The organism is Bacillus sp. Medicinal_06 (assembly GCF_056711665.1).
The window spans coordinates 115,344-166,256 of sequence record NZ_JBWYHD010000010.1 but is presented as its reverse complement, the minus strand read 5'-3'; the positions used below and the strand labels follow the sequence as shown (position 1 = coordinate 166,256).

At 36.1% G+C, this 50,913-nt stretch carries 43 protein-coding genes, 1 rRNA gene, 3 pseudogenes and 2 riboswitches; of the genes and pseudogenes, 33 read left to right on the top strand and 14 right to left on the bottom strand.

Features of this window, described 5'->3' with window-relative positions; genetic code table 11:
• From rrf to purD, 13 genes are all read left to right on the top strand, one after another.
• Positions 1-114, top strand: a 5S ribosomal RNA gene (gene rrf, locus AC1M36_RS21950); the annotation flags it as partial.
• 555 nt (positions 115-669) lie between these two features.
• Positions 670-771: riboswitch (purine riboswitch) on the top strand.
• Positions 772-881: 110 nt separating this feature from the next.
• Entirely contained in the window at positions 882-1,367 is a 486-nt protein-coding gene (gene purE / locus AC1M36_RS21945) for a 5-(carboxyamino)imidazole ribonucleotide mutase (protein WP_479846191.1), read from the top strand.
• Complete coding sequence (gene purK, locus AC1M36_RS21940; protein ID WP_479846190.1) at positions 1,364-2,515, top strand: 5-(carboxyamino)imidazole ribonucleotide synthase; 1,152 nt, start codon at positions 1,364-1,366, stop codon at positions 2,513-2,515. The genes purE and purK overlap by 4 nt, the downstream gene beginning before the upstream one ends.
• Complete coding sequence (purB, locus tag AC1M36_RS21935; protein ID WP_336454119.1) at positions 2,512-3,813, top strand: adenylosuccinate lyase; 1,302 nt, start codon at positions 2,512-2,514, stop codon at positions 3,811-3,813. The genes purK and purB overlap by 4 nt, the downstream gene beginning before the upstream one ends.
• 94 nt (positions 3,814-3,907) lie before the next feature.
• Positions 3,908-4,627 carry a phosphoribosylaminoimidazolesuccinocarboxamide synthase gene (purC, locus tag AC1M36_RS21930; RefSeq protein WP_336454120.1) on the top strand — a complete coding sequence of 240 codons (720 nt, stop codon included), beginning with the start codon at positions 3,908-3,910 and terminating at the stop codon, positions 4,625-4,627.
• Entirely contained in the window at positions 4,620-4,874 is a 255-nt protein-coding gene (gene purS, locus AC1M36_RS21925; RefSeq protein WP_000278826.1) for a phosphoribosylformylglycinamidine synthase subunit PurS, read from the top strand. Before purC ends, purS begins: the two co-directional genes overlap by 8 nt.
• Positions 4,871-5,554 carry a phosphoribosylformylglycinamidine synthase subunit PurQ gene (gene purQ / locus AC1M36_RS21920; RefSeq protein WP_336454121.1) on the top strand — a complete coding sequence of 228 codons (684 nt, stop codon included), beginning with the start codon at positions 4,871-4,873 and terminating at the stop codon, positions 5,552-5,554. The genes purS and purQ overlap by 4 nt, the downstream gene beginning before the upstream one ends.
• Positions 5,538-7,757: a phosphoribosylformylglycinamidine synthase II gene (gene purL / locus AC1M36_RS21915; RefSeq protein WP_336454122.1), complete on the top strand. Its 2,220-nt coding sequence runs from the start codon at positions 5,538-5,540 to the stop codon at positions 7,755-7,757. Before purQ ends, purL begins: the two co-directional genes overlap by 17 nt.
• The gene (purF, locus tag AC1M36_RS21910; RefSeq protein ID WP_336454123.1) at positions 7,742-9,157 is read left to right on the top strand and encodes an amidophosphoribosyltransferase; all 1,416 of its coding nucleotides are present in this window, start codon (positions 7,742-7,744) and stop codon (positions 9,155-9,157) included. The genes purL and purF overlap by 16 nt, the downstream gene beginning before the upstream one ends.
• A gap of 99 nt (positions 9,158-9,256) precedes the next feature.
• Entirely contained in the window at positions 9,257-10,297 is a 1,041-nt protein-coding gene (gene purM, locus AC1M36_RS21905; protein ID WP_336454124.1) for a phosphoribosylformylglycinamidine cyclo-ligase, read from the top strand.
• Positions 10,294-10,881 carry a phosphoribosylglycinamide formyltransferase gene (gene purN, locus AC1M36_RS21900; RefSeq protein WP_336454125.1) on the top strand — a complete coding sequence of 196 codons (588 nt, stop codon included), beginning with the start codon at positions 10,294-10,296 and terminating at the stop codon, positions 10,879-10,881. The genes purM and purN overlap by 4 nt, the downstream gene beginning before the upstream one ends.
• A gap of 24 nt (positions 10,882-10,905) precedes the next feature.
• A complete protein-coding gene (purH, locus tag AC1M36_RS21895) occupies positions 10,906-12,441 on the top strand; it encodes a bifunctional phosphoribosylaminoimidazolecarboxamide formyltransferase/IMP cyclohydrolase (RefSeq protein ID WP_336454126.1) in 1,536 nt (511 codons plus the stop codon).
• 166 nt (positions 12,442-12,607) lie between these two features.
• Positions 12,608-13,873, top strand: coding sequence for a phosphoribosylamine--glycine ligase (gene purD, locus AC1M36_RS21890; protein WP_479846189.1), 1,266 nt, complete (start codon positions 12,608-12,610; stop codon positions 13,871-13,873).
• 82 nt (positions 13,874-13,955) lie between these two features.
• On the opposite strand, the gene AC1M36_RS21885 is transcribed toward purD, so the two are convergent.
• Positions 13,956-15,362: a sigma-54 interaction domain-containing protein gene (locus tag AC1M36_RS21885; protein WP_479846188.1), complete on the bottom strand. Its 1,407-nt coding sequence runs from the start codon at positions 15,360-15,362 to the stop codon at positions 13,956-13,958.
• A gap of 187 nt (positions 15,363-15,549) precedes the next feature.
• On the opposite strand from AC1M36_RS21885, the gene AC1M36_RS21880 reads away from it, so the two are divergent.
• The 4 genes and pseudogenes from AC1M36_RS21880 to AC1M36_RS21865 form a co-directional block, all read left to right on the top strand.
• Entirely contained in the window at positions 15,550-16,326 is a 777-nt protein-coding gene (locus tag AC1M36_RS21880) for an SDR family NAD(P)-dependent oxidoreductase (RefSeq protein WP_479846187.1), read from the top strand.
• 30 nt (positions 16,327-16,356) lie between these two features.
• On the top strand, positions 16,357-17,745 hold the full coding sequence (gcvPA, locus tag AC1M36_RS21875; RefSeq protein ID WP_479846186.1) for an aminomethyl-transferring glycine dehydrogenase subunit GcvPA: 1,389 nt from the start codon (positions 16,357-16,359) through the stop codon (positions 17,743-17,745).
• Between the two features lie 29 nt (positions 17,746-17,774).
• Positions 17,775-19,346: an aminomethyl-transferring glycine dehydrogenase subunit GcvPB gene (gene gcvPB / locus AC1M36_RS21870; protein WP_479846185.1), complete on the top strand. Its 1,572-nt coding sequence runs from the start codon at positions 17,775-17,777 to the stop codon at positions 19,344-19,346.
• Between the two features lie 88 nt (positions 19,347-19,434).
• Positions 19,435-19,668 (top strand): annotated as a pseudogene (locus tag AC1M36_RS21865) (amino acid permease); the annotation flags it as partial.
• Between the two features lie 109 nt (positions 19,669-19,777).
• Here AC1M36_RS21865 and AC1M36_RS21860 read toward each other — a convergent pair.
• Positions 19,778-20,977 carry a YbfB/YjiJ family MFS transporter gene (locus tag AC1M36_RS21860; RefSeq protein ID WP_336454133.1) on the bottom strand — a complete coding sequence of 400 codons (1,200 nt, stop codon included), beginning with the start codon at positions 20,975-20,977 and terminating at the stop codon, positions 19,778-19,780.
• 121 nt (positions 20,978-21,098) lie between these two features.
• Between AC1M36_RS21860 and AC1M36_RS21855 the strand changes: the two genes are divergently transcribed.
• Entirely contained in the window at positions 21,099-21,983 is an 885-nt protein-coding gene (locus tag AC1M36_RS21855) for a LysR family transcriptional regulator (protein WP_336454134.1), read from the top strand.
• 396 nt (positions 21,984-22,379) lie between these two features.
• Here the strand turns inward: AC1M36_RS21855 and AC1M36_RS21850 are convergent, their stop codons facing one another.
• Entirely contained in the window at positions 22,380-22,529 is a 150-nt protein-coding gene (locus AC1M36_RS21850; protein ID WP_336454135.1) for a hypothetical protein, read from the bottom strand.
• Between the two features lie 45 nt (positions 22,530-22,574).
• Positions 22,575-22,766, bottom strand: coding sequence for a hypothetical protein (locus AC1M36_RS21845; RefSeq protein ID WP_336454136.1), 192 nt, complete (start codon positions 22,764-22,766; stop codon positions 22,575-22,577).
• 187 nt (positions 22,767-22,953) lie between these two features.
• Here AC1M36_RS21845 and AC1M36_RS21840 point away from each other — a divergent pair.
• The 3 genes and pseudogenes from AC1M36_RS21840 to AC1M36_RS21830 all read left to right on the top strand — a co-directional run bounded on the left by AC1M36_RS21840 (position 22,954) and on the right by AC1M36_RS21830 (position 26,994).
• A pseudogene (locus AC1M36_RS21840) lies at positions 22,954-25,170 on the top strand (peptidase domain-containing ABC transporter).
• Positions 25,163-26,475, top strand: a pseudogene (locus AC1M36_RS21835) (hemolysin D). The pseudogenes AC1M36_RS21840 and AC1M36_RS21835 overlap by 8 nt, the downstream one beginning before the upstream one ends.
• 33 nt (positions 26,476-26,508) lie before the next feature.
• A complete protein-coding gene (locus tag AC1M36_RS21830) occupies positions 26,509-26,994 on the top strand; it encodes a CPBP family glutamic-type intramembrane protease (protein WP_479846184.1) in 486 nt (161 codons plus the stop codon).
• 643 nt (positions 26,995-27,637) lie between these two features.
• On the opposite strand, the gene AC1M36_RS21825 is transcribed toward AC1M36_RS21830, so the two are convergent.
• The 3 genes from AC1M36_RS21825 to AC1M36_RS21815 all read right to left on the bottom strand — a co-directional run bounded on the left by AC1M36_RS21825 (position 27,638) and on the right by AC1M36_RS21815 (position 29,355).
• Positions 27,638-27,802 carry a type II toxin-antitoxin system antitoxin gene (locus AC1M36_RS21825; RefSeq protein WP_003194620.1) on the bottom strand — a complete coding sequence of 55 codons (165 nt, stop codon included), beginning with the start codon at positions 27,800-27,802 and terminating at the stop codon, positions 27,638-27,640.
• Between the two features lie 14 nt (positions 27,803-27,816).
• Entirely contained in the window at positions 27,817-28,662 is an 846-nt protein-coding gene (locus AC1M36_RS21820; protein WP_336454139.1) for an SPFH domain-containing protein, read from the bottom strand.
• A 312-nt stretch (positions 28,663-28,974) separates the two neighbouring features.
• A complete protein-coding gene (locus AC1M36_RS21815) occupies positions 28,975-29,355 on the bottom strand; it encodes a YgaP family membrane protein (RefSeq protein WP_479846195.1) in 381 nt (126 codons plus the stop codon).
• 411 nt (positions 29,356-29,766) lie between these two features.
• Between AC1M36_RS21815 and pcrB the strand changes: the two genes are divergently transcribed.
• The 6 genes from pcrB to pruA all read left to right on the top strand — a co-directional run bounded on the left by pcrB (position 29,767) and on the right by pruA (position 38,499).
• Positions 29,767-30,456 carry a heptaprenylglyceryl phosphate synthase gene (gene pcrB / locus AC1M36_RS21810; protein ID WP_336454140.1) on the top strand — a complete coding sequence of 230 codons (690 nt, stop codon included), beginning with the start codon at positions 29,767-29,769 and terminating at the stop codon, positions 30,454-30,456.
• Positions 30,457-32,703: a DNA helicase PcrA gene (gene pcrA / locus AC1M36_RS21805; RefSeq protein ID WP_479846183.1), complete on the top strand. Its 2,247-nt coding sequence runs from the start codon at positions 30,457-30,459 to the stop codon at positions 32,701-32,703. It begins immediately after the preceding gene.
• 14 nt (positions 32,704-32,717) lie between these two features.
• Positions 32,718-34,727, top strand: a complete 2,010-nt coding sequence (gene ligA / locus AC1M36_RS21800; RefSeq protein ID WP_336454142.1) for an NAD-dependent DNA ligase LigA — start codon at positions 32,718-32,720, stop codon at positions 34,725-34,727.
• Positions 34,728-34,743: 16 nt separating this feature from the next.
• Positions 34,744-35,931, top strand: coding sequence for a CamS family sex pheromone protein (locus tag AC1M36_RS21795; protein ID WP_336454143.1), 1,188 nt, complete (start codon positions 34,744-34,746; stop codon positions 35,929-35,931).
• 94 nt (positions 35,932-36,025) lie between these two features.
• Positions 36,026-36,796 carry a TSUP family transporter gene (locus AC1M36_RS21790; RefSeq protein ID WP_336454144.1) on the top strand — a complete coding sequence of 257 codons (771 nt, stop codon included), beginning with the start codon at positions 36,026-36,028 and terminating at the stop codon, positions 36,794-36,796.
• A gap of 155 nt (positions 36,797-36,951) precedes the next feature.
• Positions 36,952-38,499, top strand: coding sequence for an L-glutamate gamma-semialdehyde dehydrogenase (gene pruA, locus AC1M36_RS21785; protein ID WP_336454145.1), 1,548 nt, complete (start codon positions 36,952-36,954; stop codon positions 38,497-38,499).
• Between the two features lie 458 nt (positions 38,500-38,957).
• Here the strand turns inward: pruA and AC1M36_RS21780 are convergent, their stop codons facing one another.
• Complete coding sequence (locus AC1M36_RS21780; protein ID WP_336454146.1) at positions 38,958-39,401, bottom strand: hypothetical protein; 444 nt, start codon at positions 39,399-39,401, stop codon at positions 38,958-38,960.
• A 220-nt stretch (positions 39,402-39,621) separates the two neighbouring features.
• Positions 39,622-40,179 (bottom strand): cysteine hydrolase family protein, encoded by a 558-nt coding sequence (locus AC1M36_RS21775; RefSeq protein WP_336454147.1) that lies wholly within the window; start codon positions 40,177-40,179, stop codon positions 39,622-39,624.
• 519 nt (positions 40,180-40,698) lie between these two features.
• Positions 40,699-40,803: riboswitch (SAM riboswitch) on the top strand.
• A 121-nt stretch (positions 40,804-40,924) separates the two neighbouring features.
• Between AC1M36_RS21775 and AC1M36_RS21770 the strand changes: the two genes are divergently transcribed.
• From AC1M36_RS21770 to AC1M36_RS21760, 3 genes are read left to right on the top strand one after another with little or no spacing between them, the layout of a single operon-like run.
• Positions 40,925-41,944 (top strand): methionine ABC transporter ATP-binding protein, encoded by a 1,020-nt coding sequence (locus AC1M36_RS21770; protein ID WP_336454148.1) that lies wholly within the window; start codon positions 40,925-40,927, stop codon positions 41,942-41,944.
• A complete protein-coding gene (locus tag AC1M36_RS21765) occupies positions 41,934-42,599 on the top strand; it encodes a methionine ABC transporter permease (RefSeq protein ID WP_336454149.1) in 666 nt (221 codons plus the stop codon). The genes AC1M36_RS21770 and AC1M36_RS21765 overlap by 11 nt, the downstream gene beginning before the upstream one ends.
• Positions 42,600-42,619: 20 nt before the next feature.
• Positions 42,620-43,459: a MetQ/NlpA family ABC transporter substrate-binding protein gene (locus tag AC1M36_RS21760; protein WP_336454150.1), complete on the top strand. Its 840-nt coding sequence runs from the start codon at positions 42,620-42,622 to the stop codon at positions 43,457-43,459.
• A gap of 191 nt (positions 43,460-43,650) precedes the next feature.
• Here AC1M36_RS21760 and AC1M36_RS21755 read toward each other — a convergent pair whose 3' ends face one another.
• From AC1M36_RS21755 to AC1M36_RS21735, 5 genes are all read right to left on the bottom strand, one after another.
• On the bottom strand, positions 43,651-44,487 hold the full coding sequence (locus AC1M36_RS21755) for an IS3 family transposase (protein ID WP_479846194.1): 837 nt from the start codon (positions 44,485-44,487) through the stop codon (positions 43,651-43,653).
• A 38-nt stretch (positions 44,488-44,525) separates the two neighbouring features.
• Positions 44,526-44,753, bottom strand: a complete 228-nt coding sequence (locus AC1M36_RS21750; RefSeq protein WP_479846182.1) for a hypothetical protein — start codon at positions 44,751-44,753, stop codon at positions 44,526-44,528.
• 191 nt (positions 44,754-44,944) lie between these two features.
• Positions 44,945-45,139, bottom strand: a complete 195-nt coding sequence (locus AC1M36_RS21745; protein ID WP_336453199.1) for a DUF3926 domain-containing protein — start codon at positions 45,137-45,139, stop codon at positions 44,945-44,947.
• Complete coding sequence (locus tag AC1M36_RS21740) at positions 45,132-46,310, bottom strand: ArsA family ATPase (protein ID WP_336453200.1); 1,179 nt, start codon at positions 46,308-46,310, stop codon at positions 45,132-45,134. Before AC1M36_RS21740 ends, AC1M36_RS21745 begins: the two co-directional genes overlap by 8 nt.
• 78 nt (positions 46,311-46,388) lie before the next feature.
• Positions 46,389-46,871, bottom strand: a complete 483-nt coding sequence (locus AC1M36_RS21735) for a MarR family winged helix-turn-helix transcriptional regulator (RefSeq protein ID WP_336453201.1) — start codon at positions 46,869-46,871, stop codon at positions 46,389-46,391.
• A 461-nt stretch (positions 46,872-47,332) separates the two neighbouring features.
• Here AC1M36_RS21735 and gatC point away from each other — a divergent pair, with 461 nt between their 5' ends.
• Genes gatC through gatB form a run of 3 tightly spaced genes read left to right on the top strand, consistent with a single transcriptional unit; the run spans position 47,333 to position 50,541 of the window.
• A complete protein-coding gene (gene gatC / locus AC1M36_RS21730; protein ID WP_336453202.1) occupies positions 47,333-47,623 on the top strand; it encodes an Asp-tRNA(Asn)/Glu-tRNA(Gln) amidotransferase subunit GatC in 291 nt (96 codons plus the stop codon).
• 15 nt (positions 47,624-47,638) lie between these two features.
• Positions 47,639-49,096: an Asp-tRNA(Asn)/Glu-tRNA(Gln) amidotransferase subunit GatA gene (gene gatA, locus AC1M36_RS21725; RefSeq protein WP_479846181.1), complete on the top strand. Its 1,458-nt coding sequence runs from the start codon at positions 47,639-47,641 to the stop codon at positions 49,094-49,096.
• A 14-nt stretch (positions 49,097-49,110) separates the two neighbouring features.
• Positions 49,111-50,541 (top strand): Asp-tRNA(Asn)/Glu-tRNA(Gln) amidotransferase subunit GatB, encoded by a 1,431-nt coding sequence (gatB, locus tag AC1M36_RS21720; RefSeq protein WP_336453204.1) that lies wholly within the window; start codon positions 49,111-49,113, stop codon positions 50,539-50,541.
• The last annotated feature ends 372 nt before the right edge of the window (positions 50,542-50,913 follow it).

Below are 50,913 nucleotides of genomic sequence, written 5' to 3'. Positions count from 1 at the left end.
TGGTGATGATGGCAGAGAGGTCACACCCGTTCCCATACCGAACACGGAAGTTAAGCTCTCTAGCGCCGATGGTAGTTGGGACCTTGTCCCTGTGAGAGTAGGACGTCGCCAAGCAAAAACCTAAGTCTTTTTGACTTAGGTTTTTTTGTGGTTTTAAATTCTCTTTTCATACTATTATTCAGGCATAAAGGCATCCTTTAGTTCAAAAACACTTTAATCGGTAGGTTCTTCTATCTCAAAATGAATTACTTCATTATCTTGAATACATACATTGGGAATATTTTATCATTGTGTATTATTCAGTCTCCTGATAAGATTGAACCGTTTAAACAACCTGAAAAGTCCGGTACTGTTTATTCATCAACTAGCTTTTCTCATAGCAATCTTTTTCATACACATTCATATAAGCATAAAGCTCCTAAATAAAAAATATATGCTGAATAATCTTTTTAGCTCCATTGATATAGTACCCTAATGAAACCTTGTAGTTAAAGGGGAATCCTTGTATATCTATATTTTGAATTATTATCCTAATTCCCTTTCATACATGCATATATTTTCACTTCCTCTTTTGAATATAACTAAAACACGAACGTTATCAATAAGTAATAAAAAAACATTCGATTATTTATTGACATTGCTCATGGAATATTGTTAATATAGCCATAGAAACAATATTATATCGCACCTCATATAATCGCGGGGATATGGCCTGCAAGTCTCTACCTAACGACCGTTATTCGTTAGACTATGAGGGAAAGTCACTCGGTATTTTTCTATTCACAAAGGATACGTATGCCTGAGTAGAGCGCTTTCTCTCATAGTAAAAGAGAAAATGTTCTATTTCAGGCTTTTTTTATTTGAATCGGGGGGATTCTAATATGAAATCACTAGTTGGAGTCATAATGGGAAGCGCGTCAGACTGGGAAACAATGAAATATGCTTGTGACATTTTAGATGAATTAAACATTCCGTATGAGAAGAAAGTTGTATCCGCTCATCGGACTCCAGATTATATGTTTGAATATGCAGAAACAGCTCGTGAACGTGGGTTAAAAGTTATTATTGCTGGAGCTGGAGGAGCCGCTCATTTACCAGGAATGGTTGCAGCGAAGACAAATCTTCCTGTAATCGGTGTTCCTGTTCAATCAAAAGCATTAAATGGTTTGGATTCGTTACTGTCTATCGTTCAAATGCCAGGAGGAGTTCCAGTTGCAACTGTTGCGATTGGTCAGGCTGGTTCAACAAATGCAGGACTACTAGCGGCACAAATACTTGGCTCATTTCATGATGATATACATGATGCATTAGAACTGAGACGAGAAGCAATTGAGAAAAATGTGCGTGAAGGTAGTGAACTAATATGACAAGAATCATTTTACCAGGAAAAACAATTGGAATTATTGGCGGTGGCCAGCTTGGAAGAATGATGGCGCTAGCAGCGAAGGAAATGGGTTATAAAATTGCTGTACTAGATCCGACAAAACATTCACCATGTGCACAAGTTGCTGATATTGAAATTGTTGCATCTTATGATGATTTGAAAGCGATTCAGCATTTAGCAGAAATAAGCGATGTTATCACATATGAATTTGAAAATATTGATTATAGATGTTTACAATGGCTTGAAAAACATGCGTATTTACCACAAGGCAGTCAGCTACTATACAAAACACAAAATCGTTTTACAGAGAAAAATGCAATCGTAAAGGCTGGGTTACCAGTAGCACCATATCGACTTGTCCAAAAGCAAGATGATCTTCTTGAAGCGATTCAAGAACTGTCCTTCCCTTGCGTGTTAAAAACAACAACAGGAGGGTATGACGGTAAAGGACAAGTGGTTTTAAGAAGTGAATCAGATGTTGAGAGAGCAAGTGAACTTGCTAGTCAAACTGAATGCATTTTAGAAAAATGGGTGCCATTTGAAAAAGAAATATCAGTGATTGTAACTCGTAGCATAAGTGGTGAAACGAAGGTATTTCCAGTAGCTGAAAATATTCATGTGAATAACATCTTACATGAATCTATCGTACCAGCTCGCATCACAGAAGCACTTTCACAAAAAGGAATTGAATACGCACAGGTACTTGCGGATGAACTGCAGCTTGTGGGAACACTAGCAGTAGAGATGTTTGCTACAGCAGCTGGTGAGATTTATATTAATGAATTAGCACCAAGACCTCACAATTCAGGGCATTATACAATCGATGCATGTGAAATAAGTCAATTCGGGCAACATATTCGAGCAATCTGTAATTTACCTCTAGGAGAAACAAATTTGTTAAAACCAGTTGTCATGGTAAACATTTTAGGCGAACATATAGAAGGGGTCCTTGGACAAGTGAATAGATTAACCGGGTGCTATTTACACTTGTATGGAAAAGAAGAAGCAAAGCCACAGCGTAAAATGGGGCATGTAAATATTTTAAATGAAAATATTGAAGTTGCTTTAAAAAAATCGCAGAGTTTGCATATTTGGGACCATCAAGAACAACTTTTGGAGGGAAAAAGATGATTAGTCGTTATACACGCCCTGAGATGGGTGCGATTTGGACGGAAGAGAACAAATTTAAAGCATGGTTAGAAGTTGAGATTTTAGCTTGTGAAGCATGGGCTGAACTTGGCGATATTCCAAAAGAAGATGTGAAAAAACTTCGCGAGAATGCATCATTTGATATTGATCGTATTTATGAGATTGAGAAAGAAACACGTCATGATGTAGTTGCATTCACTCGTGCAGTATCAGAAACACCAGCATTAGGCGAAGAGCGTAAATGGGTACACTACGGCTTAACATCAACAGACGTAGTGGATACAGCGTTATCTTACATCTTAAAACAAGCAAATGAAATCTTATTAAAAGACTTAGAAAACTTCATTGAGATTTTAGCGAACAAAGCAAAAGAGCATAAATACACAGTGATGATGGGAAGAACACATGGTGTGCATGCGGAACCAACAACATTTGGTTTAAAACTTGGTCTTTGGTATGAAGAAATGAAACGTAACTTAGAGCGTTTCAAGCAAGCAGCTAATACAGTTCGCGTTGGTAAATTATCTGGTGCAGTTGGTACATACGCGAACATTGATCCATTCGTAGAGAAGTATGTTTGTGAAAACTTAGGTTTAGAAGCAGCGCCAATTTCAACACAAACATTACAACGTGATCGTCATGCACATTACATGTCAACACTTGCATTAATTGCAACATCTATTGAAAAGATTGCGGTTGAAATTCGTGGCTTGCAAAAGAGTGAAACACGTGAAGTAGAAGAGGCTTTCGCCAAAGGGCAAAAAGGATCTTCTGCAATGCCGCATAAACGTAATCCAATCGGATCTGAAAATATGACTGGTATGGCTCGCTTAATTCGTGGTTACATGTTAACTGCTTATGAAAATGTTCCATTATGGCACGAACGTGATATTTCTCACTCTTCTGCAGAACGCGTGATCTTACCAGATGCAACGATCGCATTAAACTACATGTTAAATCGCTTTGGTAATATCGTGAAAAACTTAACGGTATTCCCAGAGAATATGAAGCGCAACATGCAAAGAACATACGGCTTAATTTACTCTCAACGCGTAATGCTTACGCTAATCGACAAAGGTATGGTACGTGAAGAAGCTTATGATATCGTACAGCCTAAAGCGATGGAAGCTTGGGAGACACAAGTACAATTTAAAGAGCTTGTAGAAGCAGATGAGCGTATTACAAGCAAATTAACACAAGAAGAAATCAACGAATGCTTCAATTATGAACATCATATGCAACATGTTGATACAATTTTTGAACGTCTTGGATTGAACTAAGCTGATAATTTGATATGGCACAGAGTAGAGGTATTCTGTGCCATTCTTTATAAATAAACTATTCACATTTTTCAAACTACAGGGGGCTTGCGAAATGCAAAAGCTAGAATTGCTGTATGAGGGTAAGGCAAAAAGAATTTATCGTACAGAAGCAGCAGATATGGTTTGGGTAGAGTACAAAGATAGTGCTACTGCTTTCAATGGGGAGAAAAAAGCGACAATTACAGGAAAAGGTCGTCTGAACAATGAGATTACAACTCTTTTATTCAGAAAGTTACAAGAAGTAGGAATCAAAACACATTTTGTTGAGAAGCTGTCAGATACAGAACAACTTGTGAAAAAGGTAAGTATTATTCCATTAGAAGTTGTCACAAGAAACGTAATTGCAGGAAGTCTTTCAAAACGATTAGGAATGGAAGAAGGAACTGCACTTGCAGCACCAATCGTAGAACTTTACTACAAAGATGATGATTTAGGAGATCCGCTTGTAACAGAAGACCATATTCGTGTGTTAAACGTTGCAACGCCAGAGCAAGTAAGTACATTAAGAGAACAAGCTCTACAAATCAATCAAGTATTGATTGAGCACTTCGCAAGCTGTCGTGTAAGATTAGTAGATTTTAAATTAGAGTTTGGATTAACAGAAGAAGGCGAAATCGTATTAGCAGATGAGATTTCACCAGATACTTGTCGTTTATGGGATGAAGAGAGTAATGAGAAATTTGATAAAGATGTATTTCGCCGTGATCTTGGGAATTTAACAGAGGCATATGAAGAAATTTTAAAACGTTTAGGGGGAGCTTCACATGTATAAAGTTAAGGTATATGTAACATTAAGAGAGAGCGTATTAGATCCACAAGGAACAGCGGTGAAAGGTGCTTTGCACAGTCTTTCTTTCACAGAAGTACAAGATGTTCGTATCGGTAAATATATGGAATTAACAATTGATAAATCAGTAACTGATCTGGATAGCAAGGTAAAAGAAATGTGTGAAAAGCTATTAGCGAACGTAGTAATGGAAGATTTCCGTTATGAAGTTGAGGAGGTTGTCGCACAGTGAAATTTGCCGTAATCGTTTTTCCAGGTTCGAACTGTGATGTTGATATGTTTCATGCAATTAAAGATGAGCTTGGCGAAGAGGTAGACTACGTTTGGCATGATGCAGAGAATTTAGATGAATATGATGCGATTCTTTTACCAGGAGGATTCTCTTACGGTGATTACCTTCGCTGCGGTGCCATTTCTCGCTTCGCAAATGCAATGAAGGCAGTACAAAAAGCTGCTGAACAAGGAAAGCCAATTCTAGGTGTATGTAATGGATTCCAGATTTTAGTTGAATCAGGATTGTTACCAGGTGCATTAATGCGAAATAAAAACTTAAAGTTTATGTGCCGTACTGTTCAGTTACGTGTTGAAAATAACGAAACGATGTTTACATCGCAATATGAACAAGGTGCAGTAATTAACATTCCAATTGCACATGGTGAAGGAAATTACTATTGTGATGAAGCAACTCTTAAAGAATTAGAAGAAAAGAATCAAATTGCATTCCGTTACGTAGATAATCCAAACGGAAGCGTTTCAGATATTGCAGGTATTGTAAACGAAAAAGGAAATGTACTTGGCATGATGCCACATCCAGAGCGTGCTGTGAATGAAATTCTTGGCGGCGCTGAAGGTTTAAAAGTCTTTCAATCTATTTTGAAACATTGGAGGGAAACATATGTCGTTAATGCTTGAACCAAATCCAACACAAATTAAAGAAGAACGTATATATGCGGAAATGGGGCTAACAGACGAAGAGTTTGCCATGGTTGAAAAGATTTTAGGACGTTTGCCGAACTACACAGAAACAGGACTATTCTCTGTTATGTGGTCAGAGCATTGTAGTTATAAAAACTCAAAACCAGTTCTTCGCAAATTCCCGACTACAGGAGAGCGCGTTTTACAAGGACCTGGCGAAGGTGCAGGTATTGTAGATATTGGTGATAATCAAGCGGTTGTATTTAAAATGGAAAGTCATAACCACCCTTCGGCAATTGAGCCATATCAAGGTGCAGCAACGGGTGTTGGTGGTATTATTCGCGACGTATTCTCGATGGGAGCTCGTCCAGTAGCATTATTAAACTCACTTCGCTTCGGTGAACTACAATCACCACGCGTAAAATATCTATTTGAAGAAGTAGTTGCAGGGATTGCAGGATACGGTAATTGTATTGGTATTCCAACTGTGGGCGGAGAAGTACAATTTGATCCATGTTATGAAGGAAACCCACTTGTAAACGCAATGTGCGTTGGCTTAATTAATCATGAAGATATTAAAAAAGGGCAAGCACACGGTGCTGGTAACACGGTTATGTACGTAGGTGCTTCAACGGGACGCGATGGTATTCACGGTGCAACTTTCGCATCAGAAGAATTATCTGAGAGTTCAGAAGCGAAACGACCAGCAGTACAAGTAGGCGATCCATTTATGGAGAAACTTCTTATCGAAGCATGTCTAGAGCTAATCCAATCTGATGCTCTTGTTGGAATTCAAGATATGGGAGCGGCAGGTTTAACATCATCTTCTGCGGAAATGGCAAGTAAAGCAGGAATGGGTATTGAAATGTATTTAGATGATGTACCACAACGTGAAACAGGTATGACACCATATGAAATGATGTTATCTGAATCACAGGAACGTATGTTGATTGTGGTGAAAAAAGGCAGAGAGCAAGAAATTGTAGACTTATTTGAGAAGTACGGTTTAGCGGCTGTTACGATGGGGAAAGTAACGGAAGATAAAATGCTTCGCTTATTCCATAAAGGTGAAATGGTAGCAGAAGTACCTGCGGACGCATTAGCAGAAGAAGCACCGGTTTATCATAAACCTTCAAAAGAGGCAGCATATTTTAAAGAGTTCCAAGAAATGGAAATGGAAACACCAAAAGTAGATAACTATAAAGAGACATTACTAGCTTTATTACAACAACCAACGATTGCAAGTAAAGAGTGGGTATATGATCAGTACGATTATCAAGTACGCACAAGCACAGTTGTTACACCAGGGTCAGATGCGGCAGTTGTACGTGTACGTGGCACAGAGAAAGCATTAGCAATGACAACAGACTGTAACTCTCGCTACATTTACTTAGATCCTGAAATGGGCGGTAAAATTGCAGTAGCAGAAGCTGCACGTAATATCGTATGTTCAGGCGGAGAGCCACTTGCAATTACAGATTGCTTGAACTTTGGTAATCCAGAGAAACCAGAAATTTTCTGGCAAATTGAGAAATCAGTAGATGGTATGAGTGAAGCTTGTCGTACACTACAAACCCCAGTTATCGGCGGAAACGTATCAATGTACAACGAACGTAGCGGTGAAGCTGTTTATCCAACACCAACTGTTGGTATGGTAGGTCTTGTTCATGACTTAAAACATGTAACAACACAAGAGTTTAAGGAAGCTGGAGATCTAGTTTATGTAATTGGTGAAACGAAAGCTGAGTTTGGTGGAAGTGAATTACAGAAGATGGTATACGGTAAAATCTTTGGTCAATCACCAAGCATCGACTTAGAAGTAGAATTAAAACGCCAAAAACAATTACTAGAAGCAATTCAAGCGGGACTTGTTCAATCTGCACATGACGTTGCAGAAGGCGGATTGGCAGTTGCAATTTCTGAAAGTGCAATCGGTGCGAAAGGCTTAGGTGCTACTGTGAAATTAGCTGGGGAAGCAACAGCGGCATTATTCGCAGAATCACAATCACGCTTTGTCGTAACAGTAAAACGTGAACAACAAGAAGCATTCGAAAAAGCAGTAGAAGCAATTCAAGTTGGGGAAGTTACAAGTACAAATGAAGTAACAATTCAAAATGAAGAGAACGAAGTATTACTTGTAGCAAATGTTGATGAAATGAGAAAGGCTTGGAAAGGGGCAATCCCATGCTTGCTGAAATAAAGGGGTTAAATGAAGAATGTGGCGTTTTCGGAATTTGGGGGCATGAAAATGCAGCACAAGTTACGTACTACGGCTTGCACAGTTTACAGCACCGTGGGCAAGAAGGCGCAGGCATTGTTGTAAATAATGGGGAGAAAATTGTTGGTCATAAGGGGTTAGGTTTAGTATCAGAAGTGTTTTCAAGAGGTGAGCTAGAAGGCTTAAATGGAAGATCAGCAATTGGACATGTGCGCTATGCAACAGCAGGCGGAAGTGAAGTAGCGAACGTGCAACCATTATTATTCCGTTTCTCTGATCATAGTATGGCATTAGCTCACAACGGAAATTTAATTAATGCAAAAATGCTTCGTCGCGAATTAGAGGCAGAAGGAAGTATTTTTCAAACGAGTTCAGATACAGAGGTACTACTTCATTTAATTAAGCGTAATACAAAAGGTTCACTCATTGAGAGCGTAAAAGATGCGTTGAACAAAGTAAAAGGCGCATTTGCGTATCTTTTACTAACAGGTAATGAAATGATCGTTGCGTTAGATCCGAACGGTTTCCGTCCACTTTCAATCGGAAAAATGGGAGATGCGTACGTTGTAGCATCTGAAACATGTGCTTTTGATGTAGTTGGTGCGACATACATTCGTGATGTTGAACCTGGGGAACTACTTATCATTAATGATAAGGGCATTCAAGTAGATCGTTTTACAAATGATGTGGAACACGCAATTTGTAGTATGGAATACATTTACTTTGCACGTCCAGATTCCAATATTGCTGGTATCAATGTTCATGCAGCACGTAAAAACATGGGGAAAGCTTTAGCAAAGGAAGCTCCTATTGAAGCAGATGTTGTAACGGGTGTACCAGATTCTAGTATTTCGGCAGCGATCGGTTATGCAGAAGCAACTGGCATTCCATATGAATTAGGATTAATTAAAAATCGTTACGTTGGTCGTACCTTTATCCAACCCTCTCAAGAATTGCGTGAGCAAGGGGTAAAAATGAAGCTTTCAGCAGTACGAGGAGTAGTTGAAGGAAAACGCGTTGTAATGATCGATGATTCGATTGTACGAGGAACAACAAGTAAACGTATTGTTCGAATGCTTCGCGAGGCAGGGGCGACAGAAGTGCATGTGAGAATTGCTTCTCCACCACTTAAATATCCTTGTTTCTATGGCATTGATATTCAAACAAGAAAAGAATTAATCGCAGCAAACCACTCTATAGAAGAAATACGTCAAATCATTGGCGCAGATTCTTTAACATTTTTAAGTGAAGATGGTTTAGTAGATGCAATTGGACGCCCATATGAAGGGAAATATGGCGGCTTATGTATGGCGTACTTTAATGGGGATTATCCAACAGCTCTTTATGATTACGAGCAAGAGCTTTTAGAAAGTATGAAATAAAAAAAGTGAGGAGCTTCTACTTTATTTGAAGTAGAAGCTAGCTCTTTTCTAAAGCGCCCGCTTTGGTGGGAGAAATTAAAAGACGAGGTGTAAAAAACGATGGCGAATGCATATAAGCAAGCAGGAGTAGATATTGAAGCTGGATATGAAGCGGTATCTCGCATGAAAAAACACGTACAAACAACAATGAGAAAAGAAGTACTAGGAGGTCTTGGCGGTTTTGGAGGTATGTTTGACCTATCAAAATTTGCATTAGAAGAACCTGTATTAGTATCTGGAACAGACGGTGTAGGTACAAAATTGATGCTCGCTTTCATGATGGATAAACATGACACAATTGGTATTGATGCAGTAGCAATGTGTGTAAATGATATTGTTGTCCAAGGGGCAGAACCGCTTTTCTTCCTTGACTATATTGCTTGCGGTAAAGCAGAACCTAGTAAAATTGAAAACATCGTCAAAGGTATATCAGAAGGTTGTCGCCAAGCTGGCTGTGCGCTAATTGGTGGAGAAACAGCTGAGATGCCAGGTATGTATTCCACTGAAGAGTACGACTTAGCAGGCTTTACGGTTGGTATTGTTGATAAAAAGAAAATTGTAACAGGTCAGTCTATTGAAGAAGGTCATGTGTTAATTGGTTTAGCATCTAGCGGTATTCATAGTAATGGTTATTCTTTAGTGCGCAAAGTGTTATTAGAAGACGGACAGCTATCTTTAGATCGTATACATGGTCGTTTAGAACTACCTCTTGGTGAAGAACTATTAAAGCCAACGAAAATTTATGTCAAACCTATTTTAGAACTATTGAAGAAATATGAAGTGTATGGCATGGCTCATATTACAGGTGGCGGTTTTATTGAAAATATTCCACGTATGTTGCCAGAAGGAATGGGTGCAGAAATTGAACTAGGTTCTTGGCAAATTCAACCGATTTTTAGCTTGCTTCAAGAGGTTGGAAAACTAGAAGAAAAAGAGATGTTCAATATTTTTAACATGGGTATTGGTATGGTAGTGGCAGTAAAAGAAGAAGATGCAAAAGATGTTGTTAAGCTTCTTGCAGAGCAAGGGGAAAAAGCACACATCATTGGGCGCACTGTAAAAGGATCAGGTGTCACTTTTCATGGAGGCACAGAACTATGAGTAGATTGGCAGTTTTTGCCTCAGGAAGCGGCTCTAACTTCCAAGCGCTAATGAATGCAGTGGAAGAAAAAAGATTACAAGCTGATATTAGTTTACTAGTATGTGATCAACCTGAGGCGCGTGTTATCGAACGAGCGCATTATCATCATGTTCCATGCTTTGCTTTTTCAGCGAAAGAATATCAATCAAAAGAAGCGTTTGAAAATGAGATACTAAAAAAACTGCGAGAATACGAGATCGATTGTGTTATTTTAGCGGGATATATGCGTCTTATCGGGCCAACATTATTAGAAGCATATGGCGGAAAAATCATTAATATTCATCCATCATTATTGCCAAGTTTTCCAGGGAAAGATGCTGTCGGTCAAGCGTTAGAGGCAGGAGTGAAAGTAACAGGAGTGACAATTCACTACGTAGATGCAGGGATGGATACAGGACCGATTATTGCACAAGAAGCAGTAAATGTTTCTGACGCGGATACGAGAGAGAGTTTACAAAAGAAAATTCAGCAAGTTGAACATAGATTGTACGTAGATACGGTGAACGAAATCGTTCAATCTATGAAAGAGAAGACTGTTAAATAACATTCAACTAGGGGTGAAGGATAAATGAAAAAGCGTGCATTAGTAAGTGTTTCAGATAAAACAGGTGTTGTAGAGTTTGTTAAAGGGTTACTTGAACAAGGGATTGAAGTTATTTCAACAGGTGGAACGAAAAAATTATTGGAAGAAAATGGATTGCGAGTAATTGGGATTTCTGAAGTAACAGGATTTCCGGAAATTATGGATGGTCGTGTGAAAACATTACATCCAAACATTCATGGTGGTTTACTTGCAGTACGTGATAATGAAACGCATGTAGCGCAGATGAATGAATTAGGCATTCAGCCAATCGACTTTGTTGTTGTAAACTTATACCCATTTAAAGAAACAGTTGCTAAACCTGATGTGACATTTGCTGATGCAATTGAAAATATTGATATCGGTGGTCCAACAATGATTCGTTCAGCTGCGAAAAATCATAAATTTGTATCAGTGATCGTTGATCCAACAGATTATGATGTTGTACTAGCTGAGCTAAAAGAAAACGGTGAAGTTACAGACGAAACAAAACGAAAATTAGCAGCAAAAGTATTCCGCCATACAGCGGCATATGATGCATTAATCTCAAACTATTTAACTGAACAAATGGGAGAAGAAAGCCCAGAAACATTAACAGTAACATTCGAGAAAAAACAAGATTTACGTTACGGTGAAAACCCACATCAAAAAGCAACATTCTATAAAGCGCCGTTTGCAGCAACTTCTTCTGTTGCATATGCAGAACAATTACATGGAAAAGAATTATCTTATAACAATATCAATGATGCAGACGCAGCACTTAGCATTGTAAAAGAATTTACAGAGCCAGCAGTGGTAGCTGTAAAACATATGAACCCATGTGGAGTTGGTGTTGGTACTGATATTCATGAAGCATATACACGTGCTTACGAAGCGGATCCTGTATCAATTTTTGGAGGCATTATTGCGGCCAATCGTGAAATTGATAAAGCTACGGCTGAAAAGTTACATGAAATCTTCTTAGAAATTATTATCGCACCTTCTTTCTCACAAGAAGCTTTAGAAGTGTTGCAAAGTAAGAAAAATTTACGTCTGTTAACTGTAAATATTGAAAAAGCAGCAAATGCAAGTAAAAAATTAACTTCTGTACAAGGTGGCCTTTTAGTTCAGGAAGAAGATACACTAGCACTAGATGAAGATGCAATTACAGTTCCAACAAAGCGTGAACCAACGGAGCAAGAATGGGCCGATTTAAAACTAGCTTGGAAAGTTGTTAAACACGTAAAATCAAATGCGATTGTTTTAGCAAAAGATAACATGACAATTGGTGTTGGTGCTGGACAAATGAACCGCGTTGGCTCGGCGAAAATTGCCATCTCGCAAGCTGCTGACAAAGCGCAAGGTAGTGCCTTAGCATCTGATGCATTTTTCCCAATGCCAGATACAGTAGAAGAGGCTGCTAAAGCAGGTATTACAGCAATCATTCAACCTGGTGGATCTATCCGCGATGAAGATTCTATTAAAAAAGCTGATGAATATGGTATTACTATGGTGTTCACTGGCGTACGTCATTTCAAACATTAATAGAGATATACAAGCACATGAAATTTTATCGGCGCAAATTCAAATATATCGACCGTTTCTCATGATATATCGGCGTTTCGACATGGGATATCGACTTATCTACAAAATACGACACGGAAAATAGGCTTGCTCCTATTTTCCGTTTTAATAAAGTGGAGGATAAAATATGAATGTTTTAGTAATCGGCCGCGGTGGGCGCGAGCATGCTTTAGCTTGGAAGTTTGCCCAGTCTGAGCAAGTGGAGAAGGTGTATGTAGCACCGGGCAATGAAGGTATGAGAGATATGGCAATGCCAGTTGATATTGATGAAAATGATTTTGATGCACTTGTTTTGTTTGCGAAAGAAAACAATATCGGCTTAACATTCGTTGGTCCAGAAATTCCTCTTATGAATGGAATTGTTGACCGTTTTGAAGCAGAAGGACTTCGCGTTTTTGGACCGAATAAAGCAGCTGCTGTAATTGAAGGAAGTAAAGCTTTTACAAAAGAATTGATGAAGAAATACGATATTCCAACGGCAGCATATGAAACGTTCACAGACTATGAGGAAGCGGTAGCATACATTCAAAAAGTTGGTGCACCTATTGTTATTAAAGCGGACGGTTTAGCAGCTGGAAAAGGTGTAACAGTAGCAATGACGTTAGAAGAAGCGCTCGAAGCTGTAAAAGAAATGCTGCAAGATGTAAAATTCGGTGAAGCGAGTAAAAAGGTTGTTATTGAAGAATTTTTAGATGGACAGGAATTCTCTTTAATGGCATTCGTAAATGGAACAACTGTTTATCCGATGGTAATTGCACAAGATCATAAACGTGCTTTTGACGGTGATAAAGGACCGAATACAGGAGGAATGGGTGCATATTCTCCTGTACCGCAAATTCCCGAATCAGCAGTTAGCGAAGCAATTGAGACAATTTTACATCCAACTGCCAAGGCAATGATTCAAGAAGGACGTTCATTTACAGGTATTTTATACGCGGGACTTATTTTAACAAACGAAGGGCCGAAAGTAATTGAATTCAATGCTCGTTTTGGTGATCCAGAAACAGAGGTTGTATTACCTCGTTTAGAAAGTGATTTAGTCGACGTATGTAATTACGTATTAGATGGGAAAGAGTTAACACTTAAGTGGTCAGAGGAAGCAGTTATTGGTGTCGTACTTGCTTCAAAAGGATACCCAGAAGCATATGAAAAAGGTGCTGTGATTCGCGGGTTAGATATGTTAGAAGATGCAATTGTCTTTCACGCAGGTACAGCTATGAAACATGGAGATTTTGTAACAAACGGTGGTCGTGTGCTATTTGTTGCTTGTAAAGCAAAAGACTTACAAGAAGCGAAGGATAAAGTATATAAAGAGATAGAAAAAATCGAGAGCGATGGTTTATTTTATCGAAATGATATAGGATATCGTGCAATTGCAAAGGTAGATTTTTAGAAGCTAACATGTTTTATGTTAGCTTCTTTTTTTGTTTAGTAGTTTATATGAAAAAAGCAAGCTCTAATAATAAAAGTATATATTATCTAGTTGGCTCAGATATTCCGAGTTTCTCCATTTTTCTGTATAGTGTTCGCACACTTACTCCTAAAGCGGCGGCGGCTTGTTTTTTTCCTTCATAATCATAACCATAATCATGAAGTTTTTGAATAATACTCTCTTTTTCAGCCTCTTGTAATGCACCATGTTGTTTTGTAGTTGAATGCAGTAAATCCGAATTATTTTGAAGAAATGCTGGTAGTGATGATTCAGTTAATTGGCCACTTTTCTCCATATTCATGCTATATTCTAAAACATTCTCTAGTTCACGAATGTTCCCGGGCCAGTGATATTGTTTTAATCTTGCTAGGAACTCATCGGTATAAGTTTGAATGAATTTTCCTGTTCTTGTTTGTAATTTTTCAATTAAGAAGGGAACGAGTTTCTTTAAGTCTTCTTTCCGTTCGCGGAGTGGTGGTAAATGGATTGGAATAACATTGAGTCTGTAGTAAAGATCTGGACGAAATTGTTTAGATTCTATTAATTTTTCTAATGGTTGATTAGATGCAGCAATTATTCGGACATTCACTTTTTTAGGAAGCGTTCCACCAATTCTTTGTACAACACCATCTTGCAGTACTTTCAATAGTTTTGGTTGTAAATAGAGAGGGAGATCGGCAATTTCATCTAAAAATAGCGTTCCTCGATCAGCCATTTCAAAGTAACCCGGTTTTCCTTTTTTCCTTGCTCCCGTAAATGCACCTTCCTCATAGCCAAAGAGTTCACTCTCGAATAAAGATTCAGGAATACTAGCGCAATTTATTTCAATGAAATCTCCCCTTTGGAACATGCTTTGTTCATGAATCAGTTTTGCCATTAAGCTTTTCCCTGTCCCTGTTTCTCCTGTAATAACGATAGAGGAAGTACTACTTTTCATATTTTTTAAGATTTCTTTTATGTTTTGTAATGTATAGCTATTTCCAAGGATATATTCAGTTTGTTTTAATTTTGTCCCTACTCTGGCAGGAGAGTAGTTCGTTTCATGGATAATATCGGTAATAATTTCTTTTAATTTTTCCATCCAATAGATAAAATATTTTTGCTGATCGAGCAATTTCTGTTGCTTATCTTTTGAAAAACTAACAAATGAAAGATAGCCATAGTGACGTTCATTTTGAATCATATTTTGTATGATTTCTGCAGTTGATGGACAACTCTTTTGAAAGTGACAACCATGACACATATTCATATGACCGGGTTTATGTACAAAGGTAATGGGATGTTCGTATAGTTTCTGGAAAAAGGGAAGGTATACACGCTCTCCTTTTTTCTTTTTATATTCTTCCGTTGAAGCAATTAATAGCCCTTCGTGGTTAAAATAAGCAATTTCTATTTGTAATAGTTCAGCAAAGGTATGAATAATTTTTGTAATTGCTGTGATTGTAGACAAGTTAGCCCCCCTTTCTATTATATAACTATTGTATGATAATTCGGAAAAATACAAAAGTGTCAAATGTTTGTCAAAAATGTCAAATGATTGTGCTAAGGTTGCTTGCTACGATAAGGTTTTTCTATGTAATAAAATTGGCATGATTTTTGCTTAATAAAAGGCAGATGTGAATAAAGGGGGTTTTTTTATGGAAAGAGATTATTTTCAATTAAAGGATAAGGTGGCGGTTGTGACTGGAGCGGCATCAGGAATTGGGTATGCGACCGCAATGATTTTTGCTGAAGTAGGGGCTAAGGTTATTCTTTTAGATATTGATGAAGAAAAGGGTATGCAAGCGGCACAGAGTTTACGAGATGAGGGACAGCGAGCAGAGTTTTTGAAGTGTGATGTAACAAGTGATTTAGATTGTAAGAATATCAGTGAATATATTAAGCGGGTATATGGAAATGTAGATGTGTTGTTTAACAATGCGGGAATTATTAGAAGAAAAACAGTTGTTGAATTAGAGGAAAGGGAATGGGATTCAGTTATTAATGTTTCATTAAAAGGTGTATACCTTTTATCTAAATATATCATTCCAATTATGGCTGAAAAGAAAGGTGGAAGTATTATTAACACTGGTTCCGGATGGGGGCTAAAAGGAGGCGATAAAGCAGCGGCATATTGTGCTGCGAAGGCAGGTGTTGTGAACTTAACGAAGGCGATGGCAATTGATCATGGACCGCAAAATATTCGAGTGAACTGCATATGCCCAGGTGATACAGATACGCAGTTACTACGTGGCGAGGCGAAGCAATTGAATGTAGAAGAGGGAGTGTTTTTGAAAGATTCAGCAATAGATCGACCTTTATCAAGAATTGGTACGCCTCGTGATATTGCAAAAGGTGTTTTATTTTTGGCTAGTGATTTGTCATCTTGGGTGACAGGAACGGAACTCGTTGTTGATGGTGGAGGCTTAGCGTAATTGAATTAAATTTAATAAGGGGGTATTAAGATGACGAAAAAGGTACATCCTTACATTCCAAATATGGTACCTGAAGTAAAGGAAGAGATGTTAAAAGAAATAGGCGTTGAATCCGTGATGGAATTGTACGCTTGCATACCAGATGAACTAAAGTTAAAAGAGGAAATGAATATACCAAAGGCGCTTACAGAATACGAACTACGTCGCCATATTGAAGGGATATTGTGTAAGAATACGAGTACAAATGAATATCTAAATTTTTTAGGAGCAGGTTGTTGGCAACATTTTGTCCCAGCTGTTTGTGATGAAGTGAATCAACGCTCAGAATTTCTAACGGCATATGCTGGAGAACCTTATGAGGATCATGGTAGATTTCAAGCGTTATTTGAATATCAAAGTTTAGTCGCGGAACTTGTTGATATGGATGTTGTAAATGTGCCTACATTTGATTGGGGGCAAGCAGCAGCTACATCAATTCGGATGGCTGCCCGTATAACCAAAAGGACAAAGGTATTAGTAGCACAAACTGTATCACCGGAGAGAATAAAAATTATTCAAAATTATGGGTCTCCGGATCTTGAATTTATTTCTGTTGGTTATGACGATGAAAATGGTCTTCTAGATTTAGAAGATTTAAAGAATAAGGTATCTTCTAATGTAGCAGCGATTTATTTTGAAAATCCTTCCTATTTGGGGTTTATTGAATCACAAGGGATGGAAATTGCGGAAATTGCGAAGCAGTACAATGCGCTAGTAGTGGTTGGTGTTGATCCAATATCCCTTGGAGTACTGGCACCACCGAGTCACTATCAAGCAGATATTGTTTGTGGTGATTTGCAGCCTCTTGGTATGCATATGAACTATAGCGGAGGGCAAGCGGGGTTTATTGCTACAAGAGATGAAGAAAAATTTGTGAATGAATATCCTTCACGTTTATTTGGAATGGTACCAACAGTAAAAGAAGGAGAGTACGGATTTGGAGATGTAGCTTATGACCGGACATCTTTTGCGCTTCGTGAAAAAGGAAAAGAATCAGTGGGTACACAAACAGCGCTATGGGGGATTACAGCAGGGGTTTATTTATCGTTACTTGGACCAAATGGTATGTATGAATTAGGTCAAACCATTATGCAAAATAGTCAATATGCAGTAAAACAATTGAACAAAATCCCTGGGGTGAGAGGCTCAAGATTAAGTTCTCCATTTTTTAAAGAGTTTCTTGTTGATTTTAATGAGACCGGTTTATCAGTAGAAACTATAAATAAGAGATTGTTAGAAAAACAGATATTTGGAGGAAAGGATATTTCGAAAGAGTTTCCTATATTTGGTCAATGCGCTTTATATTGCGTTACAGAAGTCCATACGAAGGAAGATTTGGATTGTTTAATTACTGCTCTTCAAGAAATTGTGGTGAATTAAAATAGATGAATAGAAAGGAGACTAGACTCATGAAAAAAATTAAAGGGGATAGTAAAGTTCGTGACTTTCATCAAGCGAAATGGAATGAACCAATTATTTTTGAACTTCACCAGCGAGGAGAAAGAGGAGTAGAAGTTCCGGTAGCGGATCAAACGATTGTGCAGGAAGTTGGAGATGGAGTTTCAAAGATTCCTCATTCTATGTATAGAAAAGAAAGAGCGAGACTTCCAGAAATCGGTCAAGCGCGTGTGTTAAGGCATTATGTGAGACTTTCGCAAGAGACATTAGGGTCAGATTTTAATGTTGAAATTGGCCAAGGGACTTGTACGATGAAATATATCCCTAAAATTAATGAATTATTAGTACGAAATCCTAAAATAATGGAATTGCATCCTCTTCAAGATGAAAGTACGGTCCAAGGAATGCTGGAGATTATATATAAATTGGATCTTTGCATGAGAGAAATTTCTGGTATGGATCATTTTTCATTTCAACCAAGTGGTGGCACGCAGGCGTTATTCGCTATGGCATCCATTGTCAGAAAATATCATGAATCTCGAGGAGAAGGGGAAAAACGGAATGAAATTATTACAACCATTTTTTCACATCCTTCACAAGCGGCTACAGCAGCTGTTAAAGGTTTTAAAATCATTACGCTTCATCCCGATAAAGATGGATTTCCTGATCTTGAAAAGTTAAAAGCTGTTGTTTCAGAACGAACAGCAGGATTTGTTGTAGCAAACCCTGAAGATACAGGGATTTTTAATTCGAAGATTAAAGAGTTTACACGGGTTGTTCATGAAGCTGGTGGGATTTGTTACTACGACCAAGCAAATGCAAACGGTCTTCTTGGGATTACTCGGGCGAAAGAAGCGGGATTTGATATGTGTTTCTTTAATCTTCACAAAACATTTGCAGCTCCGCATATGTGTGGTGGACCAGCAACGGGTGCACTTGGTGTGAGTAAAAAGTTAAAAGAGTACTTACCGGGACCAATTGTTGAGTGCGATGAGAGAAAATATTATTTAAACCATAAATTGAAACATTCTATTGGGAAAATACGTGCTTTTCATGGGGTGTCACAAACGATTTTAAGGGCTTATGCATGGATTCGTGCGCTTGGACCAGAAGGGCTAAAAGAAGTGGCGACCACGGCTGTGTTAAACAACAATTATATGTATCATAAAGTACAAAAAATTCGTGGTGCAAGTGCTCCTTATGTAAAAGGACAGCGGCTTGAACAAGTTCGTTATAGCTGGGAAGAGATGAACAATGAAACGGGTATTACGACAGAAGATGTTCAAAGAAGAATGACAGATTTCGGCTTACATTATTGGACGAGTCACCATCCATATATTGTTCCTCAGCCGTTTACGTTGGAACCGACTGAGAGCTATTCTAAGGTAGATTTAGATGAGTATATTACGGCACTTGAGCAAATTTCGAGAGAGGCATATGAAAGTCCAGAAATAATTCAAACCGCTCCGCAAAATAGTACGATTCATAAATTAGATGAACAGGATTTTCTAGATGATCCGAAAAAATGGTGTATCACATGGAGAGCTTATCAGAAGAAGGTACAGTTACCAGAGTTGATATAGAGTAGGGGGCAATTAAGAGCTTTCTTGATTGCCTTTTTTATGTTGAAATAGGGATATAAAAATGATTGCGCTTTAAATAATCTGAAAATTTAAGGCGCAATGGTATCCCTTTGGTCCATTGTTTACGTTAATATTATGTATCGTTGTTATTATTGGATAGGGAAGTGAAGTGGTTTCTGGAGGGGAGATTAACTGGTATGGAATGTTTGTATCGTATATTAGTGTGCCAGTGTTTATCGTTCTTTGGTTAGGTTATAAGTTTATTAAAAAGACGAAGGTTGTCCCGTTAAAAGAGTGTGACTTTAGTCGAGATGATTTGTGAAGTAAGGATTAGAAAGTCTTGTGAAAATACACCCGCGGTTAGCGGGGGTATTTTTGTATAAGGGAATTATCTTTAAAAATAGGATAAAGAATATTGTATGTTGAATGTTTCAAGGAGTATTTGTATCTATAGAAGTTCGCTTAGCACAGACATGCTTGCATTTTAGTTCACCTATTAATAATAGTAAAATTGAAATAACTAATGTAAGCGCAGCACCAATGAGTGGAAAAGAGAAGCTCTGTGTTTGTTTCGCGATAACCCCTGTAAAAATTGGCCCAATAATTTGTCCAATACCATAAATTCCAGTTGTATAACCGATAACTTTATTGCTTTCATTTGGTTTGATTCTTTTTGCTTCTGTCGTTGTTAAAATAGTGATACCTACGAATGTAGCTCCGAGAAGAAAAGCACTTAAAAATGCTCCGATTACGTTGGGAATAAGAAGTGGAGATAGAACGCTTATAATTTGTAGACAGTAGGCTGAGATAAGAGCGCGTGTTGTCCCGTACTTTTGAGCAATGTTTGACCAAATATAGCTAGATGGAATAACGGCGATACCAACAATAATCCAGCTGCACGACGCATAAAAGGATGAGAGGGTAATTCTTTCTACAATCGTGACAAGAAAAGTTCCGGTAATGATGTAGCCAAATCCTTCAAATCCATAAGCTAAAATGAGCCAAAATAAATAATTTTTTCTATGAGTCGTATCTATTGTAGTAACTTTTGATTTTTGCACAGTATGTCTAGTATCTTCTTTTAACCATTTCCACACAAAAATAGCTAAACTAAAACTAATAAGACCTAATCCAATCCAAGATCCCTTCCAATACCAAAGCGAGTTGAACAGAGGGGCGAATAATCCAGCAAAAATAATTCCAATTCCAACACCACTATAAATCATCCCACTTAGTACAATCTTATTCCGATGAAATAAATAATCTAGAACAATACTAGAGGCAAGAACGAATACGATAGCACTCGTAAAGCCCCCAATAAGCCGAAGAGGAAACCAAAAGAAAATTTGAGAGGTAAAGCCCATACAAAGGGTCGAAAGGACGTTAAAAAATAAACAATGATGTAACACTTTTTCACGATTTTTTAACGTAATAAATCCAATAAAGAAGGCACCAAGAAGATAGCCGAGATAGTTACTGGAGGCTAAATATCCAGCGAGGTCTTCCTCAATATGAGCTTGCTTTTCCATAAAAGAAATAATGGGTGTGTAAGCGAAACGACTGATGCCCATTACAGCTACTAAGGCAAAGATACCGGATAGAATCATTTTCCATGTCTTTGTTTCTTTCATGTAATCTCCCTTCTTGAAACAGCTTTTAATACATATGATAGGGGAATATACATAGTGCGTAAAATACTGTTTTTTAATATGTAATATCAAAAATAATGATATGAATGAAAGGACGAGAAAAATGAACTTACAAGATTTTGTAGCTTTTTATATGGTAGCGCAAGAGCGAAGTATTTCAAAAGCAGCAGTTCGTCTTAATTTTGTCCAATCGAATATAACAGCTAAAATAAAAAGGCTAGAAACAGAGTATGAAACACAGTTATTTTATCGGCACCGTAATGGGGTCACATTAACGCCTGCAGGAGAAACATTATTGAGATATGCTGAAAAAATGATTCAATTATTAAATGAGTCAAAAAGAGAGATTAAATATACGAAATTATCAGGGGGAATGTTAAAAATCGGAGCAATGGAAACGGCAGCAGCAGTTAGACTGCCAAGTATTCTTTCTAATTATCATACAAAATATCCAGAAGTTGAGATTGCACTTCAAACGAACAGTACGGAAGAATTAACGAAAAAAATACTTTTACATGAGCTAGAAGGAGGATTTGTAGCGAATACCATTGACGATCCGGCGTTAGAAAAGATAGAAGTATTTCAAGAGGAAATGATGTTACTGTCAAAGAGAAAATTTTTACTGGATCATAAATATATGGAAGAGCAGTCATTTATCGTTTTTCAATCTGGCTGTTTTTATAGAAAGGTATTGGAGGAATGGTTATTGTCGGAAGGGATTGTTCCGAGGAAGGTAATGGAGTTAAACTCTTTAGATGGTATTATCGGATGTGTAAAAGCTGGTCTTGGCGTATCCATGCTCCCACGGGAAGTAGCGGAGCAATTTGATTCTCATGGGGAGCTCGTCCGTACACCGTTATTAAATGAAAATAGATTTATTCCAACGTACTTTATTTATCGGAAAGATAGTGTGAAAACAGCGGCATTATGTAAGTTTATTACATTGCTTTATAGCATAGAAGAAAAGAGGAATTGTAAATATTCCTAAAACATATCAAATGATTACCTAATATGAAAAGTAATTGGGATTATATTGCTTCTCATTCTTTTATTTATAAAGTTTGGATAACTTCCTTCGCTGAAGTAGAAAATTAGATAAAATGCGTTATCTCGCACTAACGCGGGCAGTAATACTCCCACCTCAAAATTTGGTGGAAGCAAAGAAGTGAGGTGAGAGCTAATAATTAGTGGGGGATGAAGCCCCCACTGATTAAGGTTTCACTTTATTGGAAAAAGTCGAACTTTTGATAATACTAATTATACGAACAAAAGTCCCTTCAAATCTTCTAAAGGGACTTTTCTAAGTTTCTAGATATATTGAATTCCGATAATGATATTTTATGTTAGTTTCATTTAACAAATGATTAATTGTATTATATGTAATTTATTTAATTTTTGATGCGATCCATTCTCCAAGTTCTTTCCCCCATTTTCGAGGATAATAAGATGCATCAGTTGCTACAAATGTTGTTTTACCACCATTAGTTTTTAGTAATTCTTTTTTTGTTAGTAGAGTATATTTGTTTTTATTCATTGTTATTTCTCCTTATTGTAGGGATTTTTTATATGTTTTTAATTATTACCATTTACCGCCTGGCATGCCATGTTTATATTGCATTTCCATTGATGGTCCTGGACCTTTAGCGTATTCTTTAGTCAATTTCCAAAGTTCTGACCCAATTGTATACATGTCAAAAGGACTTACTCCACCGTTTACTTTTTCAATTTCTTCTTTGTTCATTTCTTGTAATTTTGCTGTGTTTAGTTTCATGATATTTCCTCCTAATTATAATGTGTAGAAAAATGCATCAATTTTTTGAAATTAATAACAATGATAATTATATATCTTAATATATACATTTTTATATTAAATTATGCATATCTTCTTAATTATAAATTTTATAATTATATAATTCATTTATTAAATTTTATATAGAAATAAGAGAGTAGGATATAAATTGAAAAGAAAATTTGTTTGTGTTAAACAACAAGATTTGAAAGATTGTGGGCCAGCTTGTCTTTCAATGGTTTCCCGTTATTATGGTCTTTCTGTAGCTATTTCAAAAATCAGAGAAATTGCTGGAACTGACCTAGAAGGGACAAATGTACAAGGATTAATTGAGTCCGGTGAAAAATTAGGTTTTGAAGTAAAAGGTGTTAAAGCAACTGATTCAGAGGCATTAAATGAAATTCCTTTACCAGCAATTGCACATGTTGTTATGCCAGGGGGACTACTTCATTATGTAGTAGTTTATAAAATAAAAAAGCAAAAAATATATGTGGCAGATCCGGCAGAAGGATTAGTAGTATATTCAAAAGATGATTTTTGTAAAATTTGGACTGGAATATTAGTATTATTAGTTCCTAGTCAAAATTTTCAAAGAGGAAATAAGAATGTAGGAACATTATCGCGTTTTTTAGTATTATTAAAAACACAAAAATCTTTACTTTTCCCTATATTTTTAGCATCTATTTTTTAAAATTTATTTGGATTATTGGGAGCATTTTATTTTAAATTTTTAATAGATGATATTGTAGCTAATCAGTTAATACAGTCACTTCATATTATTTCTATTGGAGTTATTGTATTGTATATTTTTAAAGTTTTACTTTCTTATTTTAGAACACATTTAATTTTATATTTGAGTCGAAGGATTGATGTTCGATTAGTACTTGAATATTATCGCCATGTAATTAATTTACCTATGAATTTTTTTGAGACAAGAAAAGTAGGCGAAATTATTTCTAGATTTATGGATGCTGGTAAAATACGTGATGCTTTATCAAATGTAACTATTACATTAATGATTGATACTGTAATGGTTTTATTAGGAGCAATTTTATTATATGCACATAGTCCAATGTTATTTGGAATTACATTATTTTTAATTCCATTTTATATAGGAATTATATTAGCATTTCATAAACCGTATCGACGTATTAATCGTGAAGAAATGGAAAGTAATGCAAAGCTAACATCGTATTTAGTGGAGTCTTTAAATGGGATTGCAACTGTAAAATCTTATAATGCTGAAAAAGAAGTGTTTTATCAAACAGAAAGTCGTTTTGTTAATTTACTTAGGTATATATTTAAAAAAGGAATGTTATTTAATTTACAGGGTTCTATTAAGACAGGGCTTGATTTGATTGGTGGTACAGTTATTCTTTGGGTGGGTGCTATGCAAGTATTAAAAGGTAATATGACAATAGGCGAATTGATTACATATAATGCACTTTTAACTTATTTTCTAAATCCTATTGAAAATTTAATAGGAATTCAGCCTATAATGCAGTCTGCATTAGTTGCTGGGGAAAGATTAAATGAAATTTTTGATTTGGACGTAGAAAAAGATGAAAAAGAGAATAATAAGGTTTTTCCTAAGCGTTTATCTGGGAAAATTGAGTGTTCAAATATTACATTTCGTTATGGAACACGTAAGAACGTTTTAAATAATATAAGTTTTTCTATTGAACCAGGTAGTCAAGTAGCTTTTGTAGGAGAAAGTGGTTCAGGTAAAACAACAATTTCAAAATTATTAATGTCCTACTATGAATCGCAACAAGGTGAAATATATTATGATGACTATCATATTAAAGAGATAAATCGAACAGCATTGAGAGATCGAATTGCGTATGTATCACAAGAATCTTTTTTCTTTAGTGGATCCATTTATGATAATTTACGGTTTGGACTTAAGAGTCCTATTTCATTAGAAGAAGTTATTCAAGTATGTAAACAGGCTTGTGTTCATGATTTTATTAGTGAGTTACCTCTACGTTATGAAACTCCTTTGGAAGAAAATGCTTCGAATTTATCAGGTGGACAAAGACAACGTTTGGCGATTGCAAGAGCTTTATTAAAAAAACCAGATATTTTAATTTTAGATGAAGCAACAAGTAACTTGGATTCTACGACTGAAAAACATATTACAGATATGTTAAAGGAATTAGGTTTACACGGAATAACAGTAATTATGATTGCTCATCGTTTAAGTACAATTGAACATGCAAATGAAATTTTTGTAATGGAAAAGGGCAATATTATAGAAGAAGGTTCGCATGTAGAATTATTATTTAAAAAAGGTGAATATTATCGTCTTTGGAAGAATCAAACGGTTCATGTAGAGCATATAGAACAACAATTTTATGCAATGAGGGGTGGTCAATATGAGTAAAATCTATTCTTTTGATCAATTAACGGATAGTGTGGAGTTATTAGAAAGAAAACCACCTCGGTTTATTGCTATATTATTATCTTTGCTTTTTTTGAGTTTATTAGGTTTTATAATTTGGGCATATATTGGAAAGTTTGATGTTGTTAGTAAAGGAACTGCAATAATACAAAGTAAAACAGATATAAGCGTATCTAGAACTGGAATAGTAGGTATTGTAGATAATGTTATGGTTAAATCTGGAGATGAGATGAAAAAGGGAGATACTTTAATTCAATTAAAAAATCAAGAGTTAACTAATAGACAAAATCAAACGGATCGAACTGTACAATATTTGGAAGAAAAGAAGGGGATGTTGGAACAATTAAAGCAAAGTATTCAATCTCATCAATCCTCTTTTTCTAATGGGGTAGATATAAAAATTAGGGAAGAATATAAAACATATGAACAGGGATATCAATCTTTGCAAAATGAAAAAGAAAATGAAATAGAAGTAATAGGGAATAGTAAATTATTAGATGAACAAGATGATATTTTACAAGGATTAATTGTAGAAAAAGAAAATATTCAAAGAGAAATAGTATCTATTGGTAAACAAAGAAAGAGAGAAAATTTGTTAGAAGAACAAAAACAATTATTGGATGATAAAGAAGATTCTTTAGAGTCTCAAAAAAGTAGTATTGAAAAGCGAATTGAACAGAGAAAAGGAAGTTTAGAGAATGAAAGAAAAAAGGTTGATATTGTTAGGAAAGGCAAACAAGAACAAAAAAAAGATATTTTAAATCAATATAAAGAAAATGCCGTTATCTCAGTTAATCAACGAGTTCAATCTTTAGAGCAAGAAATATTTGCAAAAAAACAAGATTTGGATGGATTACACAATCAAAATGAAACGACAACTATAAAAGCGAAAAAGGATGGTATTGTACAATTTCCCTCTATTATACAGCAAGGTGATTTGATTGAACCGGGTCAAGAGATAGTTTCAATTATTCCAAGGGAAGATGAAAAAAGGTGAAAATCTTGTTGTCAGCTCAAGATATAAAAGGGATAAAAAAAGGAGATAAAATTCAATATGCATTTAAGTTAAAAAAGACAGATAAACAAATAGGAAAAGTGACATATTTATCGGCACATCCAATTTTTGATAAAGATTCAAAAGCTTATGTATATGAATTAGAAGGGACAATTGATACTAAAGAATTATATGAATTGCATACAGGGATGATAGGTAGAGCTTCTGTAGTGATAGGAGAAGAACCTATATGGAAATTTATATTGAGAAAACTAGATTTGACTTCTAATTAGTAGAATTTGATGAAAACGAGAGGAAATAGGTATATGTTAGCGAAATTAAATAGATTTATGTTTGATTTGCCTATAATTTGGTTTGTATTACTTATAGTATTAGGAACATTTTTAGTTGTTATGCCATTAGATTTATTTTTACCAGCGATAAAACAACATCCGATAAAGGAAGAATCGGTTATTATACAGGTTTTAGTAGGGGGATTTGCGGCACCTGTATATGAAACATTAATTTTTCAGGTATTTTTATTTTGGGTATTAAGTTGTATTCCTCTTATTAAAGATCGTGATTATCTTATCATCTTAATAGCATCAATTATATTTGGATTAAATCATTTAAATGGTATTACTTATATAGTTGCTACAGCAATAATTGGAATTTTATATAACTATGCTTATTGGGTATATCAAAAAAAGAATGAAAAAGTTAAGGTAACAATATCTGCTTTTTGGATTGTCTTTTGGATTCATTTATTACATAACTTTATTGTTGTTATGGTAAATGCTTTAAATAAATAATTAGTTTTATCATATTATTATTATTATTATTATTATTATTATTAGTGAATATTTAAGTAGATGATAGAGGGAAACAGAATAAGGGTGAACTATAAAAAAGGTATTATGATATGTTTATTATGTGTATTTGTTTTTTCATATTAGGTAGTTGTGATTTTTTAGATGGATTTAAAAGTGGATTCAGTTCTAAAACTGAAAAAGTAGAAAAGCAGGAAAAATAATAGAATTTTTATAGGTGTTTTGAAGCCAAAAGATGACTTATTTAACGTCATCTTTTGGTTTTTTCTAATGAAATTAAAAGTAAACTTCTATTCAAAAGTTTACTTTCGAAAAAGGAGAATAATCTCGAATTATTAGATCAATTTTTGATAATTATATAAGTGGAAAGTTTTTCAATCTGTTTCTCGTATCATTTCTGTATTCGTTATTCGTTATAAAACCCGTGTTTCATAATCGGTGTTATATGGATATTACAAAGTTTATCCCGTAAAAGCCCGATTGGTGAGGGTTAATAATCAGTGGGGATGAAGAAAGTCCCCACTGATTAAAGTTTCATGTTATTAGTGATTTCATTTTCAATAATTAGAAAAAGTAACTAAATCTAGTTGCTTTTTTGTGAAGAAGAGAACGACTTAACATAAATTTAAGACTCTTTCTCTTTTTTTAGTTTCCCTTTTTGTTTCGCCATTTCTCGAAGTAAATATTCGATGTGAGCGTTAACACTGCGGAATTCATCATTCGCCCATTTTTCAATGACTGCGTGTAATTCAGGGTCGATACGTAATGGAAAACTTTTCTTTTTAGCCATATTACCTACAACCTTTAATATAGACTTCCTGTATTAATCACTGGCTGTGCGCCTTTATCTGAAACGATGGCAACCAATAAGTTGTTAACCATGTTCGCTTTACGCTCGTCATCTAAATCAAGTATGCCTTCTTCATCTAATTTTTGAATGGAATCTTTGGCCATTTGAACAGCGCCTTCAACAATTTCTTTACGTGCAGCTAATACTGCTTTTGCTTGTTGACGTTGAAGCATTGCATGAGCAATTTCTGTCGCATAAGCTAAATGTGTTAAGCGTGTTTCTAGTACTTCGACACCAGCAATTTCTAATCGTGCTTCTAATTCACGTTTTAATTCCTCAGAGATTTCTTCAGCATTTCCGCGTAGTGTGATGCAAGTATCATCTTGAAAATTATCATACGGATATTTCGTTGCAACGTGACGAATTGCTGTCTCACTTTGAATCTCTACAAATTCATCATAATGTTCGACACCGAAAATTGCTTTTGCTGAATCGACAACTTTATAAACAACAACAGCCGCAATTTCAATCGGATTTCCATCGACATCATTCACCTTTAATTTTTTACTATTAAAGTTTTCTACGCGAAGGGAAACAGTTTGACGAAGTGATAAAGGAATCGTTAAATATAAACCATTTTCACGAATTGTCCCTAAATAATTACCGAAAAATGTAATAACTTTCGCTTGGTTTGGTTGAACAATTCCAATACCAGTAGCAAGAATTGCAGCTAAAATAATGCAAAGTGCGGCTACTATAAATATTTCTTGTACGAGGAAAAATACACCAATACCAGCTAAGAGTAAAATTCCGATAATGCCTAGAAAGCCATTTACATAAAATACTTGTTTTTCTTTCATATGAATCGCCTCCTTCTGATATAAAAATGATATCACTTTTATATCATGAAATGCAAGGGGGAAAAACCTAATTTTCTGAAAAAACAAAAGCTGGTAAAGCCTAAAAATAAGTAAATTTAGAACAAGAGCAAGAATTATTCAAACGCAGGGGAAATAAAGGATAAAAAATAGGCTCTTTTTTATGAAAATATTTTGGGGAAAATAAAATGAATAGGGAACGTTAGTTCTGTTTTGTGGTAAAATAAAGAAGACTTAGCCGCCCACTGCAGCAGCTAAGTCCCTTTAAGAGCATCTTGCATCGTGACAAATGATTCAAAGCGGTTTCGTCAGGATTGCTTCTGCAATCGCTGACTCAATCTCTTTGTCAGAAGCATCATAACTTCCTTGTGACTTTTTGGTGTCAGTACTGGAAGTGTGACTTACTTCTTCTTGTTTAGCATGTCCTTTTTTATTTAAATCCATGCTAGGTATTTTAAAGTCACTCATGTTCATGTATTTTCCCAATTTACATGCTTCCGTAATAGGGCAGAAACGAATAATTCCCTCTGCAACTTTCATTGCACCAATCCACAGCAAAACTTTTGACCAAGTGCACCACGGTTTACGTGTAAGTTTCGCTGTGCTACAACTTAGGACGACCAAACCGATTGTGATTCGGATTAGAGCATTCATTATGCCGATGTTTTGCTTCATCAAAGAAAACACTCCTTCTTCATGAGCTTAGAAATAGAAAACGCTATTTCAGTTGTTATTATTCCGCGTAAGTTTCACGATATGTAATCCAACATTTGACGGTGAAAAAGATGTTGGATTGGGCGTGTGTATAGGTGTCTTTTTTTGTTATAATGTAAGAATGCATAAAAGGATGTTTAAAAAGTCCGGTCAAGATAACCTTCGCATTTCTTCGTTACGTCGCCAGTCCGGTAATCATGTAGTAAAAGCTACATTCCGTGTCCTCCTGGCTTCCGTGCCTCGAACTGCTCGGTTCTCTAGATCCTCCTTTTTAAACGTGTATTGTAAGAGGATGTTTAAAAAGTCCGGTCAAGATAACCGCCTTTTTGAACAAGCACATAAAGGTGATTAGATAAAAGAAAGGGTGTTTTCATGTACGATATTTCACAGTGGAAACATGTATTTAAGCTTGATCCAAATAAGGAATTGAGCGATGAACATTTAGAAATGATTTGTGAATCTGGAACGGACGCAGTGATTGTAGGCGGAAGTGATGGAGTAACGATAGATAATGTATTACATATGCTAGTGAGCATTCGTAGATATGCAGTTCCTTGCGTGTTAGAGGTTTCTGATATTGAAGCAATTACACCAGGGTTTGATTTTTATTACATTCCAAGTGTTTTAAATAGCCGCAAAGTAGAATGGGTAACGGGAATTCACCATGAGGCATTGAAAGAATTTGGGGATATTATGAACTGGGATGAAATTTTCATGGAAGGATATTGTGTTTTAAATCCAGAAGCGAAGGTAGCGCAAATTACAGAAGCAAAATGTGATCTAACAGAAGATGATGTGATTGCATATGCACGTATGGCAGACAAGCTTCTGAACTTGCCGATTTTCTATTTAGAATATAGCGGCACTTACGGAGATATTGACCTTGTTAAAAATGTAAAGGCAGAATTACAACAAGCAAAGCTATATTACGGCGGCGGAATTTCAAGTGCGAAAGAGGCAAAAGAAATGGCGCAGTATGCTGATACAATTGTTGTAGGAAATGTAATTTATGATGATATAAAAGCAGCGTTACAAACAGTAAAAGCTGTAAAAGGAGAGTAGGTGCAGGCACATATGAGTATAACGGATAAATTATTAAATGGTTTAAACCCACAGCAACAAAAAGCAGTGCAAACAACAAATGGACCACTTCTATTAATGGCGGGTGCAGGTAGTGGTAAGACGCGTGTGCTAACACATCGCATCGCATACTTACTTGGCGAAAAAGATGTAGCGCCTTGGAATGTATTAGCAATTACCTTTACAAACAAGGCAGCTCGTGAAATGCGTGAACGTATCGATACGCTTGTTGGCCCGGAAGCAGAAGATATTTGGATTTCTACGTTCCACTCGATGTGTGTACGCATTTTACGCCGTGATATCGACCGTATTGGGATTAATCGAAACTTTACGATTTTAGATGCAAGTGATCAACTTACTGTCGTAAAAAAAATCATGAAAGAGCGAAACATTGATCCGAAGAAATTCGATCCACGTTCTATTTTAGGTGGTATCAGTAATGCGAAAAATGAATTGTTATCAGCTGAAAAATATGCAAAGCAAATTTCAATTGCTGATCCATTTGAAAAATTAACAAGTGATGTATATACAGAGTATCAAAAACGTCTTCTGAAAAATAACTCATTAGACTTTGATGATTTAATTATGACTACAATTCAATTATTTGATCGTATTCCAGAAGTATTGGAATTCTATCAACGTAAATTCCAATATATTCACGTTGATGAGTATCAAGATACGAACAGAGCACAATACATTCTTGTAAATAAATTAGCAGCTCGCTTTAAAAATCTTTGTGTTGTTGGTGATTCTGACCAGTCAATTTACCGTTGGCGTGGGGCGGATATTTCTAACATTTTGTCATTTGAAAAGGACTATGAGAATGCACAGGTTATCTTGTTAGAACAAAATTATCGCTCATCACAAAATATTTTAAATGCAGCCAACGCTGTAATTGAAAACAATTCAAATCGTAAACCGAAAAAATTATGGACGGATAATCAAATCGGAAGTAAGATTTCATATTACCGTGCTGCAACGGAAAAAGATGAAGCATATTTTGTGGCGAAGAAAATTCGCGATGAAATTCAAATGGGAAATCGAAAATATACAGACTTTGCGGTTCTGTATCGTACGAACGCGCAGTCTCGTATGGTCGAGGAGATTTTCTTAAAATCAAATATCCCATACAAAATTGTCGGCGGCATTAAGTTCTATGATCGTAAAGAGATTAAAGATATTTTAGCTTACTTACGTTTAATTGCGAATCCAGATGATGAAATTAGTTTTGCACGTATTATTAACGTGCCAAAACGCGGAATCGGTGCCACTTCTATCGATAAAATCATTAACTATGGCGTGCAAAATGGTATTTCATTAACAGCTGTATTAGATGAAATTGAACATGTTGGGGTAAGTGCAAAAATCACAAAAGCAGTAAAAGAATTTGCAAGTCTACTACACAACTGGGTAAACATGCAAGAATATTTATCCGTTACGGAACTAGTAGAAGAAGTGATTGAGAAGACAGGTTACCGTGATATGTTAAAGAATGAACGTTCTTTAGAAGCTGAAGGACGACTTGAAAACTTAGATGAGTTCTTATCTGTTACGCAAACATTTGAATCACAAAGTGAAGATAAGAGTCTTGTTGCTTTCTTAACAGATTTAGCGCTTGTTGCGGATATTGATCGTGTGGATGAAGATCCAACTGCAGGTGAAGAAGTTATTTTAATGACGATGCACTCGGCAAAAGGACTGGAATTCCCGGTTGTCTTTATTATTGGTTTAGAGGAGGGAGTCTTCCCGCATACTCGTTCTCTTATGGAAGAGGATGAAATGCAAGAAGAACGCCGCTTAGCCTATGTAGGGATCACTCGCGCGGAAGAAGAGTTATACTTATCGAACGCCCAAATGCGTACTTTATTTGGTAGAACAAATATGAATGCAGCATCTCGATTTATTTCAGAAATTCCTACAGAATTACTAGAATCATTAAATGAAACAGCTCCAAAGCGTGAAACATTTAGTGCAAAAGGAAGAACAACCGGGGCCGGGGCGACGACAACACGTTCTCGTTCTGCATTTGTGCGGCCGGCAGTGAAAACGACAGGCGGAGAGCAAATTGGCTGGGCTGTAGGCGATAAAGCGTCCCATCAAAAATGGGGAGTCGGAACAGTTGTAAGTGTGAAAGGTGAAGGTGACGCAAAAGAATTAGATATTGCTTTCCCGAGTCCGATTGGAATTAAACGTTTATTAGCGAAATTTGCACCTGTAACGAAACAATAGAGAGGAGTGAGGATATGTCAAAGGAAGCAATAAAGCAGCGTATAGAAGAGCTTCGTCATATGCTCAATGCATTTAATTATCAATATCACGTATTAGACAATCCTTCTGTTTCTGATGCGGAATATGATCGCGATATGCAGGAGCTTATAAAATTAGAAACAGAGAACCCAGAATTTTTAACAGAAGACTCTCCCACTGTTCGAGTTGGGGGAGCAGTGCTTGATATATTTGAAAAAGTAACGCATAAATCACCGATGCTAAGTTTAGGAAATGCCTTTAATGAGGGAGATTTACGTGATTTTGATCGCAGAGTACGTCAAGGAATTGATGGTTCAAATGTAAGATATATATGCGAACTAAAAATTGACGGTCTTGCTGTTTCCCTTCATTATGAAAAAGGACGCTTCGTTCAAGGGGCAACACGTGGTGATGGCGTAACTGGTGAAGATATTACGCAAAATTTAAAAACAATTAAAGCGATCCCTCTTCGTTTAAAAGAAGAAGTAACGTTAGAAGCGCGCGGTGAGGCATATATGCCAAAGCGTTCATTTGTGAAATTGAATGAAGAAAAAGAACAAAATGGTGAAGCAGTTTTTGCAAATCCACGTAATGCAGCAGCGGGATCACTTCGTCAGTTAGATCCGAAAGTTGCTGCGAAACGCAATTTGTCTATGTTTGTGTACGGTCTTGCTGATGTAGAAGAAAAAACGATTGCCTCACATAGCGAGTCACTAAACTTTTTAGGTGAGCTTGGATTTAAAACAAATCCAAATCGCCGCACATGTGAAACGATTGAAGACGTAATCGCTTATGTAGAAGAATGGCAGGAAAAGCGTCCGGACCTGGATTATGAGATCGATGGAATTGTAATTAAAGTAGACGATGTGACGCTGCAAGAGAGTTTAGGAACAACAGCAAAGAGCCCGCGCTGGGCGATTGCTTATAAGTTTCCAGCAGAAGAAGTTGTAACGAGATTAATAGGGATTGAACTAAGTGTGGGACGTACTGGTGTTGTAACACCAACTGCGGAACTAGAGCCTGTTCGAGTGGCAGGAACAATTGTCCGCCGTGCATCTCTACATAACGAGGATTTAATTCGTGAAAAAGACATTCGAATTGGTGACTATGTTGTTGTGAAAAAAGCTGGAGACATTATTCCAGAAGTGGTTAACGTGATTTTCGATAAACGTACTGGTGAGGAAGAAGAGTATCATATGCCAACGCATTGTCCGACTTGTGACAGTGAACTTGTTCGTTTAGAAGAAGAGGTAGCTCTTCGTTGCATTAATCCAACATGTCCAGCGCAGATTCGTGAAGGATTAATTCATTTTGTTTCAAGAAATGCAATGAACATTGATGGACTCGGAGAGCGTGTTATTACACAGCTCTTTGAAGCAGATTATATTCGAACATTTGCCGATTTATATCCATTAACGCAGGAGCAATTGTTACAATTAGAGCGTTTTGGTGAGAAATCCGCTTCTAAATTAGTACAAGCAATTGAAGCTTCTAAGGAAAACTCGCTAGAGCGTCTATTATTTGGGCTCGGCATTCGTCATGTCGGAGCAAAAGCGGCTCGCACGTTAGCTGAGCATTTTGAAACAATGGACCACCTTGTAAAAGCAACAGAAGAAGAGTTAAAAGAGATTAATGAAATTGGCGAGAAAATGGCTCAATCAATTGTAACGTACTTCGATAATGAAGACGTGTTAGAATTATTACAGCAATTTAAAGAGTACGGCGTTAACATGACATATAAGGGTATAAAACGTGCGGATTTACAACATGTTGAATCTTATTTCGCTGGAAAAACAATTGTCCTAACAGGAAAACTAGAAGTTATGGGGCGCACTGAAGCGAAGAAAAAGATTGAAGAGCTAGGTGGAAAAGTAACAGGTAGTGTAAGTAAAAGTACTGATTTAGTCGTTGCTGGTGAAGCAGCAGGATCAAAATTAGCACAAGCAGAGAAGCATAATATTGAGGTTTGGAATGAAGAGAGGTTCTTACAAGAGCTGAATAAGTAAGAGGTGCAAACTTACCATGAAAAAAATAGCATTAGCGGTATTAAGTCTTGGGCTACTTGTAAGCGGATGTAGCACAGATACGAAAAAAGAAGAAAAAGTTGTTGAGAAATCGGGAAAATCAAAAGAACAAGCAATTGTTCCGAAGTATTCTATTTCTGATGAGTATTATAAAACAACAGTCCCATTTGATCCAGGTTCTGCGCGTGGCTTAGTTGTACAAGGACTAAATAGCCGTCTGGATATTGATGAATTTGAAACAGGATTAATGCGTATTGCAAAGGAATCTTTTAGTACAAAGGATTATTTATTCCAGGGTGGCAAATATTTAGAAAAAGACACGGTACAAATGCTTGTAAAGAGAAAGCGTACCGATGCGGAACAAAAAGAGTTAGAGGATAAGCTGAAAAAAGATGCAGCGAAATTTCCTAATATTGGACTGAATCCGGCGTTAGAAGCAGGATCGGAATCATTAGAGGTTCGAAATAAAAAAACACCAGTATATCTTTCGAATATTTTAGAGCATGATTATTATAAAAGAAATGGCGATCAAGTTGAATTGGGTGGCATTGTAATTGGCCTTGCAATGAACTCTGTTCATTATTTTACTGAAGAACATGGATATCCACGTGAAGCTGAAATTAGTGAACAAGAGATGTTAGAAAAGGCTAAGCCAATGGCACAAGAGATTTTGAAAGTGTTACACAAAAATCAAGATACGAAAAATGTTCCAATTACATTTGCAATTTATCGTCAAGGACCAAAATCGACACTCGTACCAGGGAAATTTGTATCTTACGCTCAAGTGGATAAAGGTAGTGAAAGTATAGGGGATTGGAAAGCAATTAATGAAAAATATTACTTGTTCCCTTCTGAATCAGCTAAAACGGATGTGCGTGAAGATTACACAAATGTAGAAAACTTTAAAGCGAAATTGAGTGATTATTTTAAAGGTGATTATACAGCTGTTATTGGTAGAGGATTTTATAAAGATGATCAATTGAAAGAAATGAAGGTTGAAATTCCAGTTCAGTTTAATGGGAAAGCAGAAGTAATTGGATTTACACAGTATGTTGCGGGACTTGTTATGCAATACTTCCCGAATTATATTAAAGTACAGGTGACAATTAAATCTGTTGAACGACCAGAAGCGATTATTATTCGTGATGCGAAGCAAGATGAACCATTTGTGAAAATTTTAGATTAAGAAAAAGCGGTTCCTATATGGAACAGCTTTTTTTTTGCTGTAATTTTGTTATAATTTCTAATGTTATGAACTAAAAGGGGTAAGGAGAAAAGACATGGATGAGTTAAGTTTACAGATTATCGTATTACTCGTTGCTTTTGGTTTTTTGGCTGCATTTATTGATTCAGTTGTTGGAGGAGGGGGACTCATTTCACTTCCGGCACTCATGTTTGTAGGATTACCACCAGCTTCGGCAATCGCGACAAATAAGTTAGCTTCGACGATGGGGTCATTAACAAGTACAATTTATTTTATTCGTTCAAAAAAAGTTGATTTTCGTATAGTAGGAAAGTTAATCCCATTAACTATTATTGGGGCTGTTTTGGGAGCTTTAGTTGTAAAATTTATTCCACCAGATATTTTACGTCCACTCGTACTGATTATGTTGGTATTTATTGCAATTTATATTATTGTAAAAAAAGATTGGGGAAGTGTCTCCACCTATAAAAAGATGACAAAAGGAAAAACATTAATGTTTTACTTCGTTATTTTAATTGTCGGATTTTATGATGGATTTTTCGGACCGGGGACAGGATCTTTTTTAATTTTTGCATTTTTATTAATTGGTTTGGATTTTATTCGAGCAGCTGCATCTGGAAAAGTTTTGAATTTCGTTAGTAACATTGTATCTTTAATTACATTTTTATTTTTGGATATTATTCATTTTGAATACGGTATTATTATGGGATTATCTATGATTTTAGGAGCATATTTAGGATCGAAGTTTGCTGTGCAAAAAGGTGTTGGATATGTTCGTACTTTATTTTTATTAGTAACAATTCTATTAATTGGAAAAAATATTATGGAATATGCTCATATTATTTAGCTTCATACGTATGTATGAAGCTTTTTTTATTTATTATATTTTAAAAATTAATTAATTTTTAAAATATAAGTCTAGGAATATTTGAATAAATCTAAATTATCGTGTAGAATAATGTTGTAAAATGTAAACGTTTTTCTAAGGGGAGGCTAAAAAGAATGGTAGTAGCATACAAACATGAGCCATTTACAGATTTTTCAGTAGAGGCTAACAAGTTAGCGTTTGAAGAAGGTTTAAAGACAGTAGAATCTTATCTTGGACAAGACTATCCATTAATTATCGGGGGAGAAAAGATCACTACAGACGAGAAAATCGTTTCTGTAAACCCTGCGAATAAAGAAGAAGTTGTGGGCAGTGTTTCAAAAGCAAGCCGTGAATTAGCTGAAAAAGCAATGCAAGTGGCGGATGAAACATTCCAAACTTGGAGAAAGTCAAAACCAGAAATGCGTGCAGACATTTTATTCCGCGCTGCAGCAATCGTTCGTCGTAGAAAACATGAGTTCTCTGCTATTCTTGTAAAAGAAGCAGGTAAACCATGGAATGAGGCGGATGCTGATACAGCCGAAGCAATCGACTTTATGGAATATTATGGTCGTCAAATGTTGAAATTAAAAGACGGTATTCCAGTAGAAAGCCGTCCAATTGAATATAATCGTTTCTCTTACATTCCATTAGGAGTAGGTGTTATCATTTCTCCTTGGAACTTCCCATTCGCAATTATGGCAGGTATGACAACAGCTGCATTAGTTTCTGGTAACACAGTATTACTAAAACCAGCTAGTACAACACCTGTAGTAGCAGCGAAATTTATGGAAGTATTAGAAGAAGCAGGCTTACCAGCAGGCGTTGTAAACTTCATCCCAGGTAGTGGATCTGAAGTTGGTGACTACTTAGTAGACCACCCTCGTACACGTTTCATTAGCTTCACTGGATCACGCGATGTAGGTATTCGTATTTACGAGCGCGCAGCAAAAGTAAATCCAGGCCAAATTTGGTTAAAACGCGTTATCGCTGAAATGGGCGGTAAAGATACAATTGTTGTTGATAAAGAAGCAGATCTTGAATTAGCTGCTAAATCTATCGTTGCATCTGCATTTGGATTCTCAGGACAAAAATGTTCTGCTTGTTCTCGTGCAGTAATCCACGAAGATGTATACGATTACGTATTAAATCGTGCTGTTGAATTAACAAAAGAATTAACTGTAGGTAACCCAGCTGAAAAAGGCATGAACATGGGACCAGTTAATGACCAAGCTGCATTTGATAAAGTAATGAGCTATGTTGCAATTGGTAAAGAAGAAGGTAAAGTAGTAGCAGGTGGCGAAGGAGATGACTCTAAAGGCTGGTTCATCCAACCAACAATCGTTGCTGACGTTGCAGAAGATGCTCGCTTAATGAAAGAAGAAATCTTCGGACCAGTAGTAGCATTCTGTAAAGCAAAAGACTTCGATCATGCGCTTGCAATTGCAAACAATACAGAATACGGTTTAACAGGAGCAGTTATCTCTAACAACCGTGAACATATCGAAAAAGCACGTGAAGACTTCCACGTTGGTAACTTATACTTCAACCGTGGATGTACTGGTGCAATCGTAGGTTACCAACCATTCGGTGGCTTTAACATGTCTGGTACAGACTCTAAAGCTGGTGGACCTGACTACCTAGCACTTCACATGCAAGCAAAAACTACTTCTGAAACTTTATAAGAAATAGGTGAAAGGGCCTTCCTGTAATAGGGAAGGCCTTTTTCATAATAAGAAAGTTTTTGATTGGAAAACAGTTATCTTACTTCAATAAAGTAGGACTTTAATCGGTGTTAGTCTTACTGCCTACAAATAGTAGGCTGAAATGTAAAAAGTGAACAGAAACAAAAACGCCAGAAAATTTAATCCATTCGTCATATTTTTCTGTATTATTTTTAAAGATTTCCTGTATAATACAATTTGAAAGAAAATCTATGGTTAGACAAAAGGACACTGCTTTCAGTTTTGCTCACTGGAAGTGGTGTTTTTGTATTTTTTCAGAAAATGTGGTACAGAAATAATAATAATGTTTAATTTTGATTCTTGAAATAGAATAACCATCTATTCAATTGATGGCACAAGGTTAATAAAGTTGTTTCATTTTAAAATGGGAATTGTTAAATAAAGTACCTGTTAAATCATTACTCTTTTTCATGAAGAACATACGAAAGTTTTGTTTCAAATTCTAATTGTAGTATAGGTTCTGGAAATTCTTCTGGAACAAATAGTAACTCTTCTGAAATCCCTAAGCAGAAACCGTCTAACTCAATTGTATTCTCCTCTGTAAAATGGCTGGTTGTACACAGTGGACCTTTAAGCATTTTACCTACAAAATGATAGTGACCCATGTATAGAAGAATCTCGCTGTTTTCTGTTGGATATGCAGAGAGTCCTGCTGGTTTTGAGGGGGTAATTCCCAATAGAGAAAATATATCAGAAATTGCAGGCTTTAATTCATTAGAAGCTAATATATAATAATTTCTGCAATCCTGGCATTTACAAGTATCGAACTCTTTTTGATAAAATTCTCTTGTCTTCTCAATATCAACATCCAATATCCATTTCCCAATCTTAATTGGCTGCATGATTTTTCACCCCTCTATTCTTAACAATAAGAATCTCTAAATCATATTTATTATACAAAGAATAATACAAGATGAAGAGAAGTCAAAGAATAAGTTAATGGGAGTAAAGGTGCTGAGGAAAAAAAGTGAAAACAAGTTCGGGAGATTTTAAGCTACATTAGCCTATGAATAGCAGTATAAAAAATCATGTCTCTGTCAGTGAGGGACATGATTTTTTATTTCAGATGGAGTTTCTAAAACTTAAGAATTCTTCTGTACTCATAACATCTGCATATACGTCATTCAAACTTGCTAAAATTGTATTATGGATATAGACAGCAGGAATTGTAGCATTTTTAAAGAGGAGATCTTTTGTTGCGCATGCATCATGTACAACAGTGCAATGAAAACCGAAATCAAAAGCAGCTCTTACTGTAGCATCAATACACATATGAGTCATCATCCCGCATATAATCACATGTTCAATTTCTAAGTTTTGTAATTGCTCTAGTAGGTCTGTTTCCCGAAAGCTGTTTGGATAGTTTTTGAGAATAACTGTTTCATTTTTTAAGGGGCGAACATTTTTATGGATGTGGACACCTTCCGTGTTCGGGAGAAAAAAAGTAGCATTTTCTTTCATAGATACATGTTGGATATGAAATATAGGTTGATTCACTTCTCGAAAATGCTGGAGCAGTTGACTTGCATATTCGCTAGCTTCAACGGCACCGCGCAGTTCCATTTTACCATTTGGAAAATAATCATTTTGAATATCAACGAGTAAAAGGGCTGTTTTCATATGAACGATCGTCCTCCGTCTTTATTTCTTATTCATATAATGTTATTCCATTAACAGAGGATATTTTCCTTTGAGAAAGAAGATGTGAAGAAGAATTTTACATTCATGTAAAATTTGCTTTAGGATTTATCCCGCTATTTTAGGGCGGTAATACTCCCACCTCAAAATTCGGCGGGAGCAATGTCCAACTCTAGCGGCTAGAATCTCCGGTCGTTTCACCCCCTCGGACGAGGCGAAAAACGCCTCTCTGCCTAAGGCGCGGGCGTCCTGTGATTCTGAGCGAGCTGCTTCCGCTTTTCTAAAGAAATTAGATGGGAGATAAACTATCCGTAAAAGTCCGATTGGTGAGGGCTAATAATCAGTGGGGAAAATCAAATAGAAAGAAGTGTAATGGATATAATATCTTTCTGTTTTATAATCTTGTAGAAAATAAAAATATTATTTTCTAATATTTTTATTGACTCTAACTTTTCCGAGTTTTATAATAAAACTTAATTAAATGACAACTAAATTGATACACTCTTATCCAGAGAGGTGGAGGGACTGGCCCTATGATACCTCAGCAACGGGTTTTTGAATACCGTGCTAATTCCAGCAAGCTCTGAGAGGCTTGGAAGATGAGAAGATGTGAATGAGTATATAAGTGCTCTTCTTCTTATTTTTATTACGGATAAGAAGGAGGGCATTTTTTATTTTACCTCAAAGCTCTGCTTCAAGTTATTACAGCATATAGGAGGGGAAAGTAATGATTTCTTTTGAAAATGTAAGTAAAGTATATGAATCAGCCGGGCAATCCGTTCATGCCGTCGAAGATGTAACATTATCGGTTGATAAGGGTGAGATATTTGGTATTATCGGTTTCAGTGGAGCTGGAAAAAGTACACTGTTACGTTTAGTGAATATGTTAGAACGACCAACAGCGGGAACGATTTCGATAGATGATAAAGATATTACTTCCTTATCAACGAAGGAGTTACGAAAGCTAAGACAAAGAATCGGAATGATTTTTCAGAGTTTTAATCTATTTAATTCGAGAACCGTGTTTGGGAATATTGCTTATCCATTGAAATTAGCGAAATTGCCAAAGAATGAGATAAAAGAAAGAGTAAATGAGCTGCTAAAGTTTGTCGGACTAGAAGATAAAGCAAACTATTATCCAGAACAACTATCAGGTGGTCAGAAGCAACGCGTAGGGATTGCAAGAGCACTTGCAACGTCACCAGATATTCTCATTTGTGATGAAGCAACATCGGCACTAGATCCTGAAACAACAACAGAAATTTTGAATCTACTAAAGAAAGTAAACAAGGAATACAATTTAACAATTCTTCTTATTACACATGAAATGCAGGTTGTGAAAGAAATTTGTCACCATGTAGCCGTGATGGAAAAAGGAAAAGTGATTGAGGAAGGCACATTATTTGATGTTTTTACAAAGCCAAAAACAAAGACGACACAAAATTTCGTTCGATCTGTTATTAACGATCATTTACCGGAAAGTGTTCTTGCTAAAATCCAAAATGGTGGACAGATTTATCGCTTAACATTTACTGGAGAAGAGACAGGACAACCGATATTATCGTATATTGCGAAAAATTATAACGTTGATGTAAATGTTCTTTATGGAAATATTATTGAACTCCAAAATATTTTATTTGGAAATCTTCTTGTAGAACTACAAGGTGAACAGAAAGAAATTCAAAAAGCATTACAACATCTAAGACTGCAAGTGCAGTTGAAGGAGGTAGAAGCTCATGCGAGTTGATTGGAGTATATTTTGGCCTCGTATATTAGATGCGACAGGGGATACCCTCTTGATGGTAATTGTAACCCTTATATTTGCCACAATACTTGGTATACCTCTAGGTTTACTTTTGTATGTTACAAGAAAAGGGAATTTTTTAGAAAACAAACTGGTCTTTTCTATTCTTAATATTGTTATTAATACGATTCGTCCCATTCCATTTATTATCTTTTTAGTAGCATTAAGTCCTTTAACGCGCACTGTTATCGGAACAACAATCGGAACGGCAGCAGCAATCTTTCCAATGACGCTGGTTGCTTCAATTGGGATTGCAAGAATGGTTGAAACAAACCTTGTTTCGGTACCAAAGGGAGTTATTGAAGCAGCACAAGCAATGGGTGCATCACCATTAAGAATTGTTTTTGAAATTCTTGTTCCAGAGGCGTTAGCACCATTAATTTTAGGAGTTACATTTATGACAGTAGGTTTAATTGAATTTTCGGCAGTTGCCGGTCTTGTTGGTGGCGGTGGTCTAGGTGACTTAGCAATGACATATGGTTATCAACGCTTTGATACGTCGGTTATGTTCGTGACGGTTGTATTGCTTATTATTCTTGTACAAATTGCACAAAACTTAGGAAACTATTTTGCAAAAGTATTCTTACGTAGATCATAAAGGGAAGAGAGGGAAAGGAAATGAAAAAGATTTTAGCATTTGTATTATCGGCACTGGTTAGTGCATCAGTATTAAGTGGCTGCGGAGCTGATGCAAAAGAAAAAGTAGTTCGCGTCGGTATAACAGGAACGGATGGAGACGCTTGGCCTATTCTTCAGAAGAAAGCTGAAAAAGAAGGAATTAAAGTTAAACTTGTAGAGTTTTCGGATTATACAACACCAAACAAGGCGTTGGCCGATGGCGATATCGAATTGAATTCATTCCAACATATTGCCTTTTTAGAGCAGTTTAAAAAGGAACATAAATTAGATATTACAGCTGTTGGAACAACTCAAATTGCACCAATGGGATTATTCTCTGAGAAATATAAAAAACCAAGTGAAATTCCATCTGGCTCAGAAATTGCAATTCCTAATGATCCAACGAACCAAGCTCGTGCATTAAAACTTCTTGATGCAGCCGGATTGTTAAAGTTGAAAAAAGACTTTGGATTATTTGGTGACCCAAGTGGTATCGCAGAAAATCCAAAGAAATTAAAAATTACACCAGTTGTTGCGCAGCAAACGCCACGTGTATTAAAAGATGTAGCAGCTTCCGTTATTAATAACGGTGTTGCGGGTCAAGCTGGTTTAAACCCAACGAAAGATCCTATTTTCTTAGAAGATCCAAAAAACGAGAATGCGAAACCATATATTAATATTTTTGCGGCTCGCACGAAAGATAAAAATGATCCAACGATTAAAAAAGTGATTGAATTATACCATTCAAAAGAAGTAACAGATGCAATTAAGAAAGACACAAAAGATGGTGCAATTTCGGTAGACCTTTCACTTGAAGAGTTAGAGAAAATCGTAAAATAACATCGGGTTGAACGAACTAAGAGTAGGAACCCCTCCGCTGTTAGTTCGTTCAACATATACCATGCCTAACGGACGATACCCTAATTTTGTACCTTCCAATTCTGTATAATATAAAATCCAATGTCTGTTAGGTAGAAAAAGGCCAGGAGTTTTCTGGTCTTATCCCTGTCAAGTAGACAGTATTAAAAAGACTAAGCAGCCATCGAGATTCGATATTCTATCGGAGCTCGATGGTTGAGTCGTTTTTGGAAACGTTTATAGTTATAAAAGTAAATATATTCTTCGATTGCTTGTATTAAATCCGCTTCTGTTTTAAAATGATTCAAATACAACATCTCCGATTTAAAATGGGAGAAAAATGACTCGATACAGGCATTATCATGGCAGTTTCCTTTGCGAGAGTGGCTGCCAATGATCCCTAAATCTAAAAGTCGTTTGTTGTAGGCATGAGATGTGTACTGGAACCCCTGATCTGAATGGAGAATGGTTCCACGCACATCTCTTTTTTGTGCCAACATTTCAATTGTATCTAATACAAGTTCATTATCATTACGCTTGGAAATTTTCCAAGAAACAACTTCGTTATTATAAATATCTTGTACAACAGAAAGATAGCGGAAGCCCTCTTGAAATCGTAGGTAGGTAATGTCTGTAACAAGCGCTTCATTTTGTTGGCGATCTTTGAATTCACGGTTTAAAACATTTGGAAAAGTATTAGAATAATTCCCTTTAAAGAAGCGACGCTTCTTCCGAATAATAGACTGAATGTTAAGCTCACTCATTAATCGATATACCTTTTTGCGATTTATAAAATACCCCTCTTCTTCTAAAGCGATTTTCATACGTGGATATCCATATTCTTTGTGCTTTACGTGAATAGATTGAATTACCTTTTTTAATCGTTTATCGGATTCTAGTCGCATGTTGTTCATACTTTTTGTATGAACCCACTTATAGTAACTTGAGTGATGTACACCCGCAAATTTAGTAAGCCATATAACGGGATATTTTCTCTTTAGTAATTCAATGATATGATATCGTTCTTTATATTTTAGTACGCCCCCATTTACAGATTTGGATACTGCTTTTTTAAATATTCAACCTGAGCCTTATAGTAATCACGCTCTTCTTCAACAGTTTTAAAATGAATCCGTTTGCCTTTTAAAGGGTTCGGTATACCTTTCATTTTATTATTTTCCCCGCGAGTATCTGTAATTTCACCACATTCTTTATATTTTTTCACCCAATTTTTAAGTTGTGTAGAGCTTCTAATCTCATATTTCTCCGCTATCATATCGTAGCTGCCTTCACCATTTAAATAACTAACTTTATCTCATTTGAGTATGTATTAAATGTTGTACCTTTTTTTACCATAAAAAATCCCCTCCAAGTAATAGTGTAACATCCATCTGTATACATGGTCTTTTTTACACTGTCTACCTAAAGGGGATAATATCAATAATACCAATTCCTGGTCTTTTTTATTTATTCAATCGTAATGTTCTTTAAGTTACTCTTTGTAGGTTTCGCTGTTTCTTGCATACAAGAAGAAAGCTCTTCTTGTAAAATACTTAGCGCTTTTTTTGCAGATTGCTGAATTGGAGTAGGTAATTCATTTATGATATACATCCCAACTTTTAATTTGGTTTGAATGATTTTTCTTAATAATTCCTCACGCATGAACCATACCTCCAAAGCGAATGTTTAATACATCGCCTTCAAATTTTGCACCTTGAACGGATAAATGCGTTAATGTTTTTGGTAACGTAATGTTCCGTTTGACAGAACCGGCGCGAATGATGAGTTCATCACCTTTTTGATTTAAGGATAGTTCACTTTTATCAGAGAATGGGATAGAGAGAACAAAGATATATTCATCTCCATCTTTTTTGACATACTGTGTACGACCGTTAAATTTTACTTCCGTTGGATTGAGGTCATCTTTAAATAAAGCATACCCTACACGCTCTAACATCGGTAAACCAACTACTTCTTGCTCAAACATTGGAGCTTCATAAATAGGAAGTGGTTGAAAGCTGTCTTGAATTAGTGCTTTATATTTCTTTTGAGCATCTTTCCATGCTTGAAAGTAGGAGTCAGTAACAGTATCAGGAATGACACGGTTAATCATGATGGCATCGACGTTATAATCATATAAATTTAAATAGGTGAAACTACGCTGTGCTTCTTTAATAACCATTTTTTCTGGATTGACAACAACGCGAATACTTGTCACTTCTCGATTAGATAAAATATCTCGCATTTCTCCTAGCTGTTCAATCGTATTCGTTAATTCGTCCATAATATCATCAGTAGGGAGTGGAACGCCGAGGAGTGGTTGTGCAACAGGACGGACAACTTTTAAAACTTTTCTTTTGATCGGAAAGAGTTTTTCCATCCACCAGCCGAGCATATCAGGAAAGCTTAACATGGCTAGCGTTTCTCCAGTTGGTGCACAGTCAATAATGATGACATCATATGTTTTTTGTTTATAGTAATCGAGTACACGGAGTAAGCTAATTAAGTCTTCCATACCAGGAAACATTGTTAACTCCTCTGTTGTAATATCGTCAGCTGCTTTTGATGTGAATAGCAATGTAATATATTTTTGTAATTTCCCCCAACCTTTTTCCATTTCATAAATTGTATTGATTTCTTGCGCCCATAAATTTTCACGAATTTCTAGTGGTTCAGAAGATAATTTTATGCCGAATGAATCTCCCAAGCTATGAGCTGGGTCCGTGCTCATGACTAATGTTTTTAACCCTTGTTTTGCACTTTGAAGTGCCGTTGCTGCTGAAATGCTAGTTTTTCCTACGCCGCCTTTACCTGTATACAAAATAATTCTCATATTTATATCCCCTTTGTTTCGGTTGTCGAATATTACGAATGTCGAAATAATAATTTGAACAAAAACCCATAAAGGGCTTTATTCAATCGGAATGTTTTTCATCTTAGGTGTAGGAAGCTTTTCGATTTGTTTTTGTTGTGACGTAGCGATGTGATTCATAATCTTTTGGAAGATTTGTAGTAAGAATGCCTTCTCTTCTTCTGATAATGCTTCTGTCACAAGGTTAAAGTAATGAGCAGCATTTTGTTTCACTTCTTGAACGAGTTGTACGCCAGTTTCAGTTAAACGAATGAGTACAATGCGTCGATCATTTTCATTCCGATAGCGCTCGATATATCCTTTTTTCACAAGTCGATTCACGACACCTGTCGTCGTGCTCATTGGAATGTCAAGAAGTTCGGTGATCTTTGTCATTGTAATATCCGTATTGCGTTCCATCCATAATAGACAGAATACCTCCGTTTTAGAAAGCGATAAATCAAGGCTTACCCATTCTTCTGGATAGAAAAGCTTCTTGGCGTTATCTAGCAGTAAGTCTAAAAAGTGTTCGTATTGCAACAATTATTTCCACTCCCGTATATTTCGAGGTTCGTAATATTTATTTTTATTCTATGCTTATTGCAAATAAATGTCAAATAATTATTGCCTGCTTTTTCAGACTAAATGAAAAAGAAATCTTATAATAGTAATATACTTATCTATCATAGATATAAAGCTAACAAGGAAATATCCAAGCTATTTCCTTGTTAGCATCAACTTTGTTTGTGCTTTTTCCAGTATGTTACTTGGCATTTATACATGAAGTGAAACACTTAGTGTCAAAGGATACGATTTAATATGTGTGTTATTTTTAACAAAAAAAATTGATTAATAAACAATAAAGTGAGAAGAAAGGCAGAAGCCTTTCTTTTTTTATGTAAAAATGCTGTAAGTACCGTGTGTTGACTTGCTTGAAGTACTGAAAATTTGGTATCATCAATAGTATTGTAGATTGAACGATATATTATGGAGGTGGCCTAGCCGTGTCAAGAATTTCCGTTGAGAATGTAAAGCATGTAGCGCATTTAGCACGTCTTGCAATTACAGATCAAGAAGCAGAAAAATTTCAAAAACAACTAGATGCAATTGTTACATTTGCAGAACAGTTAAATGAATTAGATACAACAGGTGTTAAACCAACAACTCACGTATTAGAGATGAAAAATATTATGCGTGAAGATGTGCCAGAAAAAGGTTTACCAGTTGAAGAAGTATTAAAAAATGCACCGGATCACAAAGATAATCAAATCCGTGTTCCAGCAGTATTAGAATAGAGGAGGGGAATTTCGATGTCATTATTTGATCATTCAGTATCAGAGTTACATAAAAAATTAAACAACAAAGAAATTTCCGTTACGGATTTAGTAGAAGAATCTTACAAGCGTATTGCGGATGTTGAAGATAATGTTAAAGCTTTTCTTACATTAGATGAAGAAAATGCACGTGCGAAAGCAAAAGAACTAGATGCGAAGATTGGTGCTGAAGATAATGGTTTACTATTCGGTATGCCAATCGGTGTGAAAGATAACATTGTAACAAATGGTCTTCGTACAACTTGTGCGAGCAAAATATTAGCGAACTTCGATCCAATTTATGATGCAACAGTTGTTCAAAAGCTAAAAGCTGCTGATACAATTACAATCGGTAAATTAAACATGGACGAGTTCGCGATGGGGTCTTCAAATGAAAACTCTGGTTTCTACGCTACAAAAAATCCATGGAACTTAGACTATGTTCCGGGTGGATCTAGTGGTGGTTCTGCAGCAGCAGTAGCGGCTGGAGAGGTGCTATTCTCTTTAGGATCTGATACTGGTGGTTCTATCCGTCAACCAGCAGCATATTGCGGCGTTGTTGGTTTAAAACCGACTTATGGACGTGTATCTCGCTTTGGTTTAGTTGCATTTGCATCTTCTCTTGACCAAATCGGACCAATTACACGTACAGTAGAAGATAATGCATACTTATTACAAGCAATTTCAGGTGTTGATCGCATGGATACAACTTCTGCAAATATTGAAGTTGGTAACTACTTAGCTGGTTTAACAGGCGATGTAAAAGGCTTACGTATCGCTGTACCAAAAGAATACTTAGGAGAAGGTGTTGGCGAAGAAGCTCGTGAGTCAGTGCTAGCTGCTTTAAAAGTATTAGAAGGTATGGGTGCAACTTGGGAAGAAGTATCTCTTCCGCACTCTAAATATGCTTTAGCAACGTACTACTTAATCTCTTCTTCTGAAGCGTCTGCTAACCTGTCACGCTTTGATGGCGTACGTTATGGCGTTCGTTCTGACAATGTGAATAACTTAATGGACCTTTACAAAAACACGCGTAGCGAAGGCTTCGGTGACGAAGTAAAACGTCGTATTATGCTTGGTACATTTGCTCTTAGCTCTGGTTACTATGATGCATATTATAAAAAAGCACAACAAGTACGTACATTAATTAAAAATGATTTTGAAAACGTATTTGCTAACTATGACGTTATTATTGGACCAACAACTCCAACTCCTGCATTTAAAATAGGGGAAAAAGTAGACGATCCAATGACAATGTATGCAAACGACATTTTAACAATCCCAGTAAACTTAGCAGGTGTTCCGGCAATTTCTGTTCCATGTGGATTTAGTGCGAACAACATGCCACTTGGTTTACAAATTATCGGTAAACACTTCGATGAAGCGACAATTTACCGTGTTGCACATGCGTTTGAGCAAGCAACAGATTATCATACAAAAAAAGCAAGTCTGTAAGGAGGCGAGCATAGATGAATTTTGAAACAATTATCGGTTTAGAGGTTCACGTTGAGTTAAAAACAAATTCGAAAATTTTCTCTGCGAGTCCAACAGAATTCGGAGCGGCTCCCAATACACAAACAAGTGTAATTGACTTAGGATATCCTGGTGTGCTTCCGACTCTAAATAAAGAAGCAGTTAACTTTGCAATGAAAGCTGCAATGGCATTAAACTGTGAAATCGCAACAGAAACAAAATTTGACCGTAAAAACTATTTCTACCCAGATAATCCGAAAGCATACCAAATCTCTCAATACGATAAGCCAATTGGAGAAAATGGTTGGATTGAAATCGAAGTAGGTGGTAAAAAGAAACGTATCGGTATTACACGTCTTCACTTAGAAGAAGATGCAGGTAAATCAACGCATACAGGTGAAGGATACTCATTAGTAGACTACAACCGCCAAGGTATGCCGTTAATCGAAATCGTATCTGAGCCAGATATGCGTACGCCAGAAGAAGCATATGCATACTTAGAAAAATTAAAATCCATCATTCAATATACAGGCGTATCTGATTGTAAGATGGAAGAAGGTTCTCTTCGCTGTGATGCAAACATTTCCCTTCGTCCAGTAGGACAAGAGAAGTTTGGTACAAAAGCAGAGCTGAAAAACTTAAACTCATTTACTTATGTACAAAAAGGTCTTGAGCATGAACAAGTACGCCAAGAAAAAGAGTTATTATCTGGTGGCATCATTCAACAAGAAACACGTCGTTATGATGAAGCAACGAAGAAAACAATCTTAATGCGTGTAAAAGAAGGGTCTGACGATTACCGTTACTTCCCAGAGCCAGATTTAGTTGAGCTTTACATTGATGATGAGTGGAAAGAACGCGTTCGTGCTTCTATTCCAGAACTTCCAGATGCTCGTAAAGTACGCTATGTTGAAGAACTTGGCTTACCAGCTTACGATGCACACGTATTAACGTTAACAAAAGAGATGTCTGATTTCTTTGAAGCGACAATCGCAGATGGTGCAGACGCGAAATTAACATCAAACTGGTTAATGGGTGAAGTACTTGCATACTTAAACAAACAACAAAAAGAATTAAAAGACGTAGCATTAACGCCAGCTGGTCTATCTAAAATGGTTCAATTAATTGAAAAAGGTACAATTTCGTCTAAGATTGCGAAAAAAGTATTTAACGAATTAATTGAAAAAGGTGGAGACCCAGAAGAAATCGTTAAAGCAAAAGGTCTTGTTCAAATTTCTGACGAAGGCACACTTCGTAAAATTGTAACTGAAATTCTTGATAATAACGAACAATCTATTGAAGACTTCAAAAACGGTAAAGATCGTGCGATTGGCTTCTTAGTTGGTCAAATTATGAAAGCAACAAAAGGACAAGCTAACCCACCACTTGTTAACAAGATCTTATTAGAAGAAATCAATAAGCGATAAGCTAAACGATTAAAGATTAAACAGAGAAAGCACCCATATTTGGGTGTTTTTTCTGAGTTAATCAAACGTTTGTTTAAATTAAGAAAATATTTAAATAAACGTTTGATTAACTGACAAAAGTGAGAAAATGTTTATATAGCAACTATGGTATGATAGTTGCAAAAAGGTGGGAATAATGATAAATCTAGACATAGAGAGTTTTTCATCTCGTGAAATAATAGATACTTATTATTCGTTATATTTATTTTTTATGAAACAATGAGAAGTAATAAAGAATGGAAAGATATATTTCTTGGTCAAATAAAGCAAAACCTTCGTTAGTGAACATGTACTAATGGAGGGTTACACGAATCGGGTTCTTACTGCCTATTT

Bases quoted from the DNA above. Each gene is read 5' to 3' on its own strand.
- gcvPB (WP_479846185.1), top strand. From the start codon at position 17,775: ATGAAAAAAATTAAAGGGGATAGTAAAGTTCGTGACTTTCATCAAGCG.
- AC1M36_RS21790 (WP_336454144.1), top strand. From the start codon at position 36,026: ATGGATGAGTTAAGTTTACAGATTATCGTATTACTCGTTGCTTTTGGT.
- purE (WP_479846191.1), top strand. From the start codon at position 882: ATGAAATCACTAGTTGGAGTCATAATGGGAAGCGCGTCAGACTGGGAA.
- ligA (WP_336454142.1), top strand. From the start codon at position 32,718: ATGTCAAAGGAAGCAATAAAGCAGCGTATAGAAGAGCTTCGTCATATG.
- purF (WP_336454123.1), top strand. From the start codon at position 7,742: ATGCTTGCTGAAATAAAGGGGTTAAATGAAGAATGTGGCGTTTTCGGA.
- AC1M36_RS21750 (WP_479846182.1), bottom strand. From the start codon at position 44,753: ATGATAGCGGAGAAATATGAGATTAGAAGCTCTACACAACTTAAAAAT.
- purK (WP_479846190.1), top strand. From the start codon at position 1,364: ATGACAAGAATCATTTTACCAGGAAAAACAATTGGAATTATTGGCGGT.
- AC1M36_RS21845 (WP_336454136.1), bottom strand. From the start codon at position 22,766: ATGAAACTAAACACAGCAAAATTACAAGAAATGAACAAAGAAGAAATT.
- AC1M36_RS21775 (WP_336454147.1), bottom strand. From the start codon at position 40,179: ATGAAAACAGCCCTTTTACTCGTTGATATTCAAAATGATTATTTTCCA.
- gatA (WP_479846181.1), top strand. From the start codon at position 47,639: ATGTCATTATTTGATCATTCAGTATCAGAGTTACATAAAAAATTAAAC.
- gatB (WP_336453204.1), top strand. From the start codon at position 49,111: ATGAATTTTGAAACAATTATCGGTTTAGAGGTTCACGTTGAGTTAAAA.
- purC (WP_336454120.1), top strand. From the start codon at position 3,908: ATGCAAAAGCTAGAATTGCTGTATGAGGGTAAGGCAAAAAGAATTTAT.
- gcvPA (WP_479846186.1), top strand. From the start codon at position 16,357: ATGACGAAAAAGGTACATCCTTACATTCCAAATATGGTACCTGAAGTA.
- AC1M36_RS21780 (WP_336454146.1), bottom strand. From the start codon at position 39,401: ATGCAGCCAATTAAGATTGGGAAATGGATATTGGATGTTGATATTGAG.
- AC1M36_RS21740 (WP_336453200.1), bottom strand. From the start codon at position 46,310: ATGAGAATTATTTTGTATACAGGTAAAGGCGGCGTAGGAAAAACTAGC.
- purL (WP_336454122.1), top strand. From the start codon at position 5,538: ATGTCGTTAATGCTTGAACCAAATCCAACACAAATTAAAGAAGAACGT.
- purB (WP_336454119.1), top strand. From the start codon at position 2,512: ATGATTAGTCGTTATACACGCCCTGAGATGGGTGCGATTTGGACGGAA.
- AC1M36_RS21765 (WP_336454149.1), top strand. From the start codon at position 41,934: ATGCGAGTTGATTGGAGTATATTTTGGCCTCGTATATTAGATGCGACA.
- purN (WP_336454125.1), top strand. From the start codon at position 10,294: ATGAGTAGATTGGCAGTTTTTGCCTCAGGAAGCGGCTCTAACTTCCAA.
- AC1M36_RS21820 (WP_336454139.1), bottom strand. From the start codon at position 28,662: ATGAAAGAAAAACAAGTATTTTATGTAAATGGCTTTCTAGGCATTATC.
- AC1M36_RS21855 (WP_336454134.1), top strand. From the start codon at position 21,099: ATGAACTTACAAGATTTTGTAGCTTTTTATATGGTAGCGCAAGAGCGA.
- purM (WP_336454124.1), top strand. From the start codon at position 9,257: ATGGCGAATGCATATAAGCAAGCAGGAGTAGATATTGAAGCTGGATAT.
- pruA (WP_336454145.1), top strand. From the start codon at position 36,952: ATGGTAGTAGCATACAAACATGAGCCATTTACAGATTTTTCAGTAGAG.
- purS (WP_000278826.1), top strand. From the start codon at position 4,620: ATGTATAAAGTTAAGGTATATGTAACATTAAGAGAGAGCGTATTAGAT.
- AC1M36_RS21815 (WP_479846195.1), bottom strand. From the start codon at position 29,355: ATGAAGCAAAACATCGGCATAATGAATGCTCTAATCCGAATCACAATC.
- AC1M36_RS21825 (WP_003194620.1), bottom strand. From the start codon at position 27,802: ATGGCTAAAAAGAAAAGTTTTCCATTACGTATCGACCCTGAATTACAC.
- AC1M36_RS21760 (WP_336454150.1), top strand. From the start codon at position 42,620: ATGAAAAAGATTTTAGCATTTGTATTATCGGCACTGGTTAGTGCATCA.
- AC1M36_RS21880 (WP_479846187.1), top strand. From the start codon at position 15,550: ATGGAAAGAGATTATTTTCAATTAAAGGATAAGGTGGCGGTTGTGACT.
- AC1M36_RS21860 (WP_336454133.1), bottom strand. From the start codon at position 20,977: ATGAAAGAAACAAAGACATGGAAAATGATTCTATCCGGTATCTTTGCC.
- AC1M36_RS21770 (WP_336454148.1), top strand. From the start codon at position 40,925: ATGATTTCTTTTGAAAATGTAAGTAAAGTATATGAATCAGCCGGGCAA.
- AC1M36_RS21795 (WP_336454143.1), top strand. From the start codon at position 34,744: ATGAAAAAAATAGCATTAGCGGTATTAAGTCTTGGGCTACTTGTAAGC.
- pcrB (WP_336454140.1), top strand. From the start codon at position 29,767: ATGTACGATATTTCACAGTGGAAACATGTATTTAAGCTTGATCCAAAT.
- AC1M36_RS21830 (WP_479846184.1), top strand. From the start codon at position 26,509: ATGTTAGCGAAATTAAATAGATTTATGTTTGATTTGCCTATAATTTGG.
- AC1M36_RS21745 (WP_336453199.1), bottom strand. From the start codon at position 45,139: ATGCGTGAGGAATTATTAAGAAAAATCATTCAAACCAAATTAAAAGTT.
- purD (WP_479846189.1), top strand. From the start codon at position 12,608: ATGAATGTTTTAGTAATCGGCCGCGGTGGGCGCGAGCATGCTTTAGCT.
- purH (WP_336454126.1), top strand. From the start codon at position 10,906: ATGAAAAAGCGTGCATTAGTAAGTGTTTCAGATAAAACAGGTGTTGTA.
- AC1M36_RS21850 (WP_336454135.1), bottom strand. From the start codon at position 22,529: ATGAATAAAAACAAATATACTCTACTAACAAAAAAAGAATTACTAAAA.